Raw genomic sequence first — 56204 nt, 5'->3', positions numbered from 1 at the left:
ACTACCAGGCCGCGGTGAGCGGGCCGTTCGCGTCGGATCCGGCCTTGCTCGAAGGGCTCGCGCACGCGCAGTTCGCCAACGGCGATGCCGCGTCCGCGCGGGACACGCTGGAAAAGCTGTTCGCCGTACGCGCGATCGCCCGCGAGGAACCGGCGCCGGCCTTGCTGTATGCGCAGGCCCAGGCCGCGACGGGCGCGCCGGGCACGCGCGCCGCCTTCGAAGTGGCGCTCGCCAACGCGAGCGACGCCGCGCCGCGTTGCCTCTACGCCGACTGGCTGACAACACAGCCCGGCGACGCCGACCGCCAGCGCGCGCGTGAGCTCTACGCCGAGATCGTGCATGACGCCCGGCACTGGCCGCGCCACGCGCGCGAGCACAACCGGAAGTGGCTGCAACGGGCCCAGGCCGCTCTCGGTTGACGGACCACGGCGCGCGTCGCATCAAATGACGCGCGTTGAATTCTCTTTTTCCGATTCAAACCATGAAAGACAAAATCGACGGCGTAACGCTGCCCAGCCGTATCGTCCCGTTTCCGGATTCGATCAGCGAAGCGGCGCAAACCGCCTTGCGCCGGCTCGTGGATGAGCAAGGGGTTCCGCTCAATTCGCGCCACGTCATGCCCGCGCTCGACGATGTCGACGCATGGATGCAGGTCAAGGCGAACGCCAGCGCCCACTACGCCGCCGCGCTCGAACCCCTCGCGCGACAGTTGCGCGCCAGCGTGGAAACCGTTCAGGTGGGACACGCGGTGGTCCATATCGCGACACCCGTGGACCCGCTCTCCGAGGACTGCGCCTATATCGACCTGCATGGCGGCGCGCTGGTGTTCGGCGGGGGCGCCGCGTGCCGCGTCGGCGCGCAGATGCAGGCCGACCGGTTGCGCATTCGCTGCTACGGCGTGGACTACCGCATGCCGCCCGAACACCCGTATCCCGCCGCGCTCGACGACTGCATGGCGGTCTGGTCGCACGTGCTCGGGCAATACGCGCCGGAAAACGTCGTCGTAGGCGGGCGCTCGGCGGGCGGCAATCTCGCCGCGGCCATGACGCTGCGCGCGCGCGACGCGGGCTTGCCGCTGCCCGCCGCGCTCGTGCTGCTCTCGCCGGAAGTGGACCTCACCGAGTCCGGCGACAGCTTCCAGACCAACCAGTGGGTGGACGTCGTGCTACCCGGCTCGCTCATGGCGAACAATCTGCTCTACGCCAACGGGGCCGATCTGGCGCACCCGTGGCTCTCGCCGCTGTTTGCCGACTTCTCCAAGGGGTTTCCTCCCACCTTCCTGCAAAGCGGCACTCGGGATCTTTTCCTCTCCAACACGGTGCGCCTGCATCGCGCGTTGCGCCGTGCGCGCATTCCCGTCGAACTTCACGTGTTCGAAGCGATGCCGCATGGCGGCTTCATGGGCGCGCCCGAAGATCGAGAGTTGAGCGAAGAGATCGAGCGCTTCGTGCGACAGCATATGTGGGCATTGCGCTAACGGCATGGCATGAGACGGGGCCGGGCGTGGCCCCATGATTTGCGGCGCGGCTGGGTCTTGTTGCATGGCGCGGACCTGCCTATCTTGACGTGGAACCTCAACGTTTCCCGACAGCGCCCGATATGTTTCGAACGCTCTTCCAGCACGGCGATCGCTTGCGCGCTCGCGCTCTACCGCCACGCCCTGGTCGCACGACCTTGCGCATTGGAGCCTTCGCGGGTGCCGCTGTGACGGTGTTATTAGCGGCCCTGGCCGTTGCGTACGCTCCGGCCAGCGCGCGCGCCAACCTCGCGCGCTGCGTCGCTTCGCTGGCGGACGATGCTGCTGCCAATACGAAGAACGCGGAGATTAAACCGCACCAATTGACATCGCGCGCCATCGAACGTTGCCTCGATTGATGACGGCGCAGCGATGCGTCGATTCAAAAACTACCTGTCCGGTGAGTCTTCACAAGCGTTCTGCTCACGCGCTTGACGAGGCGGAATCGTCATGGCCGCAACCCCGGCGACCACGCATCCCAAACCGAGCCACGCCGAAGCGGACAACGATTCACCGAGCACCGTCATGCTGATCGCGACACCAATGGGAACGCGCAAATAAGCCTGCGCCGTGGTGCCCACCGAACCCAGCGATTGCACGAGCCGGAAATAGATGACGAACGCGATTGCCGTCGAGAAAATCGTCAGCGCCACGAGCGCAAGGAGCGATTGCGGCGAAGGATGCAGCGTCCACGGACGATCGACGACAAGACTGGCGGGCACCAGCAACGCCGCGCCGACGATCAGGGAACCGGCGGCCGGTGCGGCGGGCGAGAGCCCTTTGAAGGCGCGCCCGTAGATCGCCGCGCCCGCGTAGCAAACCGTCGCCGCGACGATCGCCAGTTGCGCGACGAGCTGCCGCCCAAGCCCTTCGAACGCGCTGAAGCCAACGACCATGCAAATGCCCGCCAGCCCCGCGACGACGCCGAACAGATTTCGAGGCGTCAAGGGTTCATGGCGCGTAATGAGCCAGGTGCCGAGAAACGCGAGTACCGGTGATGCGGAATTGAGAATGGTGGCCAAACCCGCTTCCACCGAGCGCTCCGCCCACGCGATGAGCGTGAACGGCACGACGCTGTTCAACAACGCCTGGACGAAAAAGCGCCGCCAGACAGCGAGATCGCGTGGCATGGAAATCCGCTGGATTCGCATCCATAGCAGCAGGATTGAACCGGCGATCAGTGTTCTTGCCGCGATCAACGTGAGCGGCGGAATCGTCGCGACGCCGATTCTAATGAACGTATAGGAAGCACCCCACAACGTGGAGAGTGCGATGAGAAGCAGCAGATCCGGCACGGCGCGCTGGCCGTGGGCACTTGCGGGCTGGACTTGAGACACTCGGGACAATTCGCTTTCGCCGTTTGGGGGACGGAATTCATCCGGTCGCAGACCGGTTGCATGAGCGCATTGTGCGGGTGCGTTCCCATCGAATGCTTCCGTGTGGCCCGAAATATGGAATGACGACGAGCGGCCCGATCGATTCCGCTTCATTGCCTGAGAAGCCAACATAGCGCCGGGAACCGGCGCGGTATGGCTGCACGCGGCCTTGACAGTTAGTTGCAGTAGCAGGCGAGCAACGCGGCCCTTTGCAACTTCGCGCATCATGCGCCCCTTGAATGTTTATACGCATTCAATATTTAAGATTCGCATGCCCCGGTGCTAGTCTTTTCCGATCGAACCCCGCCCGGAAATCCACCACGTCCAGCACGGCGCCGCCCGCCGTTCTACAGGGAGCCAGCATGAGCATCGAATTCATCGGCATGATCCAGCAGCGCAAGCAATCGGAGACGCATCCCGCCACCGGCCCGGCGATCGACGTCGATTACGTGCGCGACTTCGCCCAGGCGCACGAGCACGCGGGCTTCGACCGCATTCTCGTGCCGCACAGCTCGGTCAGCCCCGACGCCACGCTCACCATCGCCTACGCCGCGAGCGTGACCTCGCGCGTGAATTTCATGCTGGCGCATCGCCCTGGGTTCGTCGCGCCCACGCTCGCCGCGCGTCAGCTCGCAACGCTCGATCACTTCTCGGGCGGCCGCCTCGCCGTGCACTTCATCTCGGGCGGCAGCGACACCGACCAGCGGCGCGACGGCGACTATCTCTCTCACGACGAACGCTACGCGCGCACCGACGAGTATCTGCACGTGCTCAAGCGCGTGTGGACCGAAGCGAAGCCGTTCGATCACGAAGGCCGCTTCTATCGTTTCGAGCAAGCCTGGTCGGAAGTCAAGCCGCGCCAGCAGCCGCATGTGCCGATCTACTTCGGCGGCGCATCCGAGGCGGCGATCGCGGTAGCGGGCAAGCACGCCGATGTCTATGCGCTCTGGGGCGAGTCGAAGCAAGGCGTCGCCGACCTGATCGGCCGCGTGCGCGCCGAAGCCGCGAAGCACGGCCGCAACGTGCGCTTCTCCGTTTCGTTCCGGCCGATTCTCGCGGACACCGAAAAGGCCGCATGGGAGCGCGCCGAACACATCCTCGAACAGACGCGGCGCCTGCGCGCCGAGCAAGGCGTGGACAAGGGCGGCCCGCTGGAAAGCGAAGGCGCGCGACGCCTGCTTGCCGCCTCCGGCGACGGCGTGCGCGCCGACGATCGCCTGTGGACCGCCGTTGCGAAGGAGATCGGCGGCCGCTCGAACTCGACCGCGCTCGTCGGCACGCCCGCGCAGGTCGCCCAAACGCTCGCCGAATATCACGCGCTGGGCGTCACCACGTTCCTGATTCGCGGCTTCGATCCGCTCGAAGATGCGGTCGATTACGGCCGCACGCTGATCCCCGCCACGCGCGAACTCACGGCGCGCGTGCGCGCCGCCGCGTGAACCGTCGCGTGAACCGTATTGAACAGGACTCCGGAGGACTGACATGAGCGCCACCGCCAACGCCAACCCCGTCGCCGCCGACCCGCGGCACGCGCCCGTTCGCAAGTTCTGGTTCGACGACGAAAGCGCCCCGGCGCGCACGTTCGACGAAGAACGCCGCCATCGCCAAGAGCGGCTTGCGGGCGCGTTCCGCCTTTTCGCGCGCTACGGTTTCGACCAGGGACTCGCCGGGCACATCACCGCGCGCGACCCCGAATGGCCCGATCACTTCTGGGTCAATCCGCTCGGGCTGCATTTCGGCGGCATGCGAGTTTCCGACCTGCTGCTCGTGAATCGCCACGGCGAAATCGTCGTGGGCGACGGCCCCGTGAATCAGGCCGCGTTCGCGATCCATGCGGCGCTTCATGAAGCGCGCCCCGATGTCGTCGCGGCCGCGCACACGCATTCGCTCTATGGCAAAGCCTGGTCCACGCTCGGCCGCACGCTCGACCCGCTCACGCAGGACGCCTGCGCGTTTTACGAAGACCATGCGCTATTCGACGACTTCCGCGGCGTCGTGCTCGACACCGGCGAAGGCGCGCGCATTGCCCAGGCGCTCGGCGAACGCAAGGCCGTGATCCTCAAGAACCACGGCATCCTCACGGCCGGACCGAGCGTCGAGGCAGCCGCATGGTGGTACATCGCGCTGGACAATGCCTGCCATGCGCAACTGCTTGCCGAAGCGGCGGGCCAGCCGCAACCCATTGCCCACGACATCGCCGCGCTCACCCACACCCAGGTGGGCCGCCCCGCGGGCGCGCGCCATGCGTTCGAGAGCCTGTACGCGGGCCTCGTGGCACGCGAACCGGAGTTGCTCGACTGATGGCCATTCACAAGCTGCGCCGCTTTGTCGGCACGATTGCGGCGCTCGTCGAAGCGGCGCCGCGCGAACCCGAACTGATCGAACATGGCCTCGCGGCGCTGCGCGAACTTGTGCGCGACGACGACTGGCTGCCCGACGCCTACGCCGCACCGTCGCCCGAGCGCTATCGGCAGTATCTGCTGCATGCGGACTCGCGCGAGCGCTTCTCGGTGGTCAGCTTCGTGTGGGGACCCGGCCAGCAAACGCCGGTTCACGATCACACCGTATGGGGCTTGATCGGCGTGCTGCGCGGCGCGGAATACGCACAGCCCTACACGCGCGACGCCGCCGGTGCGTTGCGCGCGCACGGTCCCGAAGTGCGGCTCGAACGCGGCGAAGTCGAAGCGGTGTCGCCAACGCTCGGCGACATTCACCGCGTGCGCAACGCCTACGACGATCGCGTGTCGGTCAGCATCCACGTTTATGGCGCGAACATCGGCGCCGTGCGGCGCTCCACGTACGCCACGGACGGCGCGCCCAAGCCCTTTATCTCTGGCTACTCGAACGACGTTCTCCCGAATCTCTGGGATCTCAGCAAGGACCCTGTCGCCTCATGAAGTCATTCCCCCTGCGCTCGTACCAGGACGTGCGCGACGCCCTCCTCGCCCGCCGCGAGATCGCGCTGCTCGACGTGCGCGAAGAAGATCCGCACGCGCAGAGCCACCCGCTTTTCGCCGCCAACCTGCCGCTCGGAAAGATCGAGCTGGAAGCCTGGACCCGGCTGCCGCGCCGCGGCGTGCCGATCGTGCTGCTCGACAACGGCGAAGGCTTCGCGCAGCGCGCGGCCGAAAAACTCGAAGCGCTCGGCTATACCGATGTCTCGCTGCTCGAAGGCGGCCTCGCGGGCTGGGTTCGCGCGGGCGGCGAGGTGTTTCGCGACGTCAACGTGCCGAGCAAGGCATTCGGCGAATTCGTGGAGTCCGAACGCCACACCCCGTCGCTCTCCGCTGAAGCCGTCGGCTCGCTGCTCGCGAGCGACGAGCGTGTGGTGGTGCTCGACGCCCGCCGCTACGACGAATACCAGACCATGAACATACCCGGCAGCGTGAGCGTGCCGGGCGCGGAACTCGTGCTGCGCGCCCGCGCGCTCTCCCCCGACCCCACGACGCGCGTGATCGTGAACTGCGCGGGGCGCACGCGCAGCATCATCGGCGCGCAGTCGCTCGTCAACGCGGGCCTGCCGAACCCGGTGGCGGCGCTGCGTAACGGCACGATCGGCTGGACGCTGGCGGGCCAGACGCTCGAACACGGCAGCGCGCGCCAGTTCGAACCGCAAGCGGGCCGCGACGACGCCTCGCTCGCGCAATCGCATGAGGCAGCGCGCGCGCTCGCCGGACGCGCGGGCGTGAGGCGCACGACGCTGGAGGAAGCCGCGCGGTGGGCGGCCGACGCATCGCGCACGACGTATCGTTTCGACGTGCGCACACCGGCCGAATACGAGCACGCCCATGCGCCGGGCTTCCAGGGTGCGCCGGGTGGCCAGCTCGTTCAGGAAACCGAAATGTTCGCCCCGGTGCGCGGCGCGCGCGTGGTGCTCTACGACGACGACGGCGTGCGTGCGAACATGACCGCCTCATGGCTTGCGCAGATGAACATCGACGTGTCCGTCGTAGACGAAGCGCGCACCGCCGATCTCACCGAAACGGGAAGCTGGCGGGCGCCGAAGCCCACGCCCGCGAGTATCGCCTCGATCACGCCCGAGGCGCTCGCCGTGCGGCTTGCCGAGGCCGGAAACGACACCGTCGTGCTCGATTTCACGTCCAGCGCGAATCACCTGAAGGCGCACATTCCCGGCGCGTGGTGGGCGCTGCGCTCGCATCTCGCGCCCGGTTTCGACGATCTGCGCGCACTGCCCGACGCGAAGCGTTACGTGGTCACCTGCATGACGAACGCGCTCGCGCCGTTCGCCGCGCCCGAAATCGCGGCGCTCACGGGCAAACCGGTGGAAGTGCTGGAAGGCGGTACGGCGGCGTGGCAACGCGCGGGCCTGCCCGTCGAGCGCGGCGACGCTCAACTGGCCTCGCCGCGCATCGACCGCTATCGACGCCCCTATGAGGGCACCGACAATGCGCGCGAAGCGATGAACGCCTACCTCGAATGGGAGTACGGCCTCGTCGCCCAGCTCGGGCGTGACGGCACGCATGGGTTCTTCGTGATCTGAGCGAAGCGCGCGCCTGGCCGCGCCGCTCAGGCGGCGCGCGCGAGCCGTGCCGCCTTGAAGCTTCGCGCGATGCTCTGCGCGAGCACGGCGAGCGCCGACTCCATCTTGCCGATGGCCCGCGAGCGCACGATCCACACCGCGATCTCGGGCTTGAAGTCACTCAACGGCACGATGTCCAGAGACGCGGCGTGAGCGCTCGCCGCCACGAGCGGTTGCGGCACGAGCCCGAGGCCCACGCCGTCCGCCACGAGGCCGAGTTGCAACTCGGCGCCAAGCGTTTCCAGATTCAGCTTGAGCACGTGGCCCTGCGCCGCGAGCGCGTGCTGAAGCCCCGCCCGAAAACCGCAGCCGTCCGGATTGAGCACCCAGCCGAGCGACTGGCATTCGGCAAGCGTATGCGCGCGGCGCTTGAGCCGCCCCTTTTGCGCGACCACGGCAAGCTTGAGCGAGCCGAGCGATTCGCCCGCGAGCGTCGGCGGCAACGCGCGATTGGCGGGCAACAGCACCACGGCGGCGTCCAGTTCGCCGTCCTCCACCTTCTGCAAGAGCGGCGCGCCCCATCCCGTGCTCACGCGCGCTTGCAGTTCGGGATGCGCGTGACGCAGCGCCTGCAACGCGTCGAGCATCGCCATGTCGGCCACGGTTTGCGCGACGCCCAAACGCAGCACGCCGGCGAGCGGCGCGCCGTCGTTCACGAGTTGCCGAAGCGCGTCGATCTCGCGCACGATCGCCCGGCACTGGTCATAAACGGCGCGGCCCATCGGCGTCGTGCGCATGGGCTTGGTGTTGCGGTCGAGCAGTTCCACGCCCAGCGCCTCCTCGAAGTTCTGGATGCGCCGCGTCACGGCCGGCTGGGTCAGTTCGAGCCGCTCGGCCGCCTGGCTCAGCGACTCGCTGCGCACGACGGCGACGAACGCTTCGATCTCGTCGAGTTTCATGGTGTATTCCCGTTGGCGTGAGCGCGTAGCTTAGCGTCATTTCCGGGCTGCCCTCAAGCATTGCCCTTCGCATTTATCCATTTGCCGCACGCATATTTGCATAGAAGAACAATGCGTTTGCCTTATGAAGACGCGCTACGTATCGTGTGCCTTTTGTCGCACGCATTATTCGAGGACCTTATCATGCGCCGTGCTTATGCCAGTCTGCTCATCGCGCTCGCCGCGGCCCTGCCGTTCGGCGCTTTCGCCACCACGCTCAAGGTCGGCGACCAGCAACTCCAGACACGCGGCGTTCTAGAAGCATCGGGCCAGTTGAAGGATGTGCCCTACCAGATCGAATGGTTCAACTTTCCGGCCGCGCAGCCGCTTGGCGAAGCGCTCAACGCGGGCGCCATCGACGTGGGCGGCCTCGGCGACGCGCCGCTCATCTTCGCGTACGCGGCCGGTGCGCGTATTCGCGCGGTCTCGGCCACGCGCTCGACGCCCGTCGATCTCGCGATCGTGGTGCCCGCTGCGTCGCCGATCCGCAGCGCCGCCGACCTCAAGGGCCGGCGCATCGCCACGACACGTGGCTCGATCGGCCACTACCTGGCGGTGGCGACGCTCGAGCGCGCGAACCTCAAACTCAGCGACGTGAACTGGTCCTACATGCAGCCCGTGGACGCGCGCGCCGCGCTCGCTTCCGGCAGCGTGGACGCGTGGTCCACATGGGACCCGTATGTGGCGCTGACGGAGGCGAGCGAACATGCGCGCAGCGTCGCGAACGGCGTGGGCGTTTCGTCGGGTTTGAGCTTCGAGGCGGCCACCGACACGGCGATCCGCGACAAGCGCGCGGAACTGGCCGATTTCCTGCGCCGCGTCGCGGCGGGCCAGCGCTGGGCGCTCTCGCATCCCGACGAAGTCGCGGCCATCCAGTCGCGCGTGACCGGCCTGCCGGCCGACGTGCTCAAGACGGTTTATCAGCGCGCACAACTGCACCCCGTTGCGATCGACGACAACCTGATCGCCGAGCAGCAGCGCACCGCCGACCTTTACCTGCGCGCCAATGTGATCAAGACGCGCCTGAATGTCACGCCGAGCTTCGACAAGCAGTTCTCGTCCGCCACGCCTTGATTCATTTCGTCTGAAGTGTCGGATTGCGGCTATTTTCCGCTATCAAAAATCCCGTCGAATCCACTGTTCGAACAATCATGCTGCTGGATTTCGAATCGAAAAATAACTAGATTATTCACATCGAGGTTTTAAAACGCGAGCGACAATGTGACGGGGAGATTCAGCATGGATACCACATCGGAACGTGATCGAATCGGCAACAACAGAGAAAGGATCGCGAAAAAAGCGCAGGACCTCCTCGTCAAACTCAAGGAATCAAAGTATCTCCATGGCGGCAAAAGCGAAACCGCCTTCGATTGCTCGTACTTTGTCTACCTCGTCTTCAGTGACGTGTTTTCGGACTACAAATACATGGACTCCGACGCCATCGTCAGTTCGCCGTTGTTTGCCATATCGCAGACTCCGAAAGTGGGGGACGTTATTTATTTCCCTGCCGGCGAAGTTCCGTACACCCACAAAACCGCCGATGCTCACGTGGGGATCGTTCTCGATCAACAGTACTGGTGCGGTCGCCAAACGCATGGCGGCCTGGCCATGGTCAGCTTCAATAACCCGTGGTGGGGCTCGCGCAAACATCAGTTCTATAGCTTCAAACGATTCGACGCGTCGCACGCGATCAACTCGGCCGGCTATATGAGGAAATATTTCGCGTAATCGCCATGCACGCCAAAACGCGTTCGCCCTGGCTCGCGCGCACCTGCCACGTTACCACCGCCGCTTCGCCGCTATCGCTTGATGCGCAGATACGCGCGGCTGATCGCGGGCCGCGTATGCACCCAGAGCCGTGAAGCCAGCCACGACACCGGCCGGTCGCGCACTTCGAGCCGCGAGATCGAACGCGCTGCGCCCGCCTCACGCCGCGGATAGTTCGGCCCGACCTCGCACGTATAGAGATGCCGAAAACCGGCTTGCTGCGCGGCGCTCAGGTAGTCGTCGTCGTAATAGCCTTGCGGCCAGCACAGATGATCGGACGCCCCGCCAAGCCGCGCTTGCAGCACCTCGCGCGATTCGGCCAGGTCGGCCGCGAGGCGCTCGCGCTTTTCCTGCGCGCTGGTCGTGACCTTGTCCCACCGCACGTGGCTGTGCGTATGGCTATGAAATTCGAACGTGCCCGCCGCGCGCATGGCGTCGATTTCCGACCAGCGCAGAATCGCGCTGTCGGCCGAGCCGTTTTCAATGGCCGCTTCGCCCGCGTGATGATCGAGCAGAGGCGGCAACGCGCCGCCCGATCCGGCGTGCGCGCGCGTGGCGCCCTCGCCTGGCCAGCTCGTCACGAGAAAGCACAGCGCGCTGAGCCCATGCGCCTTGAGCACCGGGTGCGCATGAACCCAGTTGTCGAGATAGCCGTCGTCGAACGTGATCATGACGGACTTCTGCGGCAGCGGCTCGCCCGCGAACCATGCCGCAAGCTGCTCACTGCCGATGGTCCGGTAGCCGGCCTTCGCGAGCCACGCCATTTGCGCGGCGAAGTGCGAGGGCGAAACCGTGATCATGCCTGGCGACGTGCTGATGTGGTGATACATGAGCACCGGGACAACCCTGGCGCTGCGGCTCACGTAGCCGCCCCCCGCCAGCGGGCCGGCGAGAGCCGCTGCGCTTCGAGCCCGCGACGGTAAAAGTCGACGGTCTCGTTCGCCATGTTCTCCACCGTGAACTGGCCGTCGGTCTTGACGAGCCCCGCCGCGCCAAAGCGCTGGCGCAGCGTCGCGTCGTCAACGAGCCGCGCAATGGCGTCGCGCAGCGCCTCGACGTCTTTTGCCGGTACGAGCAGACCGTTCACGCCGTCGTCGATCAGCTCGGGCACGCCGTCCACGCGCGTGCCGATCACGGGCAGGCCCACGGCCATCGCTTCGATGAACGCCTGGCCGAGCGCCTCCTGATGCGTGGGCAGCACAAACAGATCGCAGCTACGCAGGATGTTGTTGACGTCCTTGCGAAAGCCCAGCATGTGGATGCGATGCGCGAGGCCGAGCCCGGCGATCATGGCCTGAAGGCGGCCGAATTCCGCGCCGTCGCCCACGATCACCACATGCAGATGCGGGCGTTCGTTCATCAGCGGGCGCACGGCCGCAATCAGCTCGTCGTGACCTTTCTTGCCGCGCAGAATCGCCACGATGCCCGCGATCACGGCGTCCGGCCCAAGCCCGAGTTCGTCGCGCAGCGTCGTGTGAGCAAGCGGCTCGGGCTTGACGATGCCGTCGTAAATCGTTTCCACGCGGCCTTCGTGCACGCCCGCGGAAATCAGGTAATCGCGCACATAGCGGCTCACCGCCACGACCCGGTGCGGAAAGCGGTTATAGGTGGCAAGCGACGTGATCGGCAACGCGAGATGGCGCGTGCGCACGATGAGCGGCGTACCCGCCAGGCGCCCGGCCATGCCCGCCACGAGGCTGTCGTGACCGCTGTGCGTATTCAGGATATCGAAGCGACCGCGCACGAGAATCGAGCGGATCTGGAACATCGAGCGCACGTCGAAGCCCGAGCGAATGCGCGCATGATGCACGGCGAAGCCTTCGGCCCGTGCGCGCGTGCCGAGCACCGCGTCGGACGGGCAAACGAGTTCGATGTGATGACCGAGCGCGCGCAGCGCGATCATCTCCTTCAACGTGCGAACTTCCTGACCACCCCACCCCCGCGACGACTCGCTGTGGAGAATACTTAACACCTTCATGTCCTGCCGGCCTCCCTGGCAACGTAGCGATCAACGGATGTGGGGTTCGTAATTTTCTGTAATATTGACTTCGGACCGATCCCGACTGCCGACTGCATCAGCCGTAATGTACGCGAAACCAGCCCCGGCGCGGCCCGATGGGCCGCAAGAATTTATGCGTTAACGGCAAAGTCACGCCGTTCGTTGACATATTTGTTTCTATTTTTTACAGAATCATTCACGGCGGCGCAACATCCCCCGCCCGCCTGCCGCCGCACACGTTTGCGGCCGGCCTGGGGCCGCCTTGGGCCCCGCTTGGGCCCGTCTGGCGGTCGGTTTGCGCCCATCTGGCTGCCGGCACCGGAGCGGCAAGTCTGCGCGCCGCCCGTGCGGACTGACAATGGAGAGATTCCCTTGCTGAGGCGGGCCGCCAGGCGGCATGTCCGGGGCGGCCGGGAACGCGATCGCCAGCGTCCTGGAAAGGTCCGGGCTATCGCCCTGATCCGCCACGTTGGCGTCGATGGACAAACGCGACCCGCCTGGCTCCTGCGAGAGGTTCGGCCGAGCGCCATTTGACGGTGGCCGCGGGCGGATTCGGCGCGGGAGTGTCTGCCGCGACGCTCGCGGCCCGCTTCACCGCACCGGCGAGGCCCTTGCAGAAAAGTTCAGGCGTCCGCGTCCAGTGTCACGCCGGCGCCACGAATCACCTGCATGCACGCGAGCGTGTCGCCCACAGCGGCGGTCGCCTGCTCCGCGAGCCTGCGCGCACGCGAGGATCTTTCGGCGCTCGCCATCAACGATTCGAGCACGTCCGAGTCAGCGAACCCGTGATCCGCCGCCGCCCCGAGCACGGCGTCGAGAACGCGGCGGGCCGCCACCCTCGCGTCGATCGGCGCGAGCGGCGCGCGGTAGGCAAGAAAGCCTGCCATGAGCAAGAATTCCGCCGGGCTGATGCAGCGGCCGTCGCCAACCGGCACGCCTTCCGTATTGCCGCGATCCAGCGCCATGCCACACCTCCTGCAACGGATTCCCCGAAAATATAGTACAGAACGCATCGGTCATACCGATGAACTCGTCGCGGCTTGCGAATCGCTGCCGTGGCATCCTTTTAAGTGCACGCTTCGATACGCGATACGGTGACATCGCGCTACCCCGGCATCCGGATTCCAGGGCAACTCCCGCCAATTTTTTCGCAGTCCAGAAAACCCAAGTCGTAGTATTCTTGATCCGCCGTCGGCTCCCGGAAACCCGTCACGACCCGCATCCCCACACATTCACAAAAAGGGACGGCACCCGGCGCCGCTATCCAGCAACTGTCATGTTTTTGAAGGCTTCGAGACAACTCACGAACATCGCCGTTTTCCGGCGAGTCCCCATGGGTGGCTGATCTCTCGCCCACGCGGACTATTTTCTTCGAGGGCATACATGAAAACGTTGTTTCTCCAGGCACCTTCGTATGAAGGGTTCGATGGTGGAGCGGGTTCGCGCTTCCAGACCAAGCGCGAGATTCGGTCATTCTGGTATCCCACGTGGCTCGTGCAGCCCGCCGCACTCGTTGCCGGCAGCCGCGTCGTGGATGCGCCCGCAGACAGCCTCTCGCTGGATACGACGCTCGACATCGCACAGGATTACGAACTGGTTTTCATTCACACCAGCTCGCCGTCATTCCAGAGCGATGTGCAGTTCGCGGAGCACTTGAAGCGCCGCAAGCCCTCCATCCTCATCGGCATGATCGGCGCGAAAGTGGCTGTCGATCCGCACGGCTCGCTCACCGCAAGCAACGCGCTCGATTTCGTGTGCCGTGAAGAATTCGATTTCACCTGTCTCGAGATTTCGCAGGGCCGCCCGTTCGAATCGATTCTCGGCCTGAGCTATCGCCTGCCCGATGGCGGGATCATGCATAACGACGCGCGGCCCATTCTGGAAGACATGGACCAGTTGCCGTTCGTCGCGCCCGTCTACAAGCGCGACCTCACGTCGGACCATTATTTCAGCGGCTACCTCAAGCACCCGTATCTGTCGCTCTACACGGGACGCGGCTGCAAATCCCGGTGCACCTTCTGCCTCTGGCCGCATACCGTGGGCGGCCATCGCTATCGCACGCGCTCGGTCGAAAACGTCCTCGAAGAAGTCAAATGGATCCGGGACAACATGCCCGAGATCAAGGAGATCATGTTCGACGACGACACCTTCACGGATCTGCGGCCACGAGCCGAGGAAATCGCCCGTGGCCTTGGCAAACTGGGCGTGACCTGGTCATGCAACGCCAAGGCGAATGTGCCTTACTCGACCCTCAAGGTGATGAAAGACAACGGGCTGCGGCTGCTGCTCGTGGGTTACGAATCGGGCGACGACCAGATCCTCGTCAACGTCAAGAAAGGACTGCGTACCGATATGGCGCGCCAGTTCAGTGAAGACTGCCGCAAGCTCGGCATCAAGATCCACGGCACGTTCATCCTCGGCCTGCCTGGCGAGACGCACGAAACGATACAGAAAACCATTCAGTACGCGAAGGAGATCAATCCGCACACGATCCAGGTCTCGTTGGCCGCGCCCTATCCCGGCACCGTGCTCCACAAGCAGGCGATGGAAAACGGCTGGCTCAACGACGGCAAGGTCATCACCCTGGTCAATTCGGCGGGCACCCAGGCTTCCACCATCGGTTATCCGCACCTGTCGCGCGAAGAGATTTACCTTGGCGTCGAGGAGTTCTACAAGCGCTTTTATTTCCGGCCCACGAAAATCTGGGAAATCGTGCGCGAGATGCTGGTGAGTTGGGAAATGATGAGACGGCGCCTCCAGGAAGGCGTGGAATTCTTCCGCTATCTTCGCGCACGCAAGGTGTGAGACTGCTTTTGAGGCGTGCGCGCACGCCCTGGCGCCGGGCCTGACGCTCGTCGGGTCCGGCCGCGCCATGCCCGAACCCCATTCGGGCGTTCTTTCTATGCTCTGATTAATCGGCACGTAAGAATGACATTCTAGAATTCGAAAAGCCGAGTCGATCTGAGTCGATCACGTAGCCTGCGCAGTTTCTCCTCCCAATCGCATTAGCGTTCTCAACGGCGAATCCGCCCAGGGAGATTTCCGTGCACGTCCCGCTCAAGTCTTTGCGGGGTTTTGCCATCCCGCGCCTGTGTCCCAATATCCCCGAAAAGAAGGCCGACACGCTCATTGCGACCGTGCTTGCGGCCGTGCTGTGCCTTGGCAGCTGTGATGCCTTTGCCGCCGCCTGCGACCAGGAAGCGGCGGTGCTGTGTTCGTCGGGCAATCCACGTTGTCTTGAGGACGCGGCCAGATCGGTGCAGCAGGCCATCAAGGACTGCGACACCCCGGAAGGAAAGATGCAGAACGCCGGGCTGTGGCTGGCCACCCCCGACTTCTTCGACGGGGAGCCTCATGAGCACGTTTTCTGGCGCTGCGTTGCGCGACTGTGCGAATCGCCCGCGCAGCAAGCCGTCAAATAGATCGGCGGCCTGTCGCCCAGGTCACGCAGCCGCTTTGACGTCGCCGCAGAAGATATCGACCGCGCCGTCCTGAGGACCGGTGCGCAGGACGATGGCGTGATCCGAAGACGTGAGTTCGGCAACCGTTGCGGGCACAATGCGCGTCATGTAGAACTGGCGAATACCAACGCGCTCGCCGCGCACATACGGATTGCCCACGGCGTACGCCGGCGTGTCGGCGCGTTTGGCGCAACTGCCCGGATAGATGAGTACGTCGAGGTCCTCGGGCACGCTGGCCCCGGCCGGAACACCGCTCACGACGAACATCAGTTCCGCGCGCCCCTTTTGCGGAACGAGCGTCACTTGCGCGTTTTTCCCGGCATTCCACGGAGAAGCGTGCATCTGAATGGTCAGCAGATTGTTCGCCGGTTCGCCCGCCGCCGGATTGGCGGCCATGCACCCGAGCGTCACTGCCAGCGCCAGCCATCTGGAAGTTTCCATAGCCGACCCCCTGCCTTCGAAGCATCGCCGTCATTACGGCAATGCCTTCACTATAGGCAAGCGGCGACCCTTTAGCCAATGCGCGAACGAATGCCTGCGAACGCAATCATCGTCGTCGTCATCGTCGCTAACGTCGATTGCGCAGGAAACGGGCGCTGTGCACTGCGGTAAGCGACACGGCAATCCAGATCGGACCGTAGGTCGCGAACTGGCGCGCTTCGAAATGCTCGCCCAGCAAGCTCACGGAAACGACCACGAGCAAAACGGGTTCGAGGTAGCAAAGAATGCCGAACAAGCCGAGCGGCAGCACGCGGCTCGCCTTCAGATAAAACCCCTGCGCCACGGCGCTGAGCGCGCCGAGCCCCGGCAACAGCACGAAGGCGAGCAACGGGCGCGGCCCGAGCAGGTCGAGCGAGCCGCCGAGCCACACTTCGAATGCGGCGACCGGCAAGAGCAGCAACATTTCGATCGCAAACGTCGTGAGCGAATCGGCGTCGATCTTGCGGCGCAACACGAAATACAGCGGATAGCCGAACGCAACGAGCAAGGTGGGCCACGCGAGCGCGTGCGTCACGACCAGTTCGTGCGCGACGCCCGCGGCCGCACAGGCCACGGCCAGCCATTGCATCGCATCGAGCCGCTCGCGATAGTAAATGCGGCCCACCAGCACCATCACGAGCGGCAGCAGGAAGTAGCCCAGCGACACTTCCAGCATGCGCCCGTGCAGCGGCGCCCACTGGAACAGCCACATCTGCACGCCAAGCAACGCCGCGCTGCGCACGAGGACGAACGCCGTTCGCGCGTCGCCGAGCATGCGGGCGAACAGCGCGCGCATTTGCGCCGTGCGGCCGCGCTGCGCGAGAAGCAGCAGCGCGCCGGGCACCGTCCAGATCACGCGCCACGCGAACACGTCGAGCCCGCCCAGCGGCGCAAGCCATAACGTGTAGGCGGAGAGCAGCGCAAAGAGCGCCGACGCATTCACGGAAAGCACAATGCCGCGCCCGGTCGCCTGCCCGTTCATCGATGATGGCGCAACGGAGGAAGCCGACATCAGGCGGGCAATACCTCGAACAGCCCCGCCACCCCCATGCCGCCGCCCACGCACATGCTCACCACCACATGGCGCACGCCGCGCCGGCGGCCTTCGAGCAGCGCATGACCGACCATGCGCGCGCCCGACATCCCGAACGGATGCCCGACGGCAATCGCGCCGCCGTTCACATTCAGACGGTCGGCGGGAATGCCGAGGCGGTCCCGGCAGTAGATCACCTGGCAGGCGAACGCCTCGTTGAGCTCCCACAGGCCGATATCGTTCACGCCCAGCCCGTGGCGCTCCAGCAGCTTGGGAATGGCGAACACGGGGCCGATGCCCATTTCCTCCGGCGCGCAACCGGCCACGGCAATGCCGCGATACGCACCGAGCGGGCGCAGGCCACGCCGCTTCGCTTCCTCCGCCGACATGACGACGGACGCCGACGCGCCATCCGAAAGCTGCGAAGCGTTGCCCGCCGTGATGCATTCGCCCTGCGCCGCCCACTGCCCGCCACCCCACACCGGGCGCAGCTTCGCAAGCGACTCCGCGCTCGTATCGGGGCGATTGCCTTCGTCGCGCGTGAGCGTCACGCTCTCATGGCCGGTGGCGTTGCCTTCCTTGTCGAAGAGTTGACGCCGCGTCGCGAGCGGCACGATCTCGTCGTCGAACAAGCCCGCTTCCTGGGCCGCCGCCACGCGTTGCTGGCTTTGCAGCGCGTACTCGTCCTGCTGCGCGCGCGAGATGCCGTAGCGCGCCGCCACGACTTCGGCGGTTTCGATCATCTGGATATAGGCCGCGGGAGATGCCGCGAGCACCGCTTCTGACTGCGCGCGGTAGGTATTCTTGTGGCGATTCTGCACGAGCGAGATCGATTCGAGCCCGCCCGCCACTGCAATGCGGTGCTCGCCCGTCATCACGCTCTTCGCCGCCGTCGCGATCGCGACCAGCCCCGAGGCGCACATGCGGTCGATCGCCATGCCGCCCACGCTTTGCGGCAAACCCGCCGTATAGGCGCACAGTCGCCCGAGGTTGTAGCCCTGGGTGCCCTGCTGCGCCGCGACGCCGAGCACGATGTCGTCGACTTCGCTGCCCTCCACGCCGGCCTTGCGCAGCGCCTCGCGAATCACATGGCCGCCGAGCACGGGCGCTTCGGTGTCGTTGAAGGCGCCGCGAAAGGCCTTGCCGATCGGCGTGCGCGCGGTAGAAACAATGACGGCGTCCTGCATGACCACTCCCTGATAAACGTTATTCATCGAAATACAGCAGGCTGATCGTCTCGACCACGCAGCCGGGCCGCTCCGATCCTTCGACCTCGACCGTCACGCGCACCGTGACCTGCACGCCGTCGCCTTGCGGCGCAGCGGCGATCACCTCGCCGCGCCCGCGTACGCGCTGCCCCGCCTTCACAGGCGCGGGAAAGCGCACCTTGTTGCAGCCGTAGTTCACGCCCATGCGCAAGCGCTCGTAGTGCACGAGTTGCGGCAGAAAGACATTCGCGAGCGACAAGGTCAGATAGCCGTGCGCCACGCACGCGCCGAACGGGCCTTCGCGCGCGCGCTCCGGATCGACGTGGATCCACTGATGGTCGCCCGTGGCCTCGGCGAAGAGGTCGATACGCTCCTGCGCAAGCGTGAGCCACCCGGTCGCGCCGAGGTCGGCGCCAACGGCCGCCATCACGCTCGCCACCGAATCAAATTGCTTCGTCATCCTGAACCTCACGCATGCTGCGAGCTGACCGAAATGGTTTCGCCCGTCATGTATGACGAATAGTCGCTCGCGAGGAACACCATCACGTTAGCCACTTCCCACGGTTCCGCGCCACGCCCGAACGCTTCGCGCTGCGCGAGCGAAGCAAGCAGTTCCTCGGAAGCCGACTTCTTCAGGAACGCGTGAATGGCAATGCTCGGGGCCACCGCGTTGATGCGCACGCCGTGCTCCGCCGCTTCGAGCGCCGCGCAGCGCGTGAACGCCATCACGCCCGCCTTGGCGGCCGCGTAGTGCGCCTGCTCCGCCTGCGCGCGCCAGCCCAGGACCGAAGCGTTATTGACGATCACGCCACGCCCGCGCGGCTGCATCACCCGGAGCGCGGCGCGCGTCATGCGGAACGTGCCGGTGAGCGTGATGTCGAGCACCCGCTGCCACTCGTCGTCGCTCATGTCCACCACGCGGCAGCTCGTGCCGAGCCCGGCGTTGTTGACGAGCACATCGATGCCGTCCATCTGCTCATGCGCCGCGCTCACGAGCGCCTGCACGTCGCCTTCCTGGCTCACGTCGCACAGCCGCCCATACACGGACTGGAGACCCGTTTCGCGGCGCAAGGTCTCGACGGCCTCGTTCAGCCGCCGCTCGTGCACATCGGACACGAACAGCGCACGGCAACCTTCCTCCGCGCAACGGCGCGCCACCGCAAAGCCAATGCCCGCGCCCGCCGCCGCCGTGACAAGCACCGACTTGCCGCGCAGCAGGCCGTGCCCCGCCACATACTCCGGAACGTCTTTCATCGTCATGCTCTCTCTCCTGTCGCGTCGTCAGGTGCCGTAGACCTTCTGCGGCGGCACACCGCGCTCGATCAGAGCGTCGATCACGTTGCCAAGCTCCGCCGGCGACCAGCGCGCGCCCTTGTCCACGATCTCGCCGGTGCGCCAGCCGTCGGCCACCGAAATCTCGCCGCCTTTCGCCTCGAAACAGCGCCCCGTCACATGGCGCGAGAGCGGACTGCCGAGCCACACCACGAGTTGCGCGACGTTCATCGGGTCCCACACGTCGAAGCCGCTCTCGGGCTTCTTCACCATGTCGGGCATCGCGCCTTCCGTCATGGACGTGCGCGCGGCCGGCGCGAGGCAGTTCACCGTCACGCCGTAGCGCGCGAGCTCCGCCGCCTGCACGAGCGTGAGCGCGGCAATGCCGCCTTTGGCCGCCACATAGTTCGACTGGCCGATCGAGCCTTGCAAGCCCGCGCCCGAACTCGTGTTGATGATGCGGGCGTCCACGGCTTGCCCCGCCTTGGCCGCATCGCGCCAGCGACGCCCCAGCACGTTGGCGAGGCAAAAGTGGCCGCGCAGATGCACGCGCATGACGGCGTCCCAGTCCTCATCGGTGAGCGAGAGGAACATGCGGTCGCGCAGAATGCCCGCGTTATTGACCAGCACATGGACTTCGCCGAACGCGTCGAGCGCCGTGTCGACGATCGCCTGTGCGCCCGCCATGCTCGTGATGTCCCCGTCGCTGGCGATGGCGCGGCCGCCAAGGCCGTGAATTTCCGCCACGACGCCTTGCGCGGCGTCGAGCCGGATATCGTTGACGACGACCGCCGCGCCGTGCGCGGCGAACGACAACGCGTACGCGCGCCCGAGTCCGCCGCCCGCGCCCGTGACGATCACGGTGCGATTCTCACAAATGCTCATTTCCCGTTACTCCGCAAATTCAAAGCCGCTCGATCACCGTGACGTTCGCCTGCCCGCCGCCCTCGCACATCGTTTGCAGACCGAAGCGTCCGCCCGTGCGTTCGAGTTCGTGGAGCAAGGTCGACATCAGCTTCGCGCCGCTCGCGCCGAGCGGATGCCCCAGCGCAATCGCGCCGCCGTTGACGTTCGTTCGCTCGTGCGCGTAGCCCGTTTCCTTGAGCCAGGCCATCACAACCGACGCGAAGGCCTCGTTGATCTCGACGAGGTCGATGTCGTCCAGGCGCAAGCCGCAGCGCTTGAGCGCATGCCGCGTGGCCGGAATCGGCGCGGTCAGATGCCAGATCGGGTCGTCGGCGAGCACGCTCATGTGGTGGATGCGCGCGCGCGGCGTGAGCCCATAGCGCTTGAGCGCGCGCTCCGACACGACGAGCACCGCCGCAGCGGCGTCGCATGTCGAACTCGATACGCCCGCGGTGATCGCGGGATACGCCGGATCGACGCTCGCCAACGTGGCCATTTTTTCGAGCGTCGTCTCGCGAGCGGTTTCGTCCATCGCGAGCCGTCCCTCCACGGGCACCACCTCGCGCGCGAAGCGCCCCTCGGACATCGCCTGCAACGCACGCCGGTGGCTCTCCAGCGCGAACGATTCCATCGCCTCGCGTGAAATCTCCCAGTGATCGGCAATGCGCTGCGCGGCGTAGAACTGGTTCACGGGCGCGTCGCCGAAACGCCGCTGCCAGCCCGCGCTCTCTGCAAACGGCGTGGTGAAGCCAAGCGGCTGACCCGCGAGCATCGCCGACGAAATCGGCACGCTCGACATGGTTTGGACGCCGCCCGCCAGCACGACGTCCTGCGTGCCGCTCATCACGGCCTGCGCCGCGAAATGAATGGCCTGCTGGGACGAGCCGCACTGGCGGTCGACCGTGGTGCCGGGCACGTTGAGCGGCATGCCCGCCGCAAGCCACGAGGTGCGCGCGATATTGCCCGCGAGCGGGCCGATCGTGTCCACGCAGCCGAACACGACGTCGTCGTAGTCCTCGGCCGGAATCGCATTGCGCCCGACCATGGCCCCGATCACATGCGCGCCGAGATCCGCGCCGTGCATGTCCGCGAGCGACCCGCGGCGCTTGCCGGTGGGCGAGCGCAAGGCATCGACGATATAGGCTTCTGCCATGCTCAGGATTCCGTAGTGTCGTTGAAGGAGGCGAGCGGGCCGAGCGGTGCGCGCGCGCCGAGCAGCACGGCGGCCATGCGGTGCTTGTGAAACGCGCGGTCGCCCCATGCGGCGTCCAGCGCCCACGCGCGCTTGGCGTACATTTGCAGGTCCACCTCCCACGTGTAGCCCATCGCGCCATGCACCTGAATGCCCTTGCGCGCGGCGACCCACGCCGCGTCCGCACATGCGAGCTTCGCGTGCGAGGCGAGCAGCGCGCGCTGTGCGCTGCCGTGCGCGAGCGCATAGGCCGCCTGATACAGCACCGGCCGCGCGAACTCGATTTTGGTGACCACGTCGGCGAGGTGATGCTTGACGGCCTGGAACGAGCCGATCGGCCGGCCGAACTGCTTGCGCTGCGCCACATAGTCGACGGAGATGTCGACCATGCGCTGCGCGAGGCCGACGAGTTGCCCGGCGACATTGACCGTGCCGCGGTCGAGCGCTTCGTCCCACAACGCCTTGCCCGCCTGCGCGTTCGCCACGCACGTCGCCTTCGTGGGTTCCCAGCGCACCTGCGCGAGCCTTCTCGATCCGTCGATGCTTGCCTGCGCAACCACTTCGACGGCATCACGCGTCACCGCGTGCAATTCCACACCGTCCGCGACGGGATGCGCGAGCAGCAGCAGGTCGGCGAGCCCCGCGTCGGCCACCCAGGGATTCACGGGATGGCCCACGGCAATGCGGCAACTCCCGTCGGCAATGCGCGGCAGCCACGTGGCGCGCACGGCGTTGTCCGCAGGCAGCCCCGCGAGCAGCCCTGCGCCCACGTAAGCGGCGTCGGCCAGCGAATCGGGAATGGCGTAGTAGCCGAGCTCCTGCGTCATCAGCGCCCAGTCGATGTCGCCAAGACCCAGGCCGCCTTCCGCCTCCGGCACCGAGAGGGCGGTGAGGCCTTGGGCCGCCATCATCTTGCGCAGTTCCGGCGAGCGTCCGCCGTCGGTTTCCCAGATATCGCGCAGCGTGTCGGGCGCGACCTCGCTCATGAGGAACCGGCTCACCGAGTCGCGAAACGCGATCTGTTCATTCGTAAAAGTGAAGTCCATCGGATAGTCTCCGGTCAGCTCTTGGGCAAACCGAGCAAGCGCTCCGCGATGATGTTGCGCTGAATCTCGTTCGTCCCCGCGTAAATCGGCCCGGCTTGCGCGAAGAGGAAGCCGTCGAGCCATCCCCCTTCCGCGTATGCGCATTCCGGCAGCAGTTCGGCGCGCGCGCCGAGAATGCGCATGGCCGTTTCATGCATGTCGAGATCGAGCTCCGACCAGAAAATCTTGTTCGTGCTCGACTCGGCGCCAATCGTTGCACCCTGTAGCAAGCGCCCGGCCGTGTGATAAGCCGACAGGCGGTACGCCTGCGCACCCATCCACGCCCGCAGCACGGCTTCGCGAATCGACGGGTCGCGGTCCGCCGCGGCCTGGTTCGCGCGGTAAAGCTCGACGAGCTTTTGCGCCGTGCGTTGATAGCGCGCAGGTGAACGCAGCAGCAACCCGCGCTCGAAGCCCGCCGTCGCCATCGCGACGTGCCAGCCCTGCCCTTCCGCGCCGATGCGGTTCTGCGCCGAGACCCGCACGTCGTCGAAGAAAATCTCCGCGAACGACTCCTTGCCGTTGAGCGCCTTGATCGGGCGGATCGTGATACCGGGCGAGTCGAGCGGCACGAGCAGATACGTGAGGCCGTGATAACGCTGCGAACCCGGCTCGCTGCGAAACAGCCCGAACAGCCAGTCCGCGAAAATCGCACGCGAGGACCACGTTTTCTGGCCGTTGATCACGTAGTCGTCGCCGTCGCGCACCGCCATGCTGCGGATCGCGGCCATGTCCGACCCCGCGCCGGGCTCCGACCAGCCCTGCGCCCACATATCGTCGCAGCGCGCCATGCGCGGCAGAAAGCGGGCCTTCTGCTCGTCGGTGCCGAACTCCATCAGGGTCGGGCCGAGCAGCAGGATGCCGTTCTGGTTCACGCGCATCGGCGCGTCCACCGCCCAGTATTCTTCCTCGAAGATCAACCACTCGATCAGGTCGCTGCCGCGTCCGCCAAGCTCCGTGGGCCAGGTGACGCTGCTCCAGCCCGCGTCCGCCAGCACGCGCTCCCACGCGCGATGCTCTTCGAACCCTTCCCGCGTGTCATAACTCTTGAAACGCTCTTTCGGCACGTGTTCGTGCAGCCATTGCCGGACCTCCTTGCGGAAGGCCAGTTGCGCCGGCGTGTCGTTCATATCCATCCGCACCCTCGCTCTAGAATTTCGCCTGCCGCTTCTCGACGAACGCATGCCGCGTTTCCGCCGAGTCCGTGTTCATATAGGCCTGCAATGTGAAGCCCTGCTCCCACCGGTACTTGTCTTCGAGATTGCCGTCCTCGATACCGCTCAATGCCTCTTTCGCAATGCGAATCATCGCGGGACTCTTCGCGGCGATCTGCCGGGCGATGTCGAGCGCCGTCTCGCGCAGCTTCTCGCGCGGCACCACGCGCTCGATCGCACGCAGCGCGAACGCTTCGCTCGCGCTCACCATCGACCCCGTGAAGAACAGATAGCGGGTCTTCTGCACACCGAACATGCGTTGCAGGTGCGCCGCACCGCCCATCGCGCCCCGATCCACTTCGGGCAAGCCAAACGAAGCGTCCTCCGCCGCGATCACGATATCGGCCGCGCCGCAGATGCCGATGCCGCCACCCAGCACGAAGCCATGAACCGCCGCGATCACCGGCACGCGATTACGGTGCACGGCCTTGAAAGTCGCGTAGTTGCCCGCGTTGACCTCCACGATCAGTTCGGGATGCGCGGCGAGCTCCTTGATGTCCACGCCCGCGCAAAAGCCCCGTCCCTCGCCGCGGATCACGATCACGCGCACCTCGGGCCGCTGGCCCAGCGCCTCGATTTCCTCTGCCAGCTCGCGCCAGCCCGCCGAGTTCAGCGCGTTGACGGGCGGACAATCGAGCACGACCTCCGCCACCCCGCTCTCGTGCACGTACGTCGAAAACTGTTCTTCCATGTCGTTGGTCTTCCTATGCTTGTACGTGTTGTCCCGCTCATGCCGCTTGTGTGGAAGCGGCATTCAGGCCGCCGCAGAGCGTATCGAGCCGCGCGGCCGCTTCGCCCGCCATGCCCTCGATCACCTCGCGGCAACTCTTCAACTCGCCGATCAGCGCCGCAATCTGGCCCGCCGACATCACGCCCTCGGCGGGTCGCCCCTCCACCATCGCGCGTTGCAGCAGCATGGGCGCGTTGGCGGCCATCACCGTTTGCGCGACGCTGCCCGCATCGCCGCGCAAGCCCTGCCAGAGCACCCGCACCGCTTGCGCGGCCGTCATGCCGGTTTGCGCGCGCCATGCGCGTGCGCTGCCGAGCGCGATCAAAAGGCGCCGCAACGGCGAAGCGCCTTCGAGCATCGCGAGGTATTCGTTGTCGATCATGCGTTGCGGCATGCCGTCCACGGCGTGCGACACGCGAATGCGTTCGGCGTCCTTGACCGCCAGATAGCGCTCGAGCGTCGCGCGCGGCACGCCGCTGTCGGTCGTCATGAGAAAGCGCGTGCCCATGGCGATGCCGCTCGCGCCATACGCGAGGGCCGCGAGCAGGCCGCGCCCGTCATAGAAGCCGCCCGCCGCCACCACGGGCACGTCCACCGCATCCACCACCTGCGGCAGCAGCACCGTGCTCGGCACGGCGCCCGTGTGGCCGCCGCCCTCGCCGCCTTGCACCGTGATCGCGTTCGCGCCCAGTTCGATCGCCTTGAGCGCGTGCTTGAGCGCGCCCACGGTCGGCATGCAGACAATGCCCGCGTCGCGCAGCCGGCCGATCGTCTTTTTGTCCGGCCCGCGCCCGTAACTCACGGCGCGCACCTTGTGCCGGATCGCGAGATCGAGCAGTTGCTGCGCGTTCGGCTGGAACATGTGGAAGTTCAGGCCGAACGGCTTGTCGCCGGTAAGCGATTTCACCCGCAGGATTTCCGCTTCGATGCGATCCGCCGGAATCGTTGCGCCCGCAAGGAACCCGAAGCCGCCCGCATTGCAGGTGGCCGCGACCAGTTCGGCGCCCGCCACCCAGCCCATGGCCGTCTGCACGATCGGATAGCGGCAGCCGAGCAGTTCCGTGAGCGGCGTGTGGAAGAGCGTTTGCGCCCCGTTCATGCCGCCGCTCCCGGCACCACGGCCGATTCGCTGCGATTGGCCGACGCCATCGAACGCGCGTCATGCCCGCCCAGGTGCCCTTCGCCGCAAAGCTGGCCGTGGGCGTGCGCGTAGTGGTGGTAGCCGAAAGCCATGTCCATCGTCGCGCGCAGGCCTTGCAGGTCCTCCGCGCCGTTCACGACCTGCTTGGTCAACGCGAGCCCCATGCGCGGCTGTGCGGCGAGGCGCGCGGCAATGCGGCCCGTTTCCTCTTCCAGGCGCTCGCGCGGCACGACGCGATTCACCATGCCCATGTCGTACGCCCGCGCGGCCGGCATGCGCTCGCCGAGCATCAGCAGTTCCTTGGCGAGTCGTGGGGTGAGTTCATGAGCGTGGGCGAAATACTCCACGCCCGGAATGCCCATGCGCACCACGGGGTCCTGGAAAAACGCGTCGTCGGAAGCCACGATCAGGTCGCAGATCCAGGCCAGCATCAATCCGCCCGCAATGCAGCCGCCCTGCACCATGGCGACCGTCGGCTTCGGAATCGCGCGCCAGCGCCGGCACATGCCCAGATACACCTCCTGCTCGCGCGCATAGTGGAATTCGGCGCCGGGCTTGTTGGTGTGATCCCACCACAGATGCACGCGATCGAACTCCCGGTTCACGTCGCGCCCCGGCGTGCCGATGTCATGGCCCGCGCTGAAGTGCTTGCCCGTGCCGCACAAAACGATGGCGCGCACGGCGTCGTCGTCCACGGCCCGGCGAAACGCCGCGTCGAGCGCATAGGTCATCTGCGAGTTCTGCGCGTTGTTGAACTGCGGCCGGTTCATCGTCACGTAAGCGACGCCCTCGCGGACCTCATACAGAACGGGACTATCGGTTTCGTACGAAGCGTGATCGGGGCGCTCGACGAACGTGTTGGCGGATTGCTGATCGGCTTGCATGCGAATCTCGTATGAACGTGGTGTAGCGGCGGGCGCTTACGCACCCAGTGCGGCGGCGCGCAGGTTGCGCGGGTCCAGGTGGGCGAGCGCCTCCAGCTCCTGCGCGCTCGGCGGCGGGGTTTCGGCAACGTCGTCGGGCACGTGAACAGGAAAGCCCGTGGCATCCTGCACGTCCTTTACACTCACGCCCGGATGCAGCGCGCGCAGGCGCAACTGCCGGTTGGGGCCGCCGAAGTCCATCACGCAGAGATTGGTAATCACGCTGCGGATATCGATGTCGTCGAAGCTGTAGCCGCGCGGCAGGCGCTGCGGGTTGTAGCCGATCGAAGCCACCATATCCACCTCGCCTTCCACGAACACCTTGCGGCTGTGCTGCGGTACGAAGAACGAGTTGGCGTGACTGATCGAATTGCCGGGAAAGCCACGCACGCCAAGCATCTGCACCTTGGGCTGGCGATAGTCGCCGCCCACCATCGAAATGTTGGCTTGACCGTAGCGGTCGATCTGCGTCGGCCCGACCATCGCGTGGCGCTTGCCGCCCCACACGTTCTCGAAAATTCGCGAAAAGCCCATCCACGTTTCGCGCTTGACGGCCTGCGCCGCGCGCGGTCCGACCGGCACCGGCTCGCTCACGAGCCAGGCTTCCGAGTCGGTCATCATCAGGTCGCGGTTCAGTGTCGACATGCACAGCGAGGCGGCCAGGCGCGGCACGATGCCGATGCCCGTGGCCAGCACTTCGCCGTCGGTTTGCCAGGCCCGCGCGGCCGCGCAGATGATGCGATCGACCAGCGTTGTTTCGTTCATCTCATCACCTCGTTCAGAAAACCGGCAACGGCAGGGCGCGCACTGCATCGGCGCCGCCCACGCTCGCCAGATAGGCTTCTTCGCCGGGCGCGACGTAGCGCGCGTAATACTGCTGCCAGCCTTCCGGGTCTTTCGCGCTTGCGGCATACGCCTTGAAATGCGCGACGTCGAAGCCGTAGAGCGGCGCACAGGAGGACGGATGCGCGCCGCACGGCGCATGCACCACGCCGGTCGTCTCGGAGCGCTCCCAGTGCACGTGGCGCGCCTCTTCCTCGCTTTCGAAGTACGAGCTCTCGACGAGTTCGTCGCAACTGACGTAGGTCTGGCTGGCAGCGCGCGCGAACAGGTGGTCCATGTACAGGTCCGGGCCCTTGATCTGGCACACGCCGCGCGCGTCCGCACGATCGGCGTGCAGCAGGGCGACGTCGAGCGGCAGCGCGGGCATCGCCACCCAGTCGCGCCCGTCGTAGGGCGAGCCGATCACGGCGATTTCCGGGTTATGGCGCAGCACGTCGGTGCCAAGACCAATCGAAGTCGGAATGAACGGAATGCGCATGCCCGCCGCCTTCAGGCCGAGCATCAGCATGCCCTCGTCGATTTCCATGACGTCGAGCTTGCCGCTCTGGCGCGCCATGCGGAAATACGGTTCGAGCGGAATGAAGTCGAGCGACACGAACGCGAACACGAGCTTGCGCACCTTGCCCGCGGCGCACAGCATGCCGACATCGGCGCCGCCATACGCCACCACGGTCAGATCCTTCACCGGCGAGCGCAGCAGTTCGCGCACGAGCGCCATCGGCTTGCGCCGGGGCCCCCAGCCGCCAATGCCGATCGTCATGCCGTCGCGCAGTTGCGAGACCACCTCGCCCGCCTGCATCAGTTTGTTCGCCATGCCTTACCCCTTGCGTCCAACCGTGAAATCGTGGCCCCACAGGCTCACGGCCGTGAATTCGTGGGCGATGTGCTGCTTCCAGTCCACCACCGCGCCGCCATAGCCGTACTCGATGTCGAAGCCCGAGGGCGACTTCATGTAGAACGAAATCATGCGGTCGTTGGTGTGCTGGCCGAGCGTCGCCGATAGCGGTGCGCCATGCGCCGCCATGCGGTCGAGCGCGCGGCCGACTTCCGGCATCGACTCCACTTCGAGCATGATGTGCACGCAACCGCTTTCCACCGGAAAGCCCGCGAAAGCGACGCTGTGGTGACGGCCGTTGGCGCAGTGCAGGAAGTGGATCGGCAACGTCGGGCCGTCCGCGCCCGCCGGCTGGAAGTTGAAAATGTCGGAAAGCCCGAAGCCCATGACATCGCGAAAGAACGCGACGGTGGCGTCGAAATTGGTGGCCGGCAGCACCGCGTGACCCATGCCGATCTCGCCGGTCACGAAGCGCGCGACCCCAACGGGCGACGCGAAGTGACGGAAGTCGGACTTGAAGCCCCAGACGATTTCGTGACGGTTGCCCGAGGGATCGTCGAAGGCCACCAGTTGCTGCACGCAGCGTTCGGCGCATAGCGCCGCGTCGCCGCGCGTGAATGTCACGTGCGCGGCTTCGAGCGCCGCGACGGCGGCGGCGAATGCTTCGGCGTTGCGCACTTCCCAGCCCGACGCGGTGTACGCGTCGCGCTGGCCGGAAACGACCGCGATGCGAAACTGCCGCTCGTCGATCTTCACGCGCAGGCTGCCCGAGGGCGAGCGTTCCGTCATGGCGCCCAGCACGTGCTGCGCGTAGTCGCTCCACTTCGCCATGTCGGTGGTTTCGGCCACCACGTAGGCAAGACCGCTAATTTCCATCATCTCCCGAGACCTCTCAGATTCGTAGCAGCGTGAATTCATTATTCCCGCCCGCACCGGGGCGGGTCATCGTCCGTTGAGACTAACGAAAACCACCGTCCGGCAAGCCTCGCGGCGGTTTTTGCGCAGTGCGTCAACCCAGTGCGTCAGCGCAGTACGTCATGCCACGCAGGCGGGCGCCGCGGGGTAGTCGCTGTAGCCCGCCGAACCCGCCGTGTAGAGGGTTTTGCGATCGAACTTCGCGAGCGGCAAACCCTCGCGCAGGCGGCGCACGAGATCGGGGTTGGCGATGAAGTCGCGCGCGAACGAAACGGCGCTGGCCGCGCCCTCGTCGATCAGGCGCGTACCCTCTTGCGCGCCGATGCTGTCGTTGAGGATCAGCGCCTCGCCAAAGTGCTTGCGTGCGAGCGCAAACGCGTCGATGGCGGCATCGGGCGAGCGCATCACATGCAGCCAGCCGATTCCCAGCGAGGCGGCCTTTTCCATCAACGCGACATGCGTTTGTGCGGAGTCCTGATCGGACGTGTCGTTATAGGTGTTGCCCGGATTGATCCGCAGACCCACGCGCTCGGCGCCCATGCCTTCGGCCATGCCGCTCAAACACTCCACGGCGAAACGAATGCGGTTCGCAAGCGATCCGCCGTATTCGTCGCGCCGCAGGTTGGTGCCCGTGCACATGAACTGCATCGGCAGATAGCCGCTCGTGCCGTGCAGCTCCACCCCGTCGAAACCGGCCTCGCGCGCGCGAATGGCCGCGAGCCGGTGTTCGTTGACGATGCGGCGCACCGCGTCGGTGTCGAGTTCGATCGGCTCGTCGTAGGGCTGCATGCCCGCGCGATCGGTGAACACCTGCCCCGCCGCGCGCAATGGCGAGGGCGCCACGGTCTGCACGCCCGGCGGCTTGACGAAGGCGCTGCCGATGCGCCCGGCGTGCATGATCTGCAAGACGATCTTGCCGCCGCGCGCGTGCACGGCGTCGACCACGCGGCTCCAGCCCGCGATATGCGCCAGCGTCTGGAGGCCCGGTTGACGGCAGTACGCCTGGCCATTCGCCACCGGCCAGGTGCCCTCTGCGACGATCAGGCCCGCGTCGGCGCGCGCGGCGTAGTAGTCCGCCATGATCACGGTGGGTACGCCATCGGGGTCCGCGCGATTGCGCGTCATGGGCGCCATCACGATGCGGTTGGCGAGATCGAGCGCGCCAAGGCGCACGGGTTCGAAAAGACTCTCGTGCATGGCGGCCTCAGCGAACACGGATGCGCGGCGCGGGCGTACCGCGCCGCATGGTGGCGAGAAACTGCTCGAGCGGCGCGGGCGCGGCGACTTCGGGCAAGCTGTCCTTGTCGGGCCGCTCGGCCCAGAACTCGCGCCACGAAGGAAACAGCTCGTGAAACGTGCCCTTGTACGGTTCGCGGCCCGGCCAGCGCATCTTCATGTCGCCGATGGGCGGCTTGTTCAGGTCGCTCGCATACCAGTAGCACGGCAGGCGGCGCCTGAAGTACCAACGGCCGTCGATACGCTCGTAATCGTCCCAGTAGAGCATCTGCATGATGACCCACTCGGGGCCGCACTCGTGCTCGTTCTTCGAATACACCACGCCGGTCGCATGGTCGCGGTCGACGAACTCGATGATGTGCTGTCCCAGGTGGTGCGACGTGCCGGTGAACTGCTCGCGCAAGGTATCGGTCTGCCACGCCTTGAAATGCGCACGGCCCACGCGGTCCTTGCCCACGCGCACATCGGGCGCGAACAGGTTCACGTGGGCGTCGAGATCGCGCATGTCGAGCGACAGCGAATACTTGCCCGCCAGCTGGCGAATCTCCTCGATCGATTCGAGGCGATCGAGCCTCGCCTCCAGTGTTTCGGTGCTCATGCCCGCTCCCCTCAGTCGAGCGCGGTGCCGAGCACGGCCGTCCGGCCGCCGTCCACGGGCAGCGCCGCGCCCGTCACATACGAGGCCTCGTCGCTCGCGAGAAAGAGAATCGCGTTCGCGAGCTCGTCGGGGCGGCCGACGCGGCGCATCGGGATGAGCGACTCGGTCTTGCTGCGCGCCGTGGCGTCGGAGAGCATCGCGGCGGTGCCCGGCGTTTCCACCACGGCCGGAATCACGACGTTCACGCGAATGCCGTGCGCCGCGCCCTCGGCCGCCGCCGCGCGCGAGAAGTTGATAACGGCCGCCTTCGCCGCCGAATAGCCCGCCATGTGCGAGGTGCCAAGCAGACCGCAGATCGACGAGAGATTGATGATCGAGCCGCCGCGCTCCTTCATGAGCTTCATCGCCGCGCGCGTGCCCCAGAAGGTGCCGTCCACCGACGTGGCGAAGTTGGCGTGCCAGTCGCCGGTCGACGTATCCTCGATCAAGCCCCATGTATAGGCCATGGCGTTGTTGACGAGAATGTCGAGCGCGCCGTGGCGCTCGATGGTGCCCGCAATCGCCGCTTCGAACGCGGCCTCGTTGCTCACGTCGGCCTGCACGGCCTCGGCGCGGCCGCCGTTAGCGGTGATGCGCGCCACCACTTCCGCGAGCGGACCTTCGCGCCGCCCGCAGATCACGACCGTTGCGCCCTCCTGCGCGAAACGCTCCGCCGTAGCGGCGCCGATGCCGGTGCCGCCGCCCGTGACGAGCGCGACCTTGCCTTCAAGACGTCCTGTCATTCCATTCTCCTAAATAAACGCCATGCCGCCGTTCACGGCCACGTTTTGCCCCGTGATGAAGGCGCTGTCGTCGCTTGCCAGGAAGAGCGCCACGCGGGCCACTTCATCCGGCTTGCCCATGCGTCCGAGCGGCACCGACTTGACGATGGCCTCGCTCCATTCCTCGGGGATGCCTTGCATCATCGGGGTGTTGGTCGGACCCGGCACGACGGTGTTGACGCGAATACCGGTGGGCGCGAGTTCGCGCGCGATGCTGCGCGTGAGGCCCATGACACCGGCTTTCGACGCGCAGTAATGCGCCGGACCTTCGCCATTGAGCGCCGACGTGCTCGACACATTGACGATGGCGCCGCGATTGCCCACGGCCTGCATGCTGCGCGCCGCCTCGCGGCACAGATAGAACGCGCCCGTGAGATTGACGCCGATGACCTTGGCCCAGTTTTCGTCGGGCGTTTGCGCGAGCGTGTCGACTGCGCCCACGCCTGCGTTGTTGACGACGATGTCCACGCGGCCGTGGCGCTCCACCGTCTCGGCGAACAGCGCCTGCACCGCCGCGCTGCTGCTCACGTCCACCTTGCGTGCCGCGCATTGCTGTGCTTCCGGCGCGGTGGAAATGGTGGTTTGCGCCGCCTCCAGATCGAGGTCGATGGCGACCACGGTCGCGCCTTCCTCGGCGAAAAGACGTGCGATAGAACGGCCGATGCCCTGGCCCGCACCCGTTACGAGTGCAACTTTGCCTGCGAGTCTCATCCGCATTGCTCCTTTGTTGCTTTGTTGATATGGGGATTGGGGCCCGGTTGGTGCGCTTGGGCCCTTGCTCACAGGCTACGGTTGGGAGTGCGGGGCGCCATCGTCCGATGGGACTAAGGGCTTGTTGTGGTTTTTTTTGGGGGGCCGCTTTTGCTTTTGGTTGGGTTGGGGTTTTCGCGTTTCCTTGCTTTCGCGTCGGTATGCATGCGTTGCCCCTGTGCGGGGCGGCACCTACTTTTCTTTGCAGCGGCAAAGAAAAGTAGGCAAAAGAAAGCCGCTCAAACCGCCAATGCCCGCCACCGTTCACCCCGCACCGCATCAGGTAGTGGCTCCGGAGCGTCCGTCACCTCGCACCTTCAATCTGAGTGACAAGGCAGTCATACTTCCCGCTGCTCGCTTCGCGCGCTGCGGAAAGGTCTGCAAGGGAACCCGCCTTGCGTACGCGAGGTTTGTGCTTTCTGTTATGCCCTTCGGGGCGCGTAGCGCCGCCGGAAGGATGAGCCCTTTGTCACTACGTTCGAAGGTGCGGGGTGACGGATGCTCCGGAGCCACTACCTGATGCGGTGCGGGGTGAACGGTGGCGGGCACTAGCGGTGTGAGCGGCTTTCTTTTGCCTACTTTTCTTTGCCGCTGCAAAGAAAAGTAGGTGCCGCCCCGCACAGGGGCAACCCTGGCAGACCGACACGAAAACAAGGAAACGCCAACGCCTTACGAACCACGACAACAACAAAAAAAAGAAAATCAACCCACCCCACCAAGCCGCTCAATAACAATCTTCACAAGCTCCCTCTTAAGCACCTTATTAGACGCATTAAGCGGAAACCCATCAAAAACGAGCACATACCGCGGCACCTTATAATTCGCCATCCGCTCCCTTGACCAGGCCACAAGCGCCGCCTGATCAACCGAGCATTCCGGCCGCAGAATCACGCATGCGCACCCCACTTCCCCGAGCCGCTCATCAGGCACGCCCACCACGGCGACCTGCGCGATCGCCTCATGCGCCGCGAGCGCCTTCTCAATCTCTGCCGGATAGCAGTTAAACCCGCCGACGATGAACATATCCTTCAAGCGATCCGTGATACGCAAGTAACCGCGCTCATCGATCACCCCCACATCGCCGGTATGCAGCCATCCTTGCGCGTCGATCGCCTCACTCGTAGCCGCCTCGTCGCCAAAATAGCCCTTCATGACGTGATAACCGCGCAGCAGCACCTCACCAGGCTCACCAACCGCAACTGTATTGCCATCGGCATCAGCACAGCGCACCTCGGTCCCCGGCAGCGCCTTGCCGCAAGTCAGCGCGATCACCTCGGCGCTGTCCGCCGGGTCGCACAACGTGGCGCAACCGCCGCATTCGGTCAGCCCGTAAGCCGTAGTCACGATGCGAAAGCCCAACTCCTCACGCATGCGCGTAATGAGCACCGGCGGCACCACAGCCGCGCCCGTGCACGATGCGTTCAGCGATCCGATGTCGAACTCGCGCAGGCGCGGGTGCGCAAGCATCGAGAGGAACAGCGTGGGCGGTCCCGGCAGGAACGTGATGCGGTCCGCCTCGATGCGTTGCAGCACCGACTCCGCGTCGAATACCTGGTGCGGATACACCGTCGCGCCGCGCAGGAACGCGGCGACCCAGCCCGCCTTGTAGCCGAACGAATGGAAAAACGGATTGATGATGAGGTAGCGGTCGCCTTCGCCAAGACCAACCACGCGCGACCACTCGTTGAACGCGCGGATCATCGCGCCATGCGCCGCCATGACGCCCTTGGGCGCGCCCGTGGTGCCCGAGGTGAACATGATGTCCGCCACGCTGTCGGCCGTGAGGCCGCGCTCGCGCTCGTGCACGCAATCGGGGCTCACCGCGTCGGCGAGGCCAAGGAACGTGCGCCATTCGAGATCGCGCGCATCGATTGCCGCGCCGCGCAGCACCACGATATGCGCGAGCGACGCGGGCCGCCGCTCATCGAGCAGGGACGGATAGTACTGCCCCAGAAAGTCGCCGATGCAAAACAGCACGCGTGCGCCGCTGCGCTCGATGATGTCGGCGGCCTCCGCGCCTTTCATACGCGTATTCACAGGCACGAGCACCGCGCCCGCCGCATGGATGCCGCACGCGGCAACGATCCACTCATGCAGGTTCGGGGCCCAGATGGCCACGCGTTCGCCCGCCTGCACGCCGAGCGCGATCAGCGCGCGCGCCACGCGCTCCATCTGCTGCGCGAGCGCCGCATAGTCGACGTGCGTGTCGCCATCGACAATGGCCGCGCGCGCCGCGTGCGAGCGCGCCGCCTGCCTGACGACCTGGGGCAGCGTGTGGGCGGCTTCGCAAGAATTGAGACTCATCGATTTCACTCCGGATACTTGATACGCACGTGCGCGCTAGTCGGCACGGCCTGGCAGCTCAGCGTCCAGCCGCGCTTCAAATCGCCGCTGTCGAGCGCTTCGTTGCGGCGAAGATGGACCGAGCCTTCGATCACCTGGCACATGCACGAGGCGCACATGCCTTCCTGACACGAGAAAGGCGCATTGAGGCCCGCGCGCACGGCGGCTTCGAGCAGCGTTTCGTCGCCGCTGGCTTCAATGCGATGGATCGCGCCGTCCAGCGCAATCTCCAGTTGTACTGACAAACCCGATGACGCCGATTCCCCGGAACCGGCGTTCCCGGCCTCGTCCGACACGGATTCCGCCGGCAACGACACGAACCGCTCCACATGCACGCGATCTTTCGCGAAGCCGAGCGCATCCAGCGCCGCCGCAGCCGAATCCATGAACGGCCCCGGCCCGCAGATAAACGCTTGCGCCACGCGCCACTCGCATGCGAGTTCGCCGAGTTGCGCAAGGCTCGGCACGCCCCGCTCGCTGTCGAGCCAGTGCACCACTTCAAAGCGCTGCGGATACTGCGCGGCAAGCGCATCGAGTTCGCGGCCGAAGATCACCGAATGCTCGTCGCGGTTCGCGTAGACGAGCCGCACGCGGCCCGCGCCAAGCGCGAGCGCCGAGCGCAGAATCGAGTAGACCGGCGTGATGCCGCTACCGCCCGCGAACAGCAGAAAGTCCCCGTCCAGCGAGCCCGGCGTGAAAACGCCGGAAGGCGCCAGCACGTCCAGCGTGTCGCCGGGTCTCACGTGGTCGCACACCCAGTTCGAGCCCGCGCCGCCCGCCACGCGCTTGATCGTCACGCGCGGCGCGGCGTCGAGCGTCGGCGCGCTCGACATCGAATAACAGCGCGGCAGCCGTTCGGCGCCGACCGGCAGGCGCAGCGTCAGAAACTGGCCCGGCCGGTAGCGAAAGGTCTCGCGCAACGGCTCGGGCACCTCGAACACGATCGAGCGCGCGTCGGCCGTCTCGTCGAGCACGGCGGCCACGCGCAGCGCGTGATAACGCGGTTGCAGCTTGCTCATAACCCCATGCCCAGTATTGCGTTGTCGGCCTGCATCTGCGCGCCGCTGATCTGGCGCGATTCGTCGGAGGCGAGAAAGAGCACGATGTTCGCGATGTCCTCGGGCGGGCACGCGCGGCCGCCGCGATTGCGGTCCTTGTCGAACAGCAGATACTTCGGATCGACGCCAGGGGCGCTCGCCTGCATCATCGGCGTGTAGATGCCGTCCGGATGCACCGAGTTCACGCGTATGGCGTAGCCGTTCTTGCGGCAATGCAGTGCGCTCGAGCGCGTGAGCGACGCGACCGCCGCCTTCGAAGCGCCGTAGGCCGCATAGCCGTCGATGGGCAGCCACGACGAAACTGACGCGATATTGACGATCGAGCCACCGTGTTCCTTCATCGCGGCGATGCCGTATCGGCAGCCCAGAAAGCACGACCCCGCGTTCACGTGCAGCACTTGCTGCCACTGCTCGAACGATGCCTGCTCGATGGTCCCCTGCTTGAGGATGCCCGCGTTGTTGACGAGCACGTTAAGCGCGCCGAAGCGCTCATGCGTGGCCGCGATCGCGCGCGCCCAGTCGTCCTCTTTCGTCACGTCGTGCGCGACAAAAAACGCGGCTTCGCCGATGCGTCGCGCCATGGCTTCGCCCGCCTGCGCGTCGATATCGGTGAGCACCACGCGCGCGCCTTCGCGCGCAAATGCGAGCGCAATCGCGCTGCCCAGCCCGCTTGCCGCGCCGGTGACGAGCGCGACTTTACCTTGCAGACGTGCCATTCATTTGCTCCATCGATTCGAAGGCCGCCGCGCGCCCCGCGCGGCGGCCGGAAAACACGCAATCCGCGAGCGACGTGCCGCTCATGTAGCGCGAAGAAGGAATGCCGATCGCGGTACGCCCCGCCGCGAACAAGCCGGGAATGTCCTCGCCTTGCGCGTCGAGCACGTGCCCGTCGGCTTCGTTGATCTTGAGGCCGCCCGTCGTGATGGTGGCGAGCGGGAACATCGGCGCGCCGATCGAAAGATCGATCGCGTAGAACGGCGCCTTGTCGAGCACGGCGCGCATCTCGGGCAGTTTGCCGAGCGCGTCCGTGCATTCGCCGCGCGCCGCGGCGTTATAGCTGAGCACGGTGGCGAGCAGCGTTTGCGGGTCCGCGCCGATGCGCGCCGCCAGCTTGTCGATCGAGCGGGCGCGCTTCGCCCCGAACAGCATCATCGCGAGCGCGGGCAACGCCTGAAAGGCCCACAGGCGTCCGCTCAGGCATTGCAGGATCGCCTGCCTGCGCAGGCGCGCATCGAGCACGATCCATGCGCGCCCGCCCTGATGCTCGACCATCTCGTAGCCGAGCGTCGCGCCATAGACCTCTTCATTGCAAAAGCGCTCGCCGCGCGTGTTGACGACCATGGCGCGCGGCCACGCGTACGGCGGCGTGATGAAGCGCCAGGCCGAAACGTTCGACAGATGCGCCGCTTGCGCGCCCGATGCGAGACCGAGACGAATGCCGCTGCCGTCGCAGCCCGCGTGGCCGTTCTTCCAGCCGCGCGCGTAACGCGGCGCGTGCTCCTTGATCATCTGCCGGTTGAAGACGAAGCCGCCCGCCGCGAGGATGATTGCGCGTTCCGCGCGAATGAAACGCGGCGCGGCTTCGGCGCGTTCGATCTGCGCGGCCTGAATGCGCCATTGCTCGGCCTTCGCTGCGCGGTAATTGCGCCAGCGGTTCGCGAGGCGATTGAACTTCGCGTGGCGCGTCGCCGTCTCGCCGCCCTGCGGCACCTGCCACACTTCCACGCCCAGCACGCGGCCCGTGCCGCGCTCGCGCACGAGCCGCTGCACGGTGGCCTGCAACACCGGCTGCGCACCCGCGCGCAGCGTCGAATCGCGCAACGCCGAGTAGAGCGTCGCGCCCGACTGCCCGCGCGCCACCGTGCGATGGCCGCGCGGCGCGGGCGCGTGCGCGCCGCGATACGTCTTCACCATCTCGTTGCCCGAGTAGTAGAGATACACGCCGTCGGGCGGATAAGAGGTCTTGTGCTCGGGCATCGTCGCGTCGAAGCGTGCGCCTTGCGCTTCGAGCCAGGCGAGATTCGCGGCGCTGTCGCGGCAAAAACGCATGAGCGTCTCGTCGCTCACCACGCCGTTGACCTCACGCCGCAAATACTCGTACATCGCTTCGGGCGTGTCGCGAAAACCGGCTTTCTGCTGATACGGCGTGCCGCCGCCCGCGTACACCACGCCGCCCGAGAGCGCGCTCGCGCCGCCGCCCTCGAAGCGGTCGATCACGATCACCGAAGCGCCCTGCGAGCGCGCCTCGATCGCCGCGCACGCCCCCGCCGCGCCCCAGCCCACGACCACCACGTCCGCGGTCTCGCTCCACGCGATCTGCGAAGCGTCATCGACGAGAAGCTCCGCTTCGATCGGCGTGACCGTGCTGGGCTTTTCGCGTCTGGCTTCGCGCGTTGCTTCGGTCATTGCACCGCCTCCAGCAAGTCGGTGCGCTCCAGTGCGATCGGCTTGCCCGCCATGGCGGCCACCGCGCGAAAGCCGAACGTCATCGCCGGTCCGAGCGTCGAGCCCGCGCCGGGATACGACGGCCCCATGACCGAAGCGGAGTTGTTGCCGATGCAGTAAAGCCCTTGAATGGCGGCGCCGTTCGCATCGAGCACGCGCGCATCGCGATCGGTGAGCAGGCCGCCCTTCGTGCCGATCTCGCCCGGGTACAGCTTCAGCGCATAGAACGGTCCGCGCGCGATGGGGGCGAGATTCGGATTCGGATGCACGCTCACGTCGCCGTAATAGCGGTCGAACACATTGCCGCCACGGTCGAACTCCAGGTCCTTGCCCGTGCGCGCGAATTCGCCCATGCGCACGGCGCTTGCGACGAGCCCCCTGGGATCGACGCCGATCTGCGCGGCCAGCCCTTCGAGCGTCTCGTCCTTCCAGTAGACGACGTTGAGCCAGCTCTTGCGCAGGCGCGAATCGGGCACCGCTTCGCCCGGCGCCAGCGGACCGATGGGGTATTTGCGGCGAAAGTCGGCGTCGAACACGATCCACGCGGGCACGGCCGCGCCGCTGCGCGCGTGGTCCGCATAGATGGCCTGCTGGAACTCGGGATACGGGCACGACTCGTTCACGAAGCGCTCGCCGCGCGCGTTCACCACCATGCAGCCCGGCAGCGAGCGCTCGACGAAGATGCCGCGAAAGCGGTCCTCCTTCGGCACCTGCATCGTGGGCACGCCCCACGTGTGCGACATGAGATGCAACTCGCCGCCCGCGTCGGCGCCCGCAAGAATCGCGTCGCCGGTGTTGCAGCCAGGCGGCGTGGCGGTCCAGCCCGCTTCCGTGGGTTGCGGCAGATACGCCTCGCGCATGGCCTGATTGCGCTCGAAGCCGCCCGCCGCCAGCACCACGCCCTTGCGCGCGGCAACCGTGCAGGCCTCGCCGTTGCGCAGCACGACCGCGCCGCTCACGCGGCCGCTTTCGCGCACGAGCGATTGCAGCGGCGCATCGACCCACACCGTTACGTTGCGCCTGCGCAGCGCCGCCCACAGGCCGCCGAGCAGCGCCTGGCCGCCCGTGAGGCGACGATCGCGCGTGGTCTTGCGCCGCCACGGATAATCAATCGCATAGCGCAGCATGATCCACGTGATCAGCAGCTTCGCCTTGCGTTCGCGCGCGAGAATCGAGCGCGCCTCGAACGCGTTGATCGTCATGCGGCCCATGATGAGCTGGCCCGGATTGGTCGGGCGCAGCATGTCCAGGCCTTCTACGCCCAGGCGCGCGGCGTTGAAGTCGACCGGGTCCATGGTGCGGCCGCCCGGCAGCGCGCCCGCCATCCCGGGGTAATAGTCCGCGTACTTCGGCATGCTGCGATAGCGCACGCCGATGCTTTGCAGATACGCCGCCATGTGGCGCGCCGTTTCGACATAGGCGAGCACGCGATCGTCGCTTGCGAGCCCCTTCGCGCAGGCCTTCACATAGCGGAAGGCCGATTCGATGCTGTCGCGCAGGCCCACGCGCGGCATGTCGTGGTTATCGGGTATCCAGATGCCGCCGCCCGACGTCGCGGAGGTGCCGCCCACCAGCCCGGTTTTCTCGACCATCAGCACCGAGAGCCCCTCGTCTGCCGCCCGTATCGCCGTGAGCATCGCCCCGGCTCCCGACCCCACGACGATCACGTCGAATTCGTGCTCCACCTTTGCTCCTCTGTCTCGTTGTGTCTTGTTCTGTCCGGCCGGGCCTGCGCCCGGCCGCCGCGCTCAGATGAACGGGTCCGCGTTGGGCAGCCCGAGCGCCACCGCGCCGTGGGCGCGGATATAGGCATCGGTGTTGTTGGCGATGTGGCCGCGCGCCTGATGGATGTCGCGGAAAATGCGCTCCACGGCGTTGCCCTTGTACATGCCCGAGCCCGCGCTCGCGCGCAGCAACTCGTTGGCGTGCTGGGCGCAGAGCTTGGGCACGAGCGCCGATTGCGCGCGCTGCATGAGACGTTCTTCCACGGGCATGGCCGTGCGCGTCTTCGCGCAACGCGCGACGTTGGCGTAATTGCGCAGCAGCACGAGCGTGAGCTGATCGACCGTCATCATGGCTTCGGTCACGGCCGTTTGCGCGTTCGGGTCCTCGGCCGTCTTGCCGCCGTGCTTGCCCACGTGCGCGGCGGAGCGTGCCCGGAAGCTCGTTACCGCGCCTTGCAGCGCGCCGATACATGCGCTCGACACAGCACGCTGGAACATCTGCGTGAACGGCACGCGATACAGCCAGCCCTCGTTGATCTCGCGCCCCGGGCAGCCCGCGTCGCTGTGATCGTTGGTGCGTTGCGTGCGATGCTCCGGCACGAACACGTTCTCGACGACGATGTCGTGACTGCCGGTCGCACGCAGCCCGAGCACGTCCCAGTTCCCGACGATCTTGAAGTCGCCGCGCGGCAGCAGGAACGTGGTGTGTTCCATCGCGCCCGAGCCGTCGCGTTTGGGCAGCAGACCGCCGAGGAAAATCCAGTCGGCGTGCTCGCAGCCGCTCGAAAAGCTCCAGCGGCCCGAGAAGCGAAAGCCGCCTTCCACGGCTTCGGCCTTGCCCGTCGGCATGTAGGTCGAGGCGATGCGCGTGGAGGCGTCGCGCGCCCACACGTCCTGCTGCGCCGCTTCGGGAAAGAGCGAAAGCTGCCAGTAATGCACGGCGATCACACCGTAGATCCACGCCGTCGACATGCAGCCTTCGGCAAGCGTCATCTGGATCGTGTAGAACACGCGCGGATCGAGCTCGCTGCCGCCCCAGCGGCGCGGTTGCAGCACGCGAAAGAGACCGGCTTCGGCCAGCTCGCGCACGGTTTCGTCCGGCACCCGGCCCGCAGCTTCGGCGGCGGTGGCCCGCTCGGCGAGACGGGGAATCATGGCTCGCGCCCGCTCGATCAGGGCAACCGCATCGGCGGACAGGTAGTCGTCGCTCACTGCACTCATTTGTGCTCCTCAATACTCTCGTGTTGGCCCGTATGGATGTCCGTGACAACCCGCCTGGCAGCGGGGTCTCCGGCCTGATGACATGCTCCCATCGCCCCCCGTGGCACTCATCGTCTGAATGGACTAACGGGCGCACGCAGGCGGGACGGGGGTTCTAGTCCGTCTGGGGGATTCGTTTCACGGCCCGGCGCGCGACGCTAGCGACGATCATTCACACCCGCTACATCGCCATGGACAAACCCACTTCCCCGTTCGATCCGAGCGGCTTTCGCCGTGCGCTCGGCATGTTCGCCACGGGCGTGACGATCGTCACCGCGCGCGCCGGGGACGGCGCGCCTGTCGGCATGACCGCCAACAGTTTCAACTCGGTGTCGCTCGACCCGCCGATGGTGCTGTGGAGCCTCGCGAAGTCGGCGCGCAGCCTGCCCGTGTTTCACGCGGCGGAGCACTGGAACGTGCATATCCTCGCGAACGAACAGAACGATCTGGCCAACCGCTTCGCGCGCGCGGGCGAGGACAAGTTCGCCGGGCTTGCGCTCGAACCCGCGCTCGCCGATGCGCCGTTGCTTGCCGGATGCGCTGCGCGCTTTCAGTGCCGCACGGTGTTTCGTTATGAGGGCGGCGATCACATTATTTTTGTGGGCGAGGTGATCGGGTTCGATCAGTCGGAGGCCGCGCCGCTGCTTTATGTGAGTGGTGAGTATGCGCTCGCTACGCGTTTGTCCCGGCCGGTGGCTACCGATGCCGGTGCGACGAATGGCGGTGCCGCGCCGTTTACCGAGGAGTTGCTGGGGTATCTGCTCGGGCGCGCGCATTATCAGTTCATGTGGAGCTTTCAGCGCACGCTGGACGAGCTTGGCATCTCGCATGGCGAGTTCTTCGTGTTGTCGCTGCTTGCCGTGCGCTCCGGGCTCGATGTCGCGGAGATCGCGGCGCATACGGCTTATACCGGGATCGCGGCCGATGCGGAGCTGCTCGCGGGTATGTGCGCGCGCGGCTTGCTCGCGGTGAGTAACGATGCCGTGGCGCGCTATGCGCTCAGCGATTCAGGGCTCGCGGCGTCGCGGCAAGTGCTGGCCGCCGCACATGCGGTCGAGGCCGCGCTCGTCGAGCAGCTTGGGCGGCGCGAGGCCGCCGGGTTGCGGAATCTGCTCAAGCATCTTATTCGGGCTTCTGATCCGGGTTTGCCCGTGCTTTGGGGGGCCGGTTTGTAGTGCCTTTTTTGTGCTTTTGCGGGTTTTTTCGTTGTTGTCGTGGTTCGTAGGGCGTTGGCGTTTCCTTGTTTTCGTGTCGGTCTGCATGCGTTGCCCCTGTGCGGGGAAGTTGATTAGTCTCTCGCGGTATACTAGAGTTAAATTCGTCAACAAAATCAAGGCCTTAAGTTCACCCGGGTATTCCTGGGTCTATCAGGGTTCACGGCGCGGATTGTCCTTTTTTAGTCCCCGCGTCGCGAACCGGCCACTTGAGGACAAAAAATGGCGAAGGAACGTATCAACCGCGAACTGATCCGGCGGCTCGAAGGCGAGCGCATGGCGGCGCTGGCACGAGGCGACGTGCCTGGACTGCGCGACGTCTACGACGACACGCTTACCGGCTTCGGGCTGCGCATGCGTGCCAACGGCTCGGTCTCCTTTGTGTACCGCTGGAGCGCGCCCGAAGGCCAGCAGAAGAGGAGCGTCGGTCGCTGGCCTGCAATGACCGTTGAGGAAGCGCGTGCGGCAGCCAAGGCCTTCATCGGCCGCACCGACCACAAGTCCGACACGATGCCTACACGCGTCGCGAAGCACGAACGGCGCATGGCCGACGCGAAGCACTGCGCGATGCCGACCGTGGGCGGCTATCTCGACGGTGACTATGCGGCGTACTGGCGTGGCACGACGAAAAGCGAGACGCCCGAACAGAACCTGAAGAACATCCGGCGCGACTTCGCTGACCTGCTGCCGAAGCGACTCGATGAAGTGACGCGGCCCATGATGAAGAAGTGGATCGAGCAGCGCGTCGCGGCCGGACACAAACCCACAGGTATCAACCGCACGCTCGGCTCGATTGGCGGCCTGTTCTCGCACGCCGTCGAGCACGAGATCATCATGAGCAATCCCTGCGCGCGACTGCGCTGCAAGACCGATCCCGAGGAAGAAGCCAGGCATGGCCGGGAACTGACAGCGGATGAGGAACAGCGACTGCGTGCTGCGCTCGATGCGCGTGAAGCACGTATTCGTGAAGATGCGGCGGCGCGTCATGACAGCCGCAAGCTTGCCGGGGTGCCTGGCGAGCATCATGTTTTCGTCGACCATGTGAAGCCGTCGATCCTCGTCGCGATCAATACCGGGCTGCGTCGCAGTGAACTGCTGCGGCTCGAATGGACGGCTGTAGACTTCAAGGCACGCACGATCACGGTCGAGCCGCAAACGAGCAAGGTGAAGAAGCGCCGCGTCATTCCGATGAACCGCGAAGCCTGCGAGACGCTGATGGCGTGGCGGCGTCAGGTGAAGTTCGTCCGCGTGTTCACGAACGAGATCGGCGAGCCGCTGCGTGAAGTACGCGACTGGCAAAAGGTCAAGCGCGAGGCGAAGGTCACGAATTTCAGATTCATGGACACCCGGCATCACACGGCCACACGCATGATCAACGAGGGCGTGGCGGTCTATCACGTACAGAAGATTCTCGGCCACAAGGACAGCCGCATGACGCAGCGCTATCTGCGCGCGCGTGAAGGCAAACTCGCCGAAGCGCTCTCGGTGCTTGACCGGCCACGCACGCCTGAGACTGTCGACGACAGCGCCCAGGCCGCCTGATCGCTCCCTTTGATGCACAGAGAAGCCCCCGCATTGGGGGCTTTCTCGTTTGCTGGGTGATTATCTTCGAGTCTGCATCGGTTAGCATGGATGTTTCCTGTGATACGGGAGCGTCCGGCCATGCCCACTCACCACGACACCACTGGTCTCACGTCATTGTTCGCCGGGATACGCGAGCTCGAAGCCCGTTTTACCAGTATTCCTGACAAGTTGCTCGCCGGTCTGCGCAAGGTTATGCCCCGCATCGACGCGTTGCGGGCTGTTGTCGAGCACCTGGAAAACATGGAGCGTGACCCACGTATAAGGGCGGTCCCTGAGATGCACGCAGTCATCATCGCCATCCTGTCGCAAGCGCACCCGGGGGACTGGCCCATACGTCAGGTGACACCGGAGAACGTGGCGAAGCTGCTCGGCGCGCAGGCACTTGCGGCGCAGAAAAAGACGCAGAGCGAGATCAACAGCAAGAACGCGAGTGAGTCGCGCAAGGCGGAGGACGCCGTGCTCGCGAAGTACGACGAGTGGGGTGGCGCTGCGATGTCCGCTGAAAAGCGCGCCGAATTCATGGCCGAGGTGTGCCGTGAGTACGGCGTCAAGCAGTGGCGCACGGTCAAGAAATGGGCCAAAAAACGAGCCGGAGAGTAGCGTTAGCGGCGCTAGCGCTGCGCTAACGGCGCTAACGCCAGTCCTCTGTTGCGCGCAGTTCTGCGCTGTTCCACGCTTGTAAGTGGTAGCCCATTGCGGGCTCAATCACTTACAGGAGGTTGGCATGAACGGCGCCCCGTGCAAGACAGTACAGCAGCTCTGCGATTACTACGGCTTCTCAAAGCCGCTCTACTACGCGTTGAAGAAGAAGGGCCTCGCCCCGGCTGAACTCAAGGTCGGCAACCGCACCGTCATCACGCCCGAAGCCGAGCGCGCTTGGGTGGAAGCCCACACGATCCACGCAGCCGCCAACGCGCAAGAAACCGCGTAGGGGCTCGATATGGACGACCTGCGCGAATTGGTTGCGTGGTTGCAGCGCTGCTGGATTGACGGCGGGCGCACCATGCAGTCGCACGAGGCTGGCCGCTTCCGTGATGCGGCGGAGCAGGCTCGCCTCGATCTGGAACGCTATCGCGACGACGAAAACGATCGGGAGACACAATGAATCCGGCCGAACGGGCGCGCGCGGCGCTTCGCGCGCTCGACCCGAACATGCCCCGCAAGGAGTGGGTACGCGCGGGGGCGGCGGCGTACAAGGCCGGTGTCGGATTTGACGACTTTGATGCCTGGTCCAGGTGCGGCGGCAACTATGGCGGATTGCAGGCGACGCGCACCACGTGGCGCTCGTGTGCCCGCATGGAACAGATCAACGAGGGCACCCTGTTTTACCTGGCACGGGCGGCGGGCTGGACCGACCAGGAACCGGTTGAGCCGCGCGCGAGCGAACCCCCGCACGAGGAGGCGTGGGAGGAGGAAAGCGACGGCGCACCGTGCAACGCGACGGCGCTCTGGGAGGCCGGGGAACCAGCGCACGCACACCCGTATGTGCGCGCCGGGCAGATCGATCCGGACACAGTGCGTATCGAGGCCGGCAATCCTGATGCACTGCTCACGCCTTTCCGCGACCTCGACGGTGCGCTCGTGACCCTGCAGCGCATTTTCCCGAACGGTGAAAAGCGTACGCTGCGCGGGCGCATGGGGTGCTCGTGCTACCAGTTGGGCGATGTGCACGGCGACTGCGACCTGTACGTTGCTGAAGGCGCGAAAACGGCTGGCGCGGTTGCGCGTGCCATGTATCAGGCGGCCGTTGTGGCGACCGGTGGCGTTGCGCGTTTTGGCACCGTGGGCGCGGCCTGGCGCGCACGCTACCCGGCACGTCGCCTGGTGTACGTTGCCGATCGCGGCACCGAAGCGGCCACCGAAGCGGCGGCGCGGGCGACCGCCGCGCAGTGGTGCCCGATGCCGGAAAACTTCAAACCCGGCGAAGACGCGTTCGACTACGAGGCGCTATATGAATCCGAAGCGCTCGAGGCATTCATCCGGAGCAACACGCGCAAGCCTGCACCGGACGAGCCTGAACCGCCACGCGGGGGAGCGAAAGAACGGGAGCAGGAAAAGGCACAGCCGTGGGAGCCCCAGGTGATCGCGGCGACCGACCTGTTCGCGAACCCGCCGGAGAAACCCGTCTTTCTCGTGGACGGGTTCTTGCCCGTGGGCCTGACCGTGATCGCAGCACCGCCGAAGTGCAACAAGTCGGTGCTGGCGCTGCAGATCGGCCGCCATATCAGCGCAGGCATGCCCCTATGGTATCGCGAGGTGCGGCAGGGACCGGTGCTGTATCTCGACCTCGAAAACGGCAACCGCCGCATATACGACCGCCTGCAACAGATGGGTACGCGCCCGGCCGACATTGCGGGACTCAGTTTCGTGACCGAATGGGAACAGGGCAACCGTGATGCACTGTTGCGCCTCCTCGAAACGCTCAAACCGGTGCAGGTGACGATCGACACATGGCGCAAGTTCTGCCGACCGCTCGACAAGCGTCAGGATCAGTACGCGCAGGAGCAGGCGGAGGTTGCATGGTTGCAGCGCGAGGCAATGGCGCGCGGTATCTCGATTGTGCTCGTGCTGCACACCACGAAGGCAATTGCGGAAAGTGTGCTGTCCAGCGTTTCCGGCTCCTACGCAGTGACCGGTGGCGCGGACGCCATTCTTGTGCTGCAAAAGCAGGACAGCGACCGCCGCATTATCTCGACCGTTGGGCGCGACCTGCCCGATACGCGCATGCTGTACCGGCTCGGCGATGACCTGAATTTTCGCTTTATGTGCGATGCGGACGAGATGGTGACGCCGGAGCAGTTGCGGTATTTGCAGGCCATTGCAGACGGCTGTGGCACGCAGGCAATGATCGCCAAGGCGCTCGGATTCGGTAGTGGCGCTGTATCGCGCATGGTCGAAAAGCTCGCCACAGGTGGCTCTATCTGGAAACCCGGCGGGTTCCTGCGCCTCACGCCGGCTGGCCTGCGCCTCCTCGCCATATCGAAGGGCGAAGCGTGGCACGATGAATCGGAGGCCGCCAAGGAATAGAAAGAGCAGCAAGAGAGAGAGAGAGAGAGGGAGAGAGAGTAGTTACGTCTGTTTATGCATATTAGGCATGTTAGGCACTGTAGGCATATGAGGCATATAAGTCAGTATTCCTTTCTATTCTGTATGCTTTGCTGCTTTTCCTTACCTATATTCCTGCTGCCTTAACTCTCACGAGGAGGCAATCGCATGTGTGCAGCGAACGCTGGCAACTGGGTAGCACGCAACGCGCAGCCAGTGCTGCCGAATGACAGCAAGCCGGTTTGCACCGCATTCTGGCGCGCGTGCTCGGCGCTCGACGCCATTCCGCCTGACTCGCCCGAACGCAAAAGAATAGCGGCGGCCTGGGCGCTCGAATTCGGGCCTGCCGGGCTGGCCCGTCTTGCGCAATGGTGGCTGCGTGCCCGCTATCCGGTAAATCTCGCGCGGCACTATTACCCGCGACCGGGCGTGGAAATCGCCCTCGTATACGTGCTCGCGGCGCGTTACGGCTGGCTCGATCCGCTACCGGCTGCGGTGAGGTCGCGCGAGGCGCAGGCAAAGCAGCGCACTGCTTACGAGGAAATGGCCCGCAAGGGGAAGGAGCGCGCCGAAGCGAAAGCAGCGCGCGAGGCGGCACGCGCCGCGAAGCGCTCAACCACCAGGAGGGAAACCGCATGATCGACGGACTACTCAGCGGCGCGCTTGTGAAGCATCCGGAGGCTCGCACCGCGAAAAACGGCAACGCGTACGCGCTCGCCACGCTACGCGTGCCGACCGGTGGCGAAGGCGTGATCTTTGTACGGGTAATGGCGTTCGATACCCGCGTGCGCGACGAACTGCTCGCACTCACGGCGGGCGACAGCGTGAGCGTGAGCGGCCCGCTCGAACTGGCGATATGGACAGCTGATAGCGGCGAAGCCCGCGTAGCGGTGTCGGTGGTAGCGCACGCGCTCGTGTCGGCCTATCACGTGCGCCGCAAACGCGCGGAAATTGCCAACGCACAGCAACACCTCGACCCGTGACACCAGCGAGGCGACTTTCAATGCATGACGAACGCGCCCACGCGGGCGCACAGGAGAAGAGCGATGGACAAGACGATCAATGACCGGGAACTGCATGGCGTTGCGGATGCTGAATCCTTCGGCAAGCTTCGCGAACTGATGGCGCGCAAGGCGCGCATGATCGACGCGATCCGCGCGCTGCCAGCACAGATCGAGAAGGCGCACGCCGAAGCGCTTGTGCTGCGTGAACAACTCACGCAGGCAGATATTGCCTTCGAGGCGTCGGCGGATGCGGCGCGGGAGGACTGCGAGAGCGCACACAAGGCGAAGACCGAAGCGATGATGGACGCGATCCTGCGCGCCGAGGCGACCGAGCGCCGCCTGCTTGACCGTCAGGCAGCGATGGAGCCGGCCATCGAGCAGCTTGACAGCGAGATCGTCACGGAAATCGGCATCGTCCGCACGGATGCAGACGGTGTGCTCGAATCGATGATGCTGGCGCTGGAACCGGACGTTGAACGTATTGCGACGCAACTGTGCGCGATTCTCGCGAAGGCGGCGACGATCCGCGCGGTGTATCCAGGCGGCAGCAGCGCGCGCTATCTGCGTGACGCCTATCTGCCGTCGGTGGACGGTGGAACCGAGTTTGACGCGAACTCGCGCGACTACCGCGCCGCCAACCGCCTGAAGCCCGGCGACGATCAACTCGCCGCCGCGCGCGCCGAACTTGGTCCGCAGTTACAGCCGGTGATCAATGCGTTGGCGCTTGCTGTGCATTTCTCGCGCTACTCGCGCCTCGCCACGCAACTGGCGGGTGCGGGCCGCAAAGGCATCGCTGTTTCGTTCAGCGGTGGCTCTCCGGTTCCACCCGGTGAGGTGGTGCAGCGCTAGCTGCGCGGCGGGCCAACCCGAACATCCTGGAAGGAGAAGTCACCATGAAACAACGCACCTTCGTTATCGGACGCGGTTTCGTCGAAGCCGAAACGCCCGAATCCATCGCTGCAGGCTGGGACCGCGCGTTCGCGGCCGTACGCGCCCAGGGTGACAAGCCAAGGACGCGCGTACAGCCGCATGAAGCGCGTACAGCGGCCGCCTGGGACGCGGCCTTTGCCCGCGTAGCGGCGCAGCGCACGGGCCGCCTGTAGGGCCGGAAAATGCGCGGCACGGGTGTTTTCCCATTCGGCCTGAGCCTGCTCGACACGCCGCTGTCGATGTCCGTCGGGCAGGCGCGCGCGCTGACCGGTCCACTGCCGGGCCGCTGCAACGTCCCCGCCGTGGCGTCGCCCGCGTGCCCATGCGGCCAGATGCCTGAAGGCGTTGCCATCATCCCCGTGGCGGGGCTGCTCGTGCCGAAGCTGGGCGTGCCGGGGCCGCTCCTGGTGGACGGCCTGGGGAGCGTGACCGGCTATGACGGCATCCGCGCCAGCTTCGCGCTGGCGCTGGCCGATGATGCAGTGCGCGCCGTGGTGTTCGATATCGACTCGACCGGCGGCGAAATCGCGGCATGCCTGGACCTGGCTGACCTGATCTACGCGGCGCGCAGCGTCAAGCCGGTCATGGCGATCCTGTCGGAAACGGCGCTCGGCACGGCGTATGTGCTGGCGTCGGCGTGCGAGGTCGTGAGCATGCCGCGCACGGGGCGCATCGGTGGCCTTGGTGTGCTTGTCGCGCACGTGGATTACTCGCAGGCGCTGGGCGCGGCGGGCGTGAAGGTCACACTGATTTCGTACGGCGCGCGCAAGGCCGATGGCAATGACGTACAGCCGCTCGCGCACGAGGCCCGTGCACGCATCCAGGCCGATGTGGATGCACTCGGCGAGATGCTGGTGACGACAGTGGCGCGCAATCGCCACCTGAAGCGCACCACCCTGCGCGCAATGCAGGCGGGCGAGTTCCTTGGCGGCAAGGGGGTAGCGGCGGGGCTGGCGGATCTGGTTGCCGCGCCCGACGAGGCATTTGCCGCGCTCGTTCATGAACTCGATGTTGAGCGCCGTGCGTCAGTCAGCCCGGTGGCTGGGCCACGCCGCCCTTCACGGCGAAGGATCGGGCATTCATGAGGGAAACTCGCGTACCGGCAGGAACTGGCGCGCGCGTTCTCCTGACGGGTACATCGGCACGCTTGACCACGAACGGGGTCACTTCAAGCTCAAATTCTCCGTATGGAGTGCCAACAAATTTTGAGGAAAGTCAATCGTGCCGAATGCCCATAAGAAAATCACTGCCAGTCTCGTTGCCGAAGAAAATCGCGTCGCCTTCCTGCCCGAATTCTTCGGTCCGGGGAGTTTTGCTCCTGCCACGACCGCCCCTGTTGATAAGTCGCGGCGCTCAAGCCTGGCATTGAAGGCATCGGCATAGCCTTCATCAAGGCCAGGTGCGCCCTCGATAACAGGTTTGACCATTTCGGGGGCGGAGCAGATGCACAGCGCGGGCGAACCTCAATCGGCCAATCGAAAACGGGTTTGAATCAAACTGGTTTGCCTCCGCACGCTTGCCGCGCCCGCCTTTGCTATCCGCGTGCCCGGAAAAGCCCGCGGGCAACGGCAATGAAGGCGTCCTGATCCTTGCCGCTGAGTGTGATGGTGTGCAGCCTGGCGAACGCGCTGAAGCGGTTGCGCGCGCGAACTTCGATAGCGTGTCCGGCGCGCAGCTCGCGCGTGCCATCGCGACAGGTCGATGACGCGCCGTCTGCGCTCTCAGTTGCCTGCGGGGCTGACCGTGAGTTTCAGGCCAAGATGCCCAAGTGCTTCCATAAACTGCTCAAGCCCCTGATTGCCGAAGGGCGCAAGGTCCGGGTACGGGAATAGCCCGCTGGCACCGGAGTCAAGTGCGGTGAACGGGATACGGAGGTCGCGCGCGTGGTCAAACACGATGCTCGCCGCCATCACGGCGTCGCCCGCATCGAGCGCCAGATTGATCTGGGCGGCCCGGTCTTCAGGCGCTTCGGGTGTATGGCTAAAAGCGTCAATGATTGACGCGACCATTTCATCGTGGGTAGGTTCGTGATCCGCTGTGTTGTTCATGTGTCGTCTATATCGGGTTCCAACCTGACCTGTAACGGCACCGACGCGAAAAACTTGAGACCCGGTGCATGAGGGGCGCAGTCGCGCCCTCATGTTTTGGCGGCAATGTTCCTGTCTGCGTTGGGGGGTTACCGGCTTGCACAGAGGGCGAGATACGCGCCGAGGAACGGCAGGAACAGCAGCGTGCCGGTGACGAGGCCCTTGATCTGCGCCGTGCGTTCGTCATCTCGCCTGACGGCTTTCTGCGCGGCGGCGCGCTCGTCTGCCACGAACGTTTCTTCGTTCGGTGCGAACGAGTACAGCGTCTGAACGCGGTTGAGCAGTTGCGAATGATCGATCAGTGACGAAAGCGGGCTCATGGCAGTTCTCCGGGGGCGTTGAATTTCAAGACAAGACCGAGTGTAGGCGTCCTGGTCTGCCGCTGGCATCGGACAAGTTCGAATCGCGTGGACCGCCGCGCGAAGGCAATCCCTGGGGCCTCCCGTTGCGGTGGGGACTGCCTTCGGGGGGCGCGGCGGGTCCTTCTCCGCCCCCAAAAAACGAGGGGAAACTTGCGCACCGCGTCTTTCCTCTAGCTGCGGCCCTCGAAAGGTCTAAGCACTTTGCACTTTGCACCCGGCTCCAGCACTGGCGGGCTTGCTGGATGCAAACCCACCGGCCTGGCATTGCAAAGCCCTTTGCACTCCCCACGCCGACCGCGAATGGATGTACCGCGAAGCGATGGCTGGAACAGGCGTGACCTGGCTGGTTTGCGGCCCATCAAATCCGGAATGCACCGGCCCGATGCGCCACACCGGTTTCGGACTTCTCTGATTGGTGATGCCTGTTGCGAAGCAGACAGTGCCAGATCAGGCACATGCCTGATGGGCTGACGCGCCCATTGCCTCACATCGCCATCACGAGCCTGAGAGAGGAGCCCGTTTCATGCCTTGCCTGCTGTCCGCTGTCCACCACCAGCCGGGAGGTTGCCCGGCATGCTGACCAATGAGCAAATCTTCGGGCGCTGGTGGCCCAAAGGCCAGAAGCGCACCATCCGGGTCACCGGACCTGCGCTACCGGTGCAGGAGGATGGCGAGGACCTGTTCGTGCTCAGCGCCATCACGGGCGAGGAACGCCTCTCGACGGTCTGCCAGTACGACCTGATGCTCACCACGGCGCTGGACGTGCCGGAGGAACAGGCCGCCTCCATCGACCTCGCGTCGATCATCGGCACCGAACTGACCGTCACGATTGCGCTGGAAGGCATGGGGAGCGTTGCGGGTGCCATGAATATCGGCGCGGGTACGCGCGAGATTTCCGGCATCGTGATGGAGGCGAAGTTCGTCGGGCGGCTCAACCGCCAGTGCCGCTATGCGGTGGTCATCAAGCCGTGGCTGGCCCTGCTCGACCTGACGACGGACTACAGGATATTCCAGAGAAAGTCCGTCATCGAAATCGTTGAGGAAGTGTTGGGCGTGGTGACGTACGCGTACGAGTTCCGCACGGGCGGCACCTATGAACTGCTCGATTACATCGTGCAGTACAACGAGACCTCGCTCGCGTTCGTGCAGCGGCTGCTGGCCGAGCACGGCATCGCCTGGTACGTCGAGCACAGCGGCACGTTTCACCGCATCATCTTCGTGGATCACCTGGGCGGCTACGGGCCGGTCCGGAGCGAGGCGTATCACACGCTCGAATACCACGAGCCGGACCAGAAGATCGACCGCGAATACATCGACCGCTTCGAGCCGGTGCAGCGTGTCACGACCGGCGTCTATGCCACCGACGATTACCACTTCAAGCAACCCGCCGCGAACCTCGGGTCACAGGACGAACTGCAGCAGGACGTAGCGCACGGCGACCTGGAGAAGCGCGAGTGGCCCGGCAACTACACGGAACACGGCAAGGGCGCGGATATCGCGCGGCTGCGCATGGAAGGGCTGCGCGCACCGGGCGAGCGCGCCACCGGCCACGGCAACCTGCGCGATGTGGTGTGCGGGACGACCTTCACGCTGGAGAATTTCCCCAGGGCCGAAGCCAACCGCGAATACCTCGTGCTGTGGGCGAAGCTCACGCTGGAGGAAACCAGCGAGGCGACCGGCAGCGGCGCGCAGCACCGCGTCGAGGTGGACTTCGAGGTGCAGCCCGCCACAGTGCAGTTCCGCCCTGACCTGTGGCCGAAGCCGCGCGTGAGCGGCCCGCAGACGGCGGTAGTGACTGGCCCGGAAGGCCACGAAATCTGGACCGACAGTTACGGACGCGTGAAGCTGCATTTTCGCTGGGATCACGCCGGGCCGATGGACCAGAACGCGTCGTGCTGGATCCGTGTGTCGTATCCGTGGGCGGGGTCGAACTTCGGCGGCATCCATATTCCGCGCATCGGCACGGAAGTGATTGTGGACTTCGAGAACGGCGACCCGGCGCGACCGGTGGTCGTGGGGCGGCTCTACAACGCCGCGACCCTGCCGCCGTGGCCGTTGCCGGGCAACGCGACGCAAAGCGGCATTCTCACGCGCTCTTCGAAGGGTGGCGGCTATGGCAACGCCAACGCGATCCGCTTCGAGGATAAAAAAGGCCAGGAACAGCTCTGGGTGCAGGCCGAACGGGACATGGACACCGTGGTCGAGCACGACGAGACGCACACGGTGGGCCATGACCGCACGAAGACCATCGGGCACGACGAGACGGACCACATCGGGCGCAACTGGAAGCTGAACACGGGCGGCTGGAAGTGGGAAACCATCGACCTGGCAGCGGTGCAGAACGTGGGCCTGGGGCAGATGCTCAACGTGGGGCTGGCGTACAACGTGAACGTGGGCGGGTTGTACCTGCGCAACGTGGCGTTGCAGATGGCGAGCACGGTCGGCCTGGACCGTCATGACCGGGTGGCGCAGAACTGGTCGTCGGACGTGGGGCACACGTACACGCTGACGGTGCGCGGCAAGGCAGTGGGCGACGCGGTACAGAAGGACCTGGCGAACCCGGTCGAGGCGACGCCGGACTTCGAACCGAACCTGCCGGAAGCGGTATCGAGCGCGGAGAACAACCAGCTTTCGATCCGGGATTCGGGCGAGGCGCATCTCTCTGGCGCGAAGCAGGCGCAACTGATCGGCCCCGGCGGCAAGGTGACAGTTGACGACGCGGGGATCACGCTGGAGGGTAAGGGCATCTACCTGAAGGCCCCGGTCATCAGCATGAGCGGGGGCAGCGCGGGCGGGCTCGCGCCGGTCACGGAGGCCACGTGTGCGGAATGCGCGAAGCGCCATACAACCAATAATCCGGTGGACGTGGCAACCGGCCAGAAGGTGCTCAGTCACGAGGATTTCAGCCTGCCGGGTCGCATGCCGATCCGCTGGGGCCGTAGCTATCGCAGTGAGGACCAGCGCGCGGGTACGCTTGGCGTGGCCTGGCGGCTGCCGTACTCGGCGGAAATCCGCCGCGATACGGCGCAACTGACCTACTTCGACGCCGATGGCCGCCGCCTGCGTTTTCCGCTGCTCGAACCGGGCCAGGAACATTTCCACGTCATCGAGAAGTACACGCTTGTGCGCGGTGAGGACAGCCCTGCTGGTGCCACGTATGCCGTGCGCTTCGGCGATGGCGTGGAGGAACACTACGCCCTTCACCCGACCGACGACGCGCGCTGGCAGCTTCAGCGCGTCACCGACCGCGACGGCAATACCTTGTCCCTCGGTTACACGCCCGAAGGCTGGCTCCAGGCCGTTCGCAACAATGTCCACGCGGTGCGCTGCACCCTGGATGACACGGGTCGCATCACGGCAGTACATCTCGAAGCCCACGGCAGCCCGCTGCTGGCGAGCTACACCTACGACGCGAACGGCGACCTGCGCGAGGCGACCGACCGCGCGGGACGCACGTGGCGCTACGAATACCGTAACCACCTGCTGACCGGCTACCGCACGCCCTCGGGTGCGATCCACATGTCGGAGTGGGACGGCGAGACGCCGCAGGCGCGCGTGACGCGCACGTTCGCGTATGTGGACGACGAGGCGGCGCGTCAGGGCCAGCCCGCGATCACGCGCGACACCCGCTTCGCCTACCAGAACGCCAGCAAGACCACGCGCGTGACAGACGGGCTGGGCCGCACCACCGAATACCACTACAACGGCCTGTGGGCGGTGGACCGCATCCTGTACCCGGACGGCAGCACGTACGCCACGCATTTCGATGAAACGGGCAGCATCAGCGGTCACACCGACGAACTGGGCCGCACCACGCAGATCGTCAACGATGCGCGGGGCAACCCCGTGACCGTCATCGACGCGGCGGGCAACATCACGCGCGTGAGCTACAACGACCAGAATTTGCCAGTGCTCGTCACGGACCCGGCAGGCCAGGTGTGGCAGCGCGCGTATGATGGCGCGGGCCACCTCACGGGCGAAACGGACCCGCTGGGCAACACGACGGCCTACGCGTATGAAAAGGGCCTGCCGGCCACACGCACGGATGCGCTGGGCAACGTCACGACGATGCAGTACAACGACGCCGGACAGCTCACGGCCCGCACGGACTGCTCGGGCCATACGACAACGTATCGCTACGATGGCGAAGGCCGCCTGATTTCGACTCGCAACCCGCTGGACCAGGAAACCTTGCAGCACTGGGACGCCACGCGCAACAGGCTGGACGGCATTACTCCTGCGGGACTTGGCCCGTGGAATGTGGTCTATGACGGCGCTGGCCGCGTGAGCGCCCAGACAGACCCGCTTGAGCGTGTCACGCGTACACAGTGGGATGCCTACGACCAGCGCACCACCGTGACCGATCCGG

General features: G+C 65.8%; 55 protein-coding genes (2 of these 55 running past the window's edge). 22 read left to right on the top strand and 33 right to left on the bottom strand.

What is annotated here, in order from left to right; genetic code table 11:
- A protein-coding gene (locus C7402_RS23505) for a tetratricopeptide repeat protein (RefSeq protein ID WP_112174151.1) crosses the window boundary here: on the top strand, nt 1-419 show its 3' portion. Its footprint begins 331 nt before the window's first position; only the last 419 of its 750 coding nucleotides appear in the window; its start codon lies beyond the left edge, outside the window; it ends in the stop codon at nt 417-419.
- A gap of 62 nt (nt 420-481) precedes the next feature.
- Nucleotides 482-1477, top strand: a complete 996-nt coding sequence (locus C7402_RS23500; protein WP_116612332.1) for an alpha/beta hydrolase — start codon at nt 482-484, stop codon at nt 1475-1477.
- 428 nt (nt 1478-1905) lie between these two features.
- On the opposite strand, the gene C7402_RS23495 is transcribed toward C7402_RS23500, so the two are convergent.
- Nucleotides 1906-2853 (bottom strand): DMT family transporter, encoded by a 948-nt coding sequence (locus C7402_RS23495; RefSeq protein WP_116612331.1) that lies wholly within the window; start codon nt 2851-2853, stop codon nt 1906-1908.
- A gap of 401 nt (nt 2854-3254) precedes the next feature.
- On the opposite strand from C7402_RS23495, the gene C7402_RS23490 reads away from it, so the two are divergent.
- From C7402_RS23490 to C7402_RS23475, 4 genes are read left to right on the top strand one after another with little or no spacing between them, the layout of a single operon-like run.
- Nucleotides 3255-4331 carry an LLM class flavin-dependent oxidoreductase gene (locus C7402_RS23490; RefSeq protein ID WP_116612330.1) on the top strand — a complete coding sequence of 359 codons (1077 nt, stop codon included), beginning with the start codon at nt 3255-3257 and terminating at the stop codon, nt 4329-4331.
- Between the two features lie 43 nt (nt 4332-4374).
- Nucleotides 4375-5193 carry a class II aldolase/adducin family protein gene (locus C7402_RS23485; protein WP_116612329.1) on the top strand — a complete coding sequence of 273 codons (819 nt, stop codon included), beginning with the start codon at nt 4375-4377 and terminating at the stop codon, nt 5191-5193.
- Nucleotides 5193-5789, top strand: a complete 597-nt coding sequence (locus tag C7402_RS23480) for a cysteine dioxygenase family protein (protein WP_112174156.1) — start codon at nt 5193-5195, stop codon at nt 5787-5789. The genes C7402_RS23485 and C7402_RS23480 overlap by 1 nt, the downstream gene beginning before the upstream one ends.
- Nucleotides 5786-7393 carry a rhodanese-related sulfurtransferase gene (locus C7402_RS23475; protein WP_116612328.1) on the top strand — a complete coding sequence of 536 codons (1608 nt, stop codon included), beginning with the start codon at nt 5786-5788 and terminating at the stop codon, nt 7391-7393. The genes C7402_RS23480 and C7402_RS23475 overlap by 4 nt, the downstream gene beginning before the upstream one ends.
- Before the next feature lie 26 nt (nt 7394-7419).
- Here C7402_RS23475 and C7402_RS23470 read toward each other — a convergent pair whose 3' ends face one another.
- Nucleotides 7420-8331, bottom strand: coding sequence for a LysR family transcriptional regulator (locus C7402_RS23470; RefSeq protein WP_112174158.1), 912 nt, complete (start codon nt 8329-8331; stop codon nt 7420-7422).
- Between the two features lie 183 nt (nt 8332-8514).
- Between C7402_RS23470 and C7402_RS23465 the strand changes: the two genes are divergently transcribed.
- Nucleotides 8515-9444 (top strand): ABC transporter substrate-binding protein, encoded by a 930-nt coding sequence (locus C7402_RS23465; protein ID WP_116612327.1) that lies wholly within the window; start codon nt 8515-8517, stop codon nt 9442-9444.
- A gap of 165 nt (nt 9445-9609) precedes the next feature.
- Nucleotides 9610-10098, top strand: a complete 489-nt coding sequence (locus C7402_RS23460) for an NlpC/P60 family protein (protein ID WP_116612326.1) — start codon at nt 9610-9612, stop codon at nt 10096-10098.
- 71 nt (nt 10099-10169) lie between these two features.
- Here C7402_RS23460 and C7402_RS23455 read toward each other — a convergent pair whose 3' ends face one another.
- The 3 genes from C7402_RS23455 to C7402_RS23445 all read right to left on the bottom strand — a co-directional run bounded on the left by C7402_RS23455 (nt 10170) and on the right by C7402_RS23445 (nt 13101).
- Nucleotides 10170-10967: a polysaccharide deacetylase family protein gene (locus C7402_RS23455; RefSeq protein WP_425273800.1), complete on the bottom strand. Its 798-nt coding sequence runs from the start codon at nt 10965-10967 to the stop codon at nt 10170-10172.
- Nucleotides 10968-10996: 29 nt separating this feature from the next.
- Nucleotides 10997-12115: a glycosyltransferase family 4 protein gene (locus C7402_RS23450; RefSeq protein WP_116612324.1), complete on the bottom strand. Its 1119-nt coding sequence runs from the start codon at nt 12113-12115 to the stop codon at nt 10997-10999.
- Nucleotides 12116-12759: 644 nt separating this feature from the next.
- Nucleotides 12760-13101, bottom strand: coding sequence for a hypothetical protein (locus C7402_RS23445; protein WP_116612323.1), 342 nt, complete (start codon nt 13099-13101; stop codon nt 12760-12762).
- Nucleotides 13102-13519: 418 nt separating this feature from the next.
- Here C7402_RS23445 and hpnJ point away from each other — a divergent pair, with 418 nt between their 5' ends.
- Nucleotides 13520-14941, top strand: a complete 1422-nt coding sequence (gene hpnJ / locus C7402_RS23440) for a hopanoid biosynthesis associated radical SAM protein HpnJ (protein WP_116612322.1) — start codon at nt 13520-13522, stop codon at nt 14939-14941.
- Between the two features lie 239 nt (nt 14942-15180).
- A complete protein-coding gene (locus C7402_RS23435) occupies nt 15181-15558 on the top strand; it encodes a hypothetical protein (protein ID WP_116612321.1) in 378 nt (125 codons plus the stop codon).
- Nucleotides 15559-15579: 21 nt separating this feature from the next.
- Here C7402_RS23435 and C7402_RS23430 read toward each other — a convergent pair whose 3' ends face one another.
- The 25 genes from C7402_RS23430 to C7402_RS23310 form a co-directional block, all read right to left on the bottom strand.
- Nucleotides 15580-16038 (bottom strand): hypothetical protein, encoded by a 459-nt coding sequence (locus C7402_RS23430; protein WP_116612320.1) that lies wholly within the window; start codon nt 16036-16038, stop codon nt 15580-15582.
- Nucleotides 16039-16165: 127 nt separating this feature from the next.
- Nucleotides 16166-17059 (bottom strand): EamA family transporter RarD, encoded by an 894-nt coding sequence (gene rarD / locus C7402_RS23425; protein ID WP_116612319.1) that lies wholly within the window; start codon nt 17057-17059, stop codon nt 16166-16168.
- Between the two features lie 29 nt (nt 17060-17088).
- Nucleotides 17089-18297 (bottom strand): acetyl-CoA C-acyltransferase, encoded by a 1209-nt coding sequence (locus tag C7402_RS23420; protein WP_112174168.1) that lies wholly within the window; start codon nt 18295-18297, stop codon nt 17089-17091.
- A gap of 19 nt (nt 18298-18316) precedes the next feature.
- The gene (locus C7402_RS23415; RefSeq protein ID WP_112174169.1) at nt 18317-18778 is read right to left on the bottom strand and encodes a MaoC family dehydratase; all 462 of its coding nucleotides are present in this window, start codon (nt 18776-18778) and stop codon (nt 18317-18319) included.
- Nucleotides 18779-18786: 8 nt separating this feature from the next.
- The gene (locus C7402_RS23410) at nt 18787-19572 is read right to left on the bottom strand and encodes an SDR family oxidoreductase (protein WP_425273799.1); all 786 of its coding nucleotides are present in this window, start codon (nt 19570-19572) and stop codon (nt 18787-18789) included.
- A gap of 27 nt (nt 19573-19599) precedes the next feature.
- On the bottom strand, nt 19600-20475 hold the full coding sequence (locus tag C7402_RS23405; RefSeq protein WP_116612317.1) for an SDR family oxidoreductase: 876 nt from the start codon (nt 20473-20475) through the stop codon (nt 19600-19602).
- A gap of 19 nt (nt 20476-20494) precedes the next feature.
- Nucleotides 20495-21649 carry an acetyl-CoA C-acetyltransferase gene (locus C7402_RS23400; RefSeq protein WP_116612316.1) on the bottom strand — a complete coding sequence of 385 codons (1155 nt, stop codon included), beginning with the start codon at nt 21647-21649 and terminating at the stop codon, nt 20495-20497.
- Nucleotides 21650-21651: 2 nt separating this feature from the next.
- Nucleotides 21652-22734, bottom strand: coding sequence for an acyl-CoA dehydrogenase family protein (locus C7402_RS23395; RefSeq protein WP_116612315.1), 1083 nt, complete (start codon nt 22732-22734; stop codon nt 21652-21654).
- A 14-nt stretch (nt 22735-22748) separates the two neighbouring features.
- Nucleotides 22749-23909, bottom strand: coding sequence for an acyl-CoA dehydrogenase family protein (locus C7402_RS23390; RefSeq protein WP_116612314.1), 1161 nt, complete (start codon nt 23907-23909; stop codon nt 22749-22751).
- 13 nt (nt 23910-23922) lie between these two features.
- Entirely contained in the window at nt 23923-24678 is a 756-nt protein-coding gene (locus C7402_RS23385) for an enoyl-CoA hydratase family protein (protein ID WP_112174175.1), read from the bottom strand.
- Nucleotides 24679-24715: 37 nt separating this feature from the next.
- Nucleotides 24716-25816, bottom strand: a complete 1101-nt coding sequence (locus tag C7402_RS23380; protein WP_116612313.1) for an NAD(P)H-dependent flavin oxidoreductase — start codon at nt 25814-25816, stop codon at nt 24716-24718.
- Nucleotides 25813-26742, bottom strand: coding sequence for an enoyl-CoA hydratase (locus C7402_RS23375; RefSeq protein WP_112174177.1), 930 nt, complete (start codon nt 26740-26742; stop codon nt 25813-25815). The genes C7402_RS23380 and C7402_RS23375 overlap by 4 nt, the downstream gene beginning before the upstream one ends.
- A 36-nt stretch (nt 26743-26778) precedes the next feature.
- The gene (locus tag C7402_RS23370; RefSeq protein ID WP_116612312.1) at nt 26779-27546 is read right to left on the bottom strand and encodes a CoA-transferase subunit beta; all 768 of its coding nucleotides are present in this window, start codon (nt 27544-27546) and stop codon (nt 26779-26781) included.
- Between the two features lie 13 nt (nt 27547-27559).
- Nucleotides 27560-28438: a CoA transferase subunit A gene (locus tag C7402_RS23365; protein WP_116612311.1), complete on the bottom strand. Its 879-nt coding sequence runs from the start codon at nt 28436-28438 to the stop codon at nt 27560-27562.
- A gap of 3 nt (nt 28439-28441) precedes the next feature.
- On the bottom strand, nt 28442-29338 hold the full coding sequence (locus tag C7402_RS23360) for a VOC family protein (protein WP_112174180.1): 897 nt from the start codon (nt 29336-29338) through the stop codon (nt 28442-28444).
- A gap of 156 nt (nt 29339-29494) precedes the next feature.
- Complete coding sequence (locus tag C7402_RS23355) at nt 29495-30571, bottom strand: alkene reductase (RefSeq protein WP_116612310.1); 1077 nt, start codon at nt 30569-30571, stop codon at nt 29495-29497.
- A gap of 7 nt (nt 30572-30578) precedes the next feature.
- The gene (locus tag C7402_RS23350; protein WP_112174182.1) at nt 30579-31208 is read right to left on the bottom strand and encodes a nuclear transport factor 2 family protein; all 630 of its coding nucleotides are present in this window, start codon (nt 31206-31208) and stop codon (nt 30579-30581) included.
- A gap of 11 nt (nt 31209-31219) precedes the next feature.
- A complete protein-coding gene (locus tag C7402_RS23345) occupies nt 31220-31990 on the bottom strand; it encodes an SDR family NAD(P)-dependent oxidoreductase (RefSeq protein WP_116612309.1) in 771 nt (256 codons plus the stop codon).
- Between the two features lie 9 nt (nt 31991-31999).
- Nucleotides 32000-32740, bottom strand: coding sequence for an SDR family NAD(P)-dependent oxidoreductase (locus C7402_RS23340; RefSeq protein ID WP_112174184.1), 741 nt, complete (start codon nt 32738-32740; stop codon nt 32000-32002).
- A gap of 741 nt (nt 32741-33481) precedes the next feature.
- On the bottom strand, nt 33482-35083 hold the full coding sequence (locus C7402_RS23335) for a FadD3 family acyl-CoA ligase (protein WP_116612308.1): 1602 nt from the start codon (nt 35081-35083) through the stop codon (nt 33482-33484).
- A 5-nt stretch (nt 35084-35088) separates the two neighbouring features.
- Nucleotides 35089-36141: a ferredoxin--NADP reductase gene (locus C7402_RS23330; RefSeq protein WP_116612307.1), complete on the bottom strand. Its 1053-nt coding sequence runs from the start codon at nt 36139-36141 to the stop codon at nt 35089-35091.
- On the bottom strand, nt 36138-36896 hold the full coding sequence (locus tag C7402_RS23325; RefSeq protein WP_116612306.1) for an SDR family oxidoreductase: 759 nt from the start codon (nt 36894-36896) through the stop codon (nt 36138-36140). The genes C7402_RS23330 and C7402_RS23325 overlap by 4 nt, the downstream gene beginning before the upstream one ends.
- A complete protein-coding gene (locus C7402_RS23320; RefSeq protein WP_112174189.1) occupies nt 36877-38586 on the bottom strand; it encodes an FAD-binding protein in 1710 nt (569 codons plus the stop codon). Before C7402_RS23320 ends, C7402_RS23325 begins: the two co-directional genes overlap by 20 nt.
- On the bottom strand, nt 38583-40310 hold the full coding sequence (locus C7402_RS23315) for an FAD-binding protein (protein WP_116612305.1): 1728 nt from the start codon (nt 40308-40310) through the stop codon (nt 38583-38585). Before C7402_RS23315 ends, C7402_RS23320 begins: the two co-directional genes overlap by 4 nt.
- 63 nt (nt 40311-40373) lie before the next feature.
- Nucleotides 40374-41570 (bottom strand): acyl-CoA dehydrogenase family protein, encoded by a 1197-nt coding sequence (locus C7402_RS23310; protein ID WP_112174191.1) that lies wholly within the window; start codon nt 41568-41570, stop codon nt 40374-40376.
- 230 nt (nt 41571-41800) lie between these two features.
- On the opposite strand from C7402_RS23310, the gene C7402_RS23305 reads away from it, so the two are divergent.
- The 11 genes from C7402_RS23305 (at nt 41801) to C7402_RS23260 (ending at nt 50471) form a co-directional block, all read left to right on the top strand.
- Complete coding sequence (locus tag C7402_RS23305; protein WP_116612304.1) at nt 41801-42784, top strand: flavin reductase; 984 nt, start codon at nt 41801-41803, stop codon at nt 42782-42784.
- A gap of 261 nt (nt 42785-43045) precedes the next feature.
- Nucleotides 43046-44365: a site-specific integrase gene (locus tag C7402_RS23300; RefSeq protein ID WP_116612303.1), complete on the top strand. Its 1320-nt coding sequence runs from the start codon at nt 43046-43048 to the stop codon at nt 44363-44365.
- Between the two features lie 120 nt (nt 44366-44485).
- Complete coding sequence (locus C7402_RS23295; protein WP_116612302.1) at nt 44486-45007, top strand: hypothetical protein; 522 nt, start codon at nt 44486-44488, stop codon at nt 45005-45007.
- Between the two features lie 124 nt (nt 45008-45131).
- Nucleotides 45132-45338 (top strand): helix-turn-helix transcriptional regulator, encoded by a 207-nt coding sequence (locus C7402_RS23290; RefSeq protein WP_116612301.1) that lies wholly within the window; start codon nt 45132-45134, stop codon nt 45336-45338.
- Between the two features lie 9 nt (nt 45339-45347).
- Nucleotides 45348-45512: a hypothetical protein gene (locus C7402_RS47035; protein WP_165841966.1), complete on the top strand. Its 165-nt coding sequence runs from the start codon at nt 45348-45350 to the stop codon at nt 45510-45512.
- Nucleotides 45509-47434, top strand: coding sequence for an AAA family ATPase (locus C7402_RS23285; RefSeq protein WP_116612300.1), 1926 nt, complete (start codon nt 45509-45511; stop codon nt 47432-47434). The genes C7402_RS47035 and C7402_RS23285 overlap by 4 nt, the downstream gene beginning before the upstream one ends.
- 186 nt (nt 47435-47620) lie before the next feature.
- A complete protein-coding gene (locus C7402_RS23280) occupies nt 47621-48091 on the top strand; it encodes a hypothetical protein (protein WP_116612299.1) in 471 nt (156 codons plus the stop codon).
- Nucleotides 48088-48435, top strand: coding sequence for a single-stranded DNA-binding protein (locus tag C7402_RS23275; RefSeq protein WP_116612298.1), 348 nt, complete (start codon nt 48088-48090; stop codon nt 48433-48435). The genes C7402_RS23280 and C7402_RS23275 overlap by 4 nt, the downstream gene beginning before the upstream one ends.
- Before the next feature lie 63 nt (nt 48436-48498).
- Complete coding sequence (locus C7402_RS23270; RefSeq protein WP_116612297.1) at nt 48499-49305, top strand: hypothetical protein; 807 nt, start codon at nt 48499-48501, stop codon at nt 49303-49305.
- A 44-nt stretch (nt 49306-49349) separates the two neighbouring features.
- Nucleotides 49350-49559 (top strand): hypothetical protein, encoded by a 210-nt coding sequence (locus C7402_RS23265; protein WP_116612296.1) that lies wholly within the window; start codon nt 49350-49352, stop codon nt 49557-49559.
- A gap of 9 nt (nt 49560-49568) precedes the next feature.
- A complete protein-coding gene (locus tag C7402_RS23260; RefSeq protein WP_116612295.1) occupies nt 49569-50471 on the top strand; it encodes a S49 family peptidase in 903 nt (300 codons plus the stop codon).
- 78 nt (nt 50472-50549) lie between these two features.
- Here C7402_RS23260 and C7402_RS46375 read toward each other — a convergent pair whose 3' ends face one another.
- The 3 genes from C7402_RS46375 to C7402_RS23250 all read right to left on the bottom strand — a co-directional run bounded on the left by C7402_RS46375 (nt 50550) and on the right by C7402_RS23250 (nt 51793).
- Entirely contained in the window at nt 50550-50813 is a 264-nt protein-coding gene (locus tag C7402_RS46375) for a hypothetical protein (protein ID WP_133254538.1), read from the bottom strand.
- A gap of 294 nt (nt 50814-51107) precedes the next feature.
- Nucleotides 51108-51434 (bottom strand): lipocalin/fatty acid-binding family protein, encoded by a 327-nt coding sequence (locus C7402_RS23255; protein ID WP_133254537.1) that lies wholly within the window; start codon nt 51432-51434, stop codon nt 51108-51110.
- Between the two features lie 128 nt (nt 51435-51562).
- The gene (locus C7402_RS23250; protein WP_116612293.1) at nt 51563-51793 is read right to left on the bottom strand and encodes a hypothetical protein; all 231 of its coding nucleotides are present in this window, start codon (nt 51791-51793) and stop codon (nt 51563-51565) included.
- 615 nt (nt 51794-52408) lie between these two features.
- On the opposite strand from C7402_RS23250, the gene tssI reads away from it, so the two are divergent.
- Nucleotides 52409-56204 carry the 5' portion of a type VI secretion system tip protein TssI/VgrG gene (gene tssI / locus C7402_RS23245; protein WP_116612292.1) on the top strand. 2105 nt of this gene lie beyond the right edge of the window, so 3796 of the gene's 5901 nt are visible here — the first part of the coding sequence; its start codon is at nt 52409-52411; its stop codon lies off the right edge, out of view.

The sequence above is a fragment of the Paraburkholderia unamae genome, assembly GCF_003096875.1.
Classification (GTDB): Bacteria; Pseudomonadota; Gammaproteobacteria; order Burkholderiales; family Burkholderiaceae; genus Paraburkholderia; species Paraburkholderia unamae.
The sequence above is the reverse complement of the archived record's forward strand: the minus strand, read 5'-3'. Positions and strand labels throughout refer to the sequence as shown.

What these genes read in the sequence shown, in the direction of transcription:
- C7402_RS23500 (WP_116612332.1), top strand. Translation starts at nt 482, where the DNA reads ATGAAAGACAAAATCGACGGCGTAACGCTGCCCAGCCGTATCGTCCCG.
- C7402_RS23490 (WP_116612330.1), top strand. Translation starts at nt 3,255, where the DNA reads ATGAGCATCGAATTCATCGGCATGATCCAGCAGCGCAAGCAATCGGAG.
- C7402_RS23485 (WP_116612329.1), top strand. Translation starts at nt 4,375, where the DNA reads ATGAGCGCCACCGCCAACGCCAACCCCGTCGCCGCCGACCCGCGGCAC.
- C7402_RS23480 (WP_112174156.1), top strand. Translation starts at nt 5,193, where the DNA reads ATGGCCATTCACAAGCTGCGCCGCTTTGTCGGCACGATTGCGGCGCTC.
- C7402_RS23475 (WP_116612328.1), top strand. Translation starts at nt 5,786, where the DNA reads ATGAAGTCATTCCCCCTGCGCTCGTACCAGGACGTGCGCGACGCCCTC.
- C7402_RS23470 (WP_112174158.1), bottom strand. Translation starts at nt 8,331, where the DNA reads ATGAAACTCGACGAGATCGAAGCGTTCGTCGCCGTCGTGCGCAGCGAG.
- C7402_RS23465 (WP_116612327.1), top strand. Translation starts at nt 8,515, where the DNA reads ATGCGCCGTGCTTATGCCAGTCTGCTCATCGCGCTCGCCGCGGCCCTG.
- C7402_RS23460 (WP_116612326.1), top strand. Translation starts at nt 9,610, where the DNA reads ATGGATACCACATCGGAACGTGATCGAATCGGCAACAACAGAGAAAGG.
- C7402_RS23455 (WP_425273800.1), bottom strand. Translation starts at nt 10,967, where the DNA reads ATGTATCACCACATCAGCACGTCGCCAGGCATGATCACGGTTTCGCCC.
- C7402_RS23450 (WP_116612324.1), bottom strand. Translation starts at nt 12,115, where the DNA reads ATGAAGGTGTTAAGTATTCTCCACAGCGAGTCGTCGCGGGGGTGGGGT.
- C7402_RS23445 (WP_116612323.1), bottom strand. Translation starts at nt 13,101, where the DNA reads ATGGCGCTGGATCGCGGCAATACGGAAGGCGTGCCGGTTGGCGACGGC.
- hpnJ (WP_116612322.1), top strand. Translation starts at nt 13,520, where the DNA reads ATGAAAACGTTGTTTCTCCAGGCACCTTCGTATGAAGGGTTCGATGGT.
- C7402_RS23430 (WP_116612320.1), bottom strand. Translation starts at nt 16,038, where the DNA reads ATGGAAACTTCCAGATGGCTGGCGCTGGCAGTGACGCTCGGGTGCATG.
- rarD (WP_116612319.1), bottom strand. Translation starts at nt 17,059, where the DNA reads ATGAACGGGCAGGCGACCGGGCGCGGCATTGTGCTTTCCGTGAATGCG.
- C7402_RS23420 (WP_112174168.1), bottom strand. Translation starts at nt 18,297, where the DNA reads ATGCAGGACGCCGTCATTGTTTCTACCGCGCGCACGCCGATCGGCAAG.
- C7402_RS23415 (WP_112174169.1), bottom strand. Translation starts at nt 18,778, where the DNA reads ATGACGAAGCAATTTGATTCGGTGGCGAGCGTGATGGCGGCCGTTGGC.
- C7402_RS23410 (WP_425273799.1), bottom strand. Translation starts at nt 19,572, where the DNA reads ATGAAAGACGTTCCGGAGTATGTGGCGGGGCACGGCCTGCTGCGCGGC.
- C7402_RS23405 (WP_116612317.1), bottom strand. Translation starts at nt 20,475, where the DNA reads ATGAGCATTTGTGAGAATCGCACCGTGATCGTCACGGGCGCGGGCGGC.
- C7402_RS23400 (WP_116612316.1), bottom strand. Translation starts at nt 21,649, where the DNA reads ATGGCAGAAGCCTATATCGTCGATGCCTTGCGCTCGCCCACCGGCAAG.
- C7402_RS23395 (WP_116612315.1), bottom strand. Translation starts at nt 22,734, where the DNA reads ATGGACTTCACTTTTACGAATGAACAGATCGCGTTTCGCGACTCGGTG.
- C7402_RS23390 (WP_116612314.1), bottom strand. Translation starts at nt 23,909, where the DNA reads ATGGATATGAACGACACGCCGGCGCAACTGGCCTTCCGCAAGGAGGTC.
- C7402_RS23385 (WP_112174175.1), bottom strand. Translation starts at nt 24,678, where the DNA reads ATGGAAGAACAGTTTTCGACGTACGTGCACGAGAGCGGGGTGGCGGAG.
- C7402_RS23380 (WP_116612313.1), bottom strand. Translation starts at nt 25,816, where the DNA reads ATGAACGGGGCGCAAACGCTCTTCCACACGCCGCTCACGGAACTGCTC.
- C7402_RS23375 (WP_112174177.1), bottom strand. Translation starts at nt 26,742, where the DNA reads ATGCAAGCCGATCAGCAATCCGCCAACACGTTCGTCGAGCGCCCCGAT.
- C7402_RS23370 (WP_116612312.1), bottom strand. Translation starts at nt 27,546, where the DNA reads ATGAACGAAACAACGCTGGTCGATCGCATCATCTGCGCGGCCGCGCGG.
- C7402_RS23365 (WP_116612311.1), bottom strand. Translation starts at nt 28,438, where the DNA reads ATGGCGAACAAACTGATGCAGGCGGGCGAGGTGGTCTCGCAACTGCGC.
- C7402_RS23360 (WP_112174180.1), bottom strand. Translation starts at nt 29,338, where the DNA reads ATGATGGAAATTAGCGGTCTTGCCTACGTGGTGGCCGAAACCACCGAC.
- C7402_RS23355 (WP_116612310.1), bottom strand. Translation starts at nt 30,571, where the DNA reads ATGCACGAGAGTCTTTTCGAACCCGTGCGCCTTGGCGCGCTCGATCTC.
- C7402_RS23350 (WP_112174182.1), bottom strand. Translation starts at nt 31,208, where the DNA reads ATGAGCACCGAAACACTGGAGGCGAGGCTCGATCGCCTCGAATCGATC.
- C7402_RS23345 (WP_116612309.1), bottom strand. Translation starts at nt 31,990, where the DNA reads ATGACAGGACGTCTTGAAGGCAAGGTCGCGCTCGTCACGGGCGGCGGC.
- C7402_RS23340 (WP_112174184.1), bottom strand. Translation starts at nt 32,740, where the DNA reads ATGAGACTCGCAGGCAAAGTTGCACTCGTAACGGGTGCGGGCCAGGGC.
- C7402_RS23335 (WP_116612308.1), bottom strand. Translation starts at nt 35,083, where the DNA reads ATGAGTCTCAATTCTTGCGAAGCCGCCCACACGCTGCCCCAGGTCGTC.
- C7402_RS23330 (WP_116612307.1), bottom strand. Translation starts at nt 36,141, where the DNA reads ATGAGCAAGCTGCAACCGCGTTATCACGCGCTGCGCGTGGCCGCCGTG.
- C7402_RS23325 (WP_116612306.1), bottom strand. Translation starts at nt 36,896, where the DNA reads ATGGCACGTCTGCAAGGTAAAGTCGCGCTCGTCACCGGCGCGGCAAGC.
- C7402_RS23320 (WP_112174189.1), bottom strand. Translation starts at nt 38,586, where the DNA reads ATGACCGAAGCAACGCGCGAAGCCAGACGCGAAAAGCCCAGCACGGTC.
- C7402_RS23310 (WP_112174191.1), bottom strand. Translation starts at nt 41,570, where the DNA reads ATGAGTGCAGTGAGCGACGACTACCTGTCCGCCGATGCGGTTGCCCTG.
- C7402_RS23305 (WP_116612304.1), top strand. Translation starts at nt 41,801, where the DNA reads ATGGACAAACCCACTTCCCCGTTCGATCCGAGCGGCTTTCGCCGTGCG.
- C7402_RS23300 (WP_116612303.1), top strand. Translation starts at nt 43,046, where the DNA reads ATGGCGAAGGAACGTATCAACCGCGAACTGATCCGGCGGCTCGAAGGC.
- C7402_RS23295 (WP_116612302.1), top strand. Translation starts at nt 44,486, where the DNA reads ATGCCCACTCACCACGACACCACTGGTCTCACGTCATTGTTCGCCGGG.
- C7402_RS23290 (WP_116612301.1), top strand. Translation starts at nt 45,132, where the DNA reads ATGAACGGCGCCCCGTGCAAGACAGTACAGCAGCTCTGCGATTACTAC.
- C7402_RS47035 (WP_165841966.1), top strand. Translation starts at nt 45,348, where the DNA reads ATGGACGACCTGCGCGAATTGGTTGCGTGGTTGCAGCGCTGCTGGATT.
- C7402_RS23285 (WP_116612300.1), top strand. Translation starts at nt 45,509, where the DNA reads ATGAATCCGGCCGAACGGGCGCGCGCGGCGCTTCGCGCGCTCGACCCG.
- C7402_RS23280 (WP_116612299.1), top strand. Translation starts at nt 47,621, where the DNA reads ATGTGTGCAGCGAACGCTGGCAACTGGGTAGCACGCAACGCGCAGCCA.
- C7402_RS23275 (WP_116612298.1), top strand. Translation starts at nt 48,088, where the DNA reads ATGATCGACGGACTACTCAGCGGCGCGCTTGTGAAGCATCCGGAGGCT.
- C7402_RS23270 (WP_116612297.1), top strand. Translation starts at nt 48,499, where the DNA reads ATGGACAAGACGATCAATGACCGGGAACTGCATGGCGTTGCGGATGCT.
- C7402_RS23265 (WP_116612296.1), top strand. Translation starts at nt 49,350, where the DNA reads ATGAAACAACGCACCTTCGTTATCGGACGCGGTTTCGTCGAAGCCGAA.
- C7402_RS23260 (WP_116612295.1), top strand. Translation starts at nt 49,569, where the DNA reads ATGCGCGGCACGGGTGTTTTCCCATTCGGCCTGAGCCTGCTCGACACG.
- C7402_RS46375 (WP_133254538.1), bottom strand. Translation starts at nt 50,813, where the DNA reads ATGGTCAAACCTGTTATCGAGGGCGCACCTGGCCTTGATGAAGGCTAT.
- C7402_RS23255 (WP_133254537.1), bottom strand. Translation starts at nt 51,434, where the DNA reads ATGAACAACACAGCGGATCACGAACCTACCCACGATGAAATGGTCGCG.
- C7402_RS23250 (WP_116612293.1), bottom strand. Translation starts at nt 51,793, where the DNA reads ATGAGCCCGCTTTCGTCACTGATCGATCATTCGCAACTGCTCAACCGC.